General features: G+C 39.1%; 48 protein-coding genes, 2 tRNA genes, 3 rRNA genes and 1 pseudogene (1 of these 54 running past the window's edge). 30 read left to right on the top strand and 24 right to left on the bottom strand.

The genetic code is table 11. The features are described from left to right. The first annotated feature begins 295 nt into the window (after window positions 1-295). From MTO68_RS22875 to MTO68_RS22835, 9 genes are all read left to right on the top strand, one after another. Window positions 296-2,197: a 5'-nucleotidase C-terminal domain-containing protein gene (locus MTO68_RS22875; RefSeq protein ID WP_004818124.1), complete on the top strand. Its 1,902-nt coding sequence runs from the start codon at window positions 296-298 to the stop codon at window positions 2,195-2,197. A 535-nt stretch (window positions 2,198-2,732) separates the two neighbouring features. Beyond that, window positions 2,733-3,089: a hypothetical protein gene (locus tag MTO68_RS22870; RefSeq protein ID WP_244014490.1), complete on the top strand. Its 357-nt coding sequence runs from the start codon at window positions 2,733-2,735 to the stop codon at window positions 3,087-3,089. Window positions 3,090-3,113: 24 nt separating this feature from the next. Continuing rightward, window positions 3,114-4,856, top strand: a complete 1,743-nt coding sequence (locus MTO68_RS22865; protein WP_244014488.1) for an ATP-binding protein — start codon at window positions 3,114-3,116, stop codon at window positions 4,854-4,856. Between the two features lie 587 nt (window positions 4,857-5,443). Next, a 16S ribosomal RNA gene (locus MTO68_RS22860) occupies window positions 5,444-6,982 on the top strand. A 59-nt stretch (window positions 6,983-7,041) separates the two neighbouring features. After that, window positions 7,042-7,118 (top strand) — tRNA-Ile (locus tag MTO68_RS22855). 44 nt (window positions 7,119-7,162) lie between these two features. Then, a tRNA-Ala gene (locus MTO68_RS22850) sits at window positions 7,163-7,238 on the top strand. Window positions 7,239-7,575: 337 nt separating this feature from the next. Next, a 23S ribosomal RNA gene (locus MTO68_RS22845) occupies window positions 7,576-10,466 on the top strand. A gap of 167 nt (window positions 10,467-10,633) precedes the next feature. Then, window positions 10,634-10,748: ribosomal RNA gene (gene rrf, locus MTO68_RS22840) — 5S ribosomal RNA — on the top strand. The 16S, 23S and 5S rRNA genes sit together here with 2 tRNA genes alongside, the layout of an rRNA operon. Before the next feature lie 185 nt (window positions 10,749-10,933). Then, window positions 10,934-11,245, top strand: a complete 312-nt coding sequence (locus MTO68_RS22835; protein WP_244014486.1) for an ankyrin repeat domain-containing protein — start codon at window positions 10,934-10,936, stop codon at window positions 11,243-11,245. 266 nt (window positions 11,246-11,511) lie between these two features. Here the strand turns inward: MTO68_RS22835 and MTO68_RS22830 are convergent, their stop codons facing one another. The 6 genes from MTO68_RS22830 to tssH are packed head-to-tail and all read right to left on the bottom strand — an operon-like array spanning window position 11,512 to window position 19,081. Beyond that, window positions 11,512-12,495, bottom strand: coding sequence for a M15 family metallopeptidase (locus MTO68_RS22830; protein WP_244014484.1), 984 nt, complete (start codon window positions 12,493-12,495; stop codon window positions 11,512-11,514). Then, window positions 12,492-13,088 carry a hypothetical protein gene (locus tag MTO68_RS22825; protein ID WP_244014482.1) on the bottom strand — a complete coding sequence of 199 codons (597 nt, stop codon included), beginning with the start codon at window positions 13,086-13,088 and terminating at the stop codon, window positions 12,492-12,494. The genes MTO68_RS22830 and MTO68_RS22825 overlap by 4 nt, the downstream gene beginning before the upstream one ends. 11 nt (window positions 13,089-13,099) lie before the next feature. Then, window positions 13,100-13,900: a type IVB secretion system protein IcmH/DotU gene (icmH, locus tag MTO68_RS22820; protein ID WP_004723567.1), complete on the bottom strand. Its 801-nt coding sequence runs from the start codon at window positions 13,898-13,900 to the stop codon at window positions 13,100-13,102. Between the two features lie 14 nt (window positions 13,901-13,914). Beyond that, window positions 13,915-15,279, bottom strand: coding sequence for a type VI secretion system baseplate subunit TssK (tssK, locus tag MTO68_RS22815; RefSeq protein ID WP_004823587.1), 1,365 nt, complete (start codon window positions 15,277-15,279; stop codon window positions 13,915-13,917). A gap of 6 nt (window positions 15,280-15,285) precedes the next feature. After that, window positions 15,286-16,389, bottom strand: coding sequence for a type VI secretion system protein TssA (tssA, locus tag MTO68_RS22810; protein WP_004823588.1), 1,104 nt, complete (start codon window positions 16,387-16,389; stop codon window positions 15,286-15,288). Window positions 16,390-16,408: 19 nt separating this feature from the next. Beyond that, entirely contained in the window at window positions 16,409-19,081 is a 2,673-nt protein-coding gene (tssH, locus tag MTO68_RS22805) for a type VI secretion system ATPase TssH (protein WP_244014480.1), read from the bottom strand. Window positions 19,082-19,446: 365 nt separating this feature from the next. On the opposite strand from tssH, the gene MTO68_RS22800 reads away from it, so the two are divergent. The 12 genes from MTO68_RS22800 (at window position 19,447) to MTO68_RS22745 (ending at window position 33,379) form a co-directional block, all read left to right on the top strand. Beyond that, window positions 19,447-20,097 (top strand): hypothetical protein, encoded by a 651-nt coding sequence (locus MTO68_RS22800; RefSeq protein ID WP_244016019.1) that lies wholly within the window; start codon window positions 19,447-19,449, stop codon window positions 20,095-20,097. Between the two features lie 29 nt (window positions 20,098-20,126). Continuing rightward, the gene (gene tssB, locus MTO68_RS22795; protein WP_004723560.1) at window positions 20,127-20,636 is read left to right on the top strand and encodes a type VI secretion system contractile sheath small subunit; all 510 of its coding nucleotides are present in this window, start codon (window positions 20,127-20,129) and stop codon (window positions 20,634-20,636) included. Beyond that, window positions 20,629-22,110, top strand: coding sequence for a type VI secretion system contractile sheath large subunit (tssC, locus tag MTO68_RS22790; RefSeq protein WP_004823591.1), 1,482 nt, complete (start codon window positions 20,629-20,631; stop codon window positions 22,108-22,110). Before tssB ends, tssC begins: the two co-directional genes overlap by 8 nt. Before the next feature lie 46 nt (window positions 22,111-22,156). After that, window positions 22,157-22,660: a type VI secretion system tube protein Hcp gene (locus MTO68_RS22785; protein ID WP_004723558.1), complete on the top strand. Its 504-nt coding sequence runs from the start codon at window positions 22,157-22,159 to the stop codon at window positions 22,658-22,660. Between the two features lie 63 nt (window positions 22,661-22,723). After that, entirely contained in the window at window positions 22,724-23,197 is a 474-nt protein-coding gene (gene tssE, locus MTO68_RS22780) for a type VI secretion system baseplate subunit TssE (protein ID WP_004723556.1), read from the top strand. A gap of 17 nt (window positions 23,198-23,214) precedes the next feature. Next, window positions 23,215-25,023 carry a type VI secretion system baseplate subunit TssF gene (gene tssF / locus MTO68_RS22775; RefSeq protein WP_004823592.1) on the top strand — a complete coding sequence of 603 codons (1,809 nt, stop codon included), beginning with the start codon at window positions 23,215-23,217 and terminating at the stop codon, window positions 25,021-25,023. Further along, the gene (tssG, locus tag MTO68_RS22770; protein ID WP_034617199.1) at window positions 24,987-25,979 is read left to right on the top strand and encodes a type VI secretion system baseplate subunit TssG; all 993 of its coding nucleotides are present in this window, start codon (window positions 24,987-24,989) and stop codon (window positions 25,977-25,979) included. Before tssF ends, tssG begins: the two co-directional genes overlap by 37 nt. After that, a complete protein-coding gene (locus MTO68_RS22765) occupies window positions 25,980-27,371 on the top strand; it encodes a hypothetical protein (protein WP_244014478.1) in 1,392 nt (463 codons plus the stop codon). A gap of 37 nt (window positions 27,372-27,408) precedes the next feature. Continuing rightward, window positions 27,409-31,311, top strand: coding sequence for a type VI secretion system membrane subunit TssM (tssM, locus tag MTO68_RS22760; RefSeq protein ID WP_244016015.1), 3,903 nt, complete (start codon window positions 27,409-27,411; stop codon window positions 31,309-31,311). 34 nt (window positions 31,312-31,345) lie between these two features. After that, window positions 31,346-32,305, top strand: coding sequence for a type VI secretion system-associated protein TagF (tagF, locus tag MTO68_RS22755; RefSeq protein ID WP_004823596.1), 960 nt, complete (start codon window positions 31,346-31,348; stop codon window positions 32,303-32,305). Next, the gene (locus MTO68_RS22750; protein ID WP_004723550.1) at window positions 32,298-33,074 is read left to right on the top strand and encodes an OmpA family protein; all 777 of its coding nucleotides are present in this window, start codon (window positions 32,298-32,300) and stop codon (window positions 33,072-33,074) included. Before tagF ends, MTO68_RS22750 begins: the two co-directional genes overlap by 8 nt. A gap of 38 nt (window positions 33,075-33,112) precedes the next feature. Continuing rightward, window positions 33,113-33,379, top strand: a complete 267-nt coding sequence (locus tag MTO68_RS22745) for a PAAR domain-containing protein (protein WP_004723549.1) — start codon at window positions 33,113-33,115, stop codon at window positions 33,377-33,379. A gap of 41 nt (window positions 33,380-33,420) precedes the next feature. On the opposite strand, the gene MTO68_RS22740 is transcribed toward MTO68_RS22745, so the two are convergent. Further along, a protein-coding gene (locus MTO68_RS22740) for an IS3 family transposase (protein ID WP_244014476.1) occupies window positions 33,421-34,637 on the bottom strand; the annotation gives its coding sequence in 2 pieces (ribosomal slippage) (window positions 33,421-34,292 and window positions 34,292-34,637; 1,218 coding nt in all). A gap of 272 nt (window positions 34,638-34,909) precedes the next feature. Beyond that, complete coding sequence (locus MTO68_RS22735; protein WP_004723548.1) at window positions 34,910-35,452, bottom strand: NAD(P)H-dependent oxidoreductase; 543 nt, start codon at window positions 35,450-35,452, stop codon at window positions 34,910-34,912. Window positions 35,453-35,610: 158 nt separating this feature from the next. Between MTO68_RS22735 and MTO68_RS22730 the strand changes: the two genes are divergently transcribed. After that, window positions 35,611-36,177, top strand: coding sequence for a 5'-methylthioadenosine/S-adenosylhomocysteine nucleosidase (locus MTO68_RS22730; protein WP_244014474.1), 567 nt, complete (start codon window positions 35,611-35,613; stop codon window positions 36,175-36,177). A gap of 103 nt (window positions 36,178-36,280) precedes the next feature. On the opposite strand, the gene MTO68_RS22725 is transcribed toward MTO68_RS22730, so the two are convergent. The 14 genes from MTO68_RS22725 to ubiG all read right to left on the bottom strand — a co-directional run bounded on the left by MTO68_RS22725 (window position 36,281) and on the right by ubiG (window position 49,175). Beyond that, on the bottom strand, window positions 36,281-36,895 hold the full coding sequence (locus tag MTO68_RS22725) for a TetR/AcrR family transcriptional regulator (protein WP_016539535.1): 615 nt from the start codon (window positions 36,893-36,895) through the stop codon (window positions 36,281-36,283). 859 nt (window positions 36,896-37,754) lie between these two features. Then, window positions 37,755-38,552, bottom strand: a complete 798-nt coding sequence (locus MTO68_RS22720) for an ATP-binding cassette domain-containing protein (RefSeq protein WP_105714168.1) — start codon at window positions 38,550-38,552, stop codon at window positions 37,755-37,757. Window positions 38,553-38,561: 9 nt separating this feature from the next. Next, window positions 38,562-39,383, bottom strand: a complete 822-nt coding sequence (gene ssuC / locus MTO68_RS22715; protein WP_004723544.1) for an aliphatic sulfonate ABC transporter permease SsuC — start codon at window positions 39,381-39,383, stop codon at window positions 38,562-38,564. After that, complete coding sequence (gene ssuD / locus MTO68_RS22710) at window positions 39,380-40,549, bottom strand: FMNH2-dependent alkanesulfonate monooxygenase (RefSeq protein WP_004723543.1); 1,170 nt, start codon at window positions 40,547-40,549, stop codon at window positions 39,380-39,382. Before ssuD ends, ssuC begins: the two co-directional genes overlap by 4 nt. Before the next feature lie 22 nt (window positions 40,550-40,571). Next, the gene (locus MTO68_RS22705; protein WP_085942780.1) at window positions 40,572-41,504 is read right to left on the bottom strand and encodes a sulfonate ABC transporter substrate-binding protein; all 933 of its coding nucleotides are present in this window, start codon (window positions 41,502-41,504) and stop codon (window positions 40,572-40,574) included. Between the two features lie 94 nt (window positions 41,505-41,598). Beyond that, window positions 41,599-42,558 carry a sulfonate ABC transporter substrate-binding protein gene (locus MTO68_RS22700; RefSeq protein ID WP_244014473.1) on the bottom strand — a complete coding sequence of 320 codons (960 nt, stop codon included), beginning with the start codon at window positions 42,556-42,558 and terminating at the stop codon, window positions 41,599-41,601. A gap of 335 nt (window positions 42,559-42,893) precedes the next feature. Further along, on the bottom strand, window positions 42,894-44,249 hold the full coding sequence (gene argA, locus MTO68_RS22695) for an amino-acid N-acetyltransferase (protein ID WP_034618293.1): 1,356 nt from the start codon (window positions 44,247-44,249) through the stop codon (window positions 42,894-42,896). Window positions 44,250-44,668: 419 nt separating this feature from the next. After that, window positions 44,669-45,031: an RcnB family protein gene (locus MTO68_RS22690; RefSeq protein ID WP_004823605.1), complete on the bottom strand. Its 363-nt coding sequence runs from the start codon at window positions 45,029-45,031 to the stop codon at window positions 44,669-44,671. A gap of 192 nt (window positions 45,032-45,223) precedes the next feature. Beyond that, on the bottom strand, window positions 45,224-45,520 hold the full coding sequence (locus MTO68_RS22685) for an RcnB family protein (RefSeq protein ID WP_004723538.1): 297 nt from the start codon (window positions 45,518-45,520) through the stop codon (window positions 45,224-45,226). Between the two features lie 196 nt (window positions 45,521-45,716). Next, on the bottom strand, window positions 45,717-46,118 hold the full coding sequence (locus tag MTO68_RS22680) for an RcnB family protein (protein ID WP_034614751.1): 402 nt from the start codon (window positions 46,116-46,118) through the stop codon (window positions 45,717-45,719). A gap of 281 nt (window positions 46,119-46,399) precedes the next feature. Then, window positions 46,400-46,555, bottom strand: coding sequence for a hypothetical protein (locus MTO68_RS22675; RefSeq protein ID WP_167468963.1), 156 nt, complete (start codon window positions 46,553-46,555; stop codon window positions 46,400-46,402). Window positions 46,556-46,782: 227 nt separating this feature from the next. Continuing rightward, the gene (locus MTO68_RS22670) at window positions 46,783-47,529 is read right to left on the bottom strand and encodes a YciK family oxidoreductase (protein WP_004723535.1); all 747 of its coding nucleotides are present in this window, start codon (window positions 47,527-47,529) and stop codon (window positions 46,783-46,785) included. A 261-nt stretch (window positions 47,530-47,790) separates the two neighbouring features. Then, entirely contained in the window at window positions 47,791-48,465 is a 675-nt protein-coding gene (locus MTO68_RS22665) for an HAD-IA family hydrolase (protein ID WP_224964464.1), read from the bottom strand. Continuing rightward, the gene (ubiG, locus tag MTO68_RS22660) at window positions 48,462-49,175 is read right to left on the bottom strand and encodes a bifunctional 2-polyprenyl-6-hydroxyphenol methylase/3-demethylubiquinol 3-O-methyltransferase UbiG (RefSeq protein ID WP_004723533.1); all 714 of its coding nucleotides are present in this window, start codon (window positions 49,173-49,175) and stop codon (window positions 48,462-48,464) included. The genes MTO68_RS22665 and ubiG overlap by 4 nt, the downstream gene beginning before the upstream one ends. 229 nt (window positions 49,176-49,404) lie before the next feature. Here ubiG and MTO68_RS22655 point away from each other — a divergent pair, with 229 nt between their 5' ends. Beyond that, window positions 49,405-50,022 carry a thiol:disulfide interchange protein DsbA/DsbL gene (locus MTO68_RS22655; RefSeq protein WP_004723532.1) on the top strand — a complete coding sequence of 206 codons (618 nt, stop codon included), beginning with the start codon at window positions 49,405-49,407 and terminating at the stop codon, window positions 50,020-50,022. An 81-nt stretch (window positions 50,023-50,103) separates the two neighbouring features. Here MTO68_RS22655 and MTO68_RS22650 read toward each other — a convergent pair whose 3' ends face one another. Beyond that, window positions 50,104-50,748 (bottom strand): TetR family transcriptional regulator, encoded by a 645-nt coding sequence (locus MTO68_RS22650; RefSeq protein ID WP_209828850.1) that lies wholly within the window; start codon window positions 50,746-50,748, stop codon window positions 50,104-50,106. A 174-nt stretch (window positions 50,749-50,922) separates the two neighbouring features. On the opposite strand from MTO68_RS22650, the gene MTO68_RS22645 reads away from it, so the two are divergent. Both MTO68_RS22645 and MTO68_RS22640 read left to right on the top strand, forming a co-directional pair. After that, complete coding sequence (locus MTO68_RS22645) at window positions 50,923-51,945, top strand: ferredoxin reductase (protein WP_244014471.1); 1,023 nt, start codon at window positions 50,923-50,925, stop codon at window positions 51,943-51,945. A 125-nt stretch (window positions 51,946-52,070) separates the two neighbouring features. Next, window positions 52,071-53,204 (top strand): acyl-CoA desaturase, encoded by a 1,134-nt coding sequence (locus MTO68_RS22640; RefSeq protein WP_244016014.1) that lies wholly within the window; start codon window positions 52,071-52,073, stop codon window positions 53,202-53,204. Window positions 53,205-53,534: 330 nt separating this feature from the next. Here MTO68_RS22640 and MTO68_RS22635 read toward each other — a convergent pair whose 3' ends face one another. Then, the gene (locus MTO68_RS22635) at window positions 53,535-54,023 is read right to left on the bottom strand and encodes an immunity 26/phosphotriesterase HocA family protein (protein ID WP_105714175.1); all 489 of its coding nucleotides are present in this window, start codon (window positions 54,021-54,023) and stop codon (window positions 53,535-53,537) included. A 91-nt stretch (window positions 54,024-54,114) separates the two neighbouring features. Between MTO68_RS22635 and MTO68_RS22630 the strand changes: the two genes are divergently transcribed. From MTO68_RS22630 to MTO68_RS22615, 5 genes and pseudogenes are all read left to right on the top strand, one after another. Further along, entirely contained in the window at window positions 54,115-54,519 is a 405-nt protein-coding gene (locus tag MTO68_RS22630; RefSeq protein ID WP_008942454.1) for a transposase family protein, read from the top strand. 37 nt (window positions 54,520-54,556) lie between these two features. Beyond that, window positions 54,557-54,949 (top strand): annotated as a pseudogene (locus MTO68_RS22625) (transposase family protein); the annotation flags it as partial. Between the two features lie 255 nt (window positions 54,950-55,204). Continuing rightward, window positions 55,205-55,921 (top strand): ribonuclease PH, encoded by a 717-nt coding sequence (rph, locus tag MTO68_RS22620; protein ID WP_004723527.1) that lies wholly within the window; start codon window positions 55,205-55,207, stop codon window positions 55,919-55,921. Between the two features lie 219 nt (window positions 55,922-56,140). Next, on the top strand, window positions 56,141-56,269 hold the full coding sequence (locus tag MTO68_RS23135) for a hypothetical protein (RefSeq protein WP_004723525.1): 129 nt from the start codon (window positions 56,141-56,143) through the stop codon (window positions 56,267-56,269). Window positions 56,270-56,289: 20 nt separating this feature from the next. Beyond that, a protein-coding gene (locus tag MTO68_RS22615) for a phospholipase C, phosphocholine-specific (RefSeq protein WP_244014470.1) crosses the window boundary here: on the top strand, window positions 56,290-57,671 show its 5' portion. It continues 799 nt past the right edge of the window; only the first 1,382 of its 2,181 coding nucleotides appear in the window; the start codon lies at window positions 56,290-56,292; the stop codon falls past the right edge of the window.

The raw sequence follows: 57,671 nt of genomic DNA, 5'->3' as shown, positions 1-57,671 counted from the left end.
TAACTTGTTATAAAAACCAATCAAATTTGATTGGTTTTTTATTTTTGAAACAACTGAATTTGAATTCAACTTTTTGAAACTTCAACATTTAAAAAATACATTAAAGAAAAAAATCATAAAGTGAGCTGTTGTTCAAAGTATCGGTATGCTGTGTTTGTCGGTGTTCACAAAACAATTTGAATATTCAAGCTTTGATGAAACCTTGTTGCTGAGCAATAATGTTTAATTATTCATCAAAATTAAACAAATGATCAACATACTAGGCCATAAATATTTATTGCTTGTTGGAAATATCATGTTGATTAATAATAAAAAGCAAATCATTTTGCTGAGTGTGCTGTCTACGCTGTTGGTTGCTTGTAATGATGATAATGATCATTCAAGCACTGAAAAACCAGTAGAGGCAAAAGCTTTGGAACTGAATATCTTGCATATTAATGACCATCATTCACATTTAGATGAAGAAAGCATTAAATTTAAAAGCAATGTGGGGACAGGGGATGAAGAGTTTAGTGTTGCAAGTGGTGGATTTGCACGTGTTGCCAGCTTAATTAACCAACTTGCAGTAGAAAAGAAAAATGCTTTAAAAATACATGCAGGTGACGCGATCACTGGCGATTTGTACTATAACTTAACGGATGGGAAAGCAGACGCAGATGCAATGAACACCGTTTGTTTTGATACATTTACGCCTGGTAACCATGAGTTTGATTCTAAAGATGATGGATTAAAGAAATTTATTGGTTTCTTGGATCAAAGTTCTTGTAAAGACAAAACCCAAATTTTAACGGCCAATGTCAGTTTTGGTGCATCATCACCACTGTATAAAACCAACCGTATTTTGAAGTCACAAGTGTTTGAAAAAGAGGGGGTGAAATTTGCAATCATTGGTTTAACGGTTGCCAAGAAAACCAAAAACTCTTCGCAACCGAATGCTGATACATTGTTTGCAGATGAAATTGAAACAGCGCAAAAAGAAATTAATCAATATAAAGCGCAAGGCATTAAAAATATTATTCTTCAAACCCATGTGGGATACGACTTAGACCAACAGTTGGCAAAATCACTTACCGATGTTGATGTGATTATTGGGGGTGATTCACATACATTATTGGGCCCTGACAGTCTTAAAAAATATGGCATGACACCAGAAGGTGCTTATCCAACACAGCTGAGAAACAAAGATGGTCAATTGGTCTGCGTTGCGCAAGCTTGGCAATACAGTTATATCGTGGGTGATTTAAATGTGAAGTTTGACAAGAACGGGAATGTCGAAAGCTGTAGTGGGACACCACATGTACTTATTGGCAATAACTTTACCCGTACCGCCAAAGACGCAAAAGCAGTCACCGAAACAGAAAAACAAGCAATACTGACGCAATTTAAAACAGATCAGGTTCCATTTACTGTTGTAGCACCTCTACAAAAGACCTTGGATGTTTTAAAACCGTATCAGGAACAAAAGAAAAAATTTGCTCAGGAAATCGTAGGTCAAGCCACAGATAATCTCTGTTCACGTCGAGTTCCTGGTACACAACGTGATGTAAATCGTTCAACACTCGGCGATATCTGTAATAAGAATACCCATGTCGATCAACATGGTGGAGATATTCAACAAATTATTGCTGAAGCGTTTTTACAACAAGGAAAGACCTTCTTTGGCGCTGATATCTCATTCCAAAATGGTGGTGGTGTCCGTGAAGATGTTGCTTTAGGGGATGTGACAGTTGGTAAAATTTATAATGTCTTACCGTTCAAGAATACATTGTTGCGTTTAGATTTGACGGGTGCTGAAGTTAAAGCCACCTTAGAAGATGCAATAGATGGTGTGATTGCCCAGAATAATACGGGTAGCTACCCATATACTGGTGGTATGCGTTGGAATGTTGACTTTACCAAAGACAAAGGCCAGCGTCTTAACCAAATACAAGTACGTAATGCATCTGGGCAATATGAAAATCTTGATCTCAATAAGACTTACAAAGCGATCACGATTGATTTTCTTGCCAATGGTGGTGACTACTATACCACCTTGAAAACCATTACTGGTGAGCGCCGTGTGAATGTTGGCTTAGACTATGCTGAGGCTTTCCTCAAATATGCCCAAGGTTTGGCTGGTCAGACAGGTCAAAAGAAAATTAATAAATTAGCAACGGCTGAATACAGTACCCAGCTATTTATCGATAAAGCAAAATAAACTGAAACAGACAATCAAAATCCCGCTTCGGCGGGATTTTTTCGTTGGTTCATTGATGAAAACTGACAAAATTCTATGTTGGTGATAAATAAATAATTGCAAAAATCCATGCTTAACTTTAAAATGGGCCAAAATTTAGCCACGATGGCTTAAATAATCACAATGACAAAGCTAATTTTCTTTTCACTTGCCTCAATTTGATCTTGTAACGTTGCCTTTTTGACAAGATTGTTTACAACCACTGACTGGTTGCAGGATAACCATAATATCTTGATTGAACCCATCGTTTTAAGCTGGGTGCTTAAAATGTGATTTGAATCAGCTGTTAAATTCAATATTCGGGAGAAAAATCATGTTGTTTAACGTATTTCTCATTTTGGGCTTTAAATAGACCCTATACATTTTTAATCGTTTAAATTAAACGAAAATAAACCTTATTTTAAAGAATATACATGTTCTGAGGGATGACTTTGCTTGCAGAAAATGCAAATTGAAAAAAGTTTAGCCTTAGTCATGAAAAGAAAAAAGTGAATATATGAACGAATATATTAATCAACCTTTTGCACAAAATATGCATCAGATTGACGTAGCGGATTTTGCTGAAATTTCTCCGATTGTAAAACTTTGGGCTTTTCGATTTTTGGTCGAGTTAGGCGGTGCAAAAGAATTTATTTCTGATCATTGCTTTAGTCATCAATGGATTGCAAAAAAGTTAGGTTTTTCTGAAGCATTACTTGCAGATAAGTTCGATGAGCAAGCTGCTTATCAGGAACTCAACCATTTGCATAAAAATAGCCAACAGCAAAATTTATTAGATAATTTTCAGTTCAATGCTGAGTTGCAATATAACCTGAAGTTAATACAGCAATTACTGGATTTAAATGCTGTTTAAAGTACGATTTTAGGTTTTATCGTGATGTTAAATAGTGAACAACTTCTAGATGATATTGCGGATACCATCGGTGAATTGACTGCGTCTAAAACCATACGTGCTTTGGCTGTGGTTTTAGATTTACCTTATGAAGCAATTCGGCAGGCTTTGTCTGTACAAGGGCGTTTACATCGCAGTGGCTTAATCAGTGTTCAACAACACTATCGTAATTATTTACGTGGGAAATTGAATCTGGTGTCAAACCAATTGGCCGATAAGTTATTGGTGAAAACCAATGATGTGATGGATCTGTTTGTTGGAACCATTAATAAAAGTCAGCCTGCTGAATTAACCTTAGAGGATTATCCTCATTTACACACTGAATTGACTTTACTCCTAACTTACTTAAAGCAAGTCAAAATGAGTAAGCAACAGGGGGTAAATATCTTCCTTTATGGCAGTTCAGGCACAGGAAAGACACAACTGTGTAAGACCCTTGCAGATGAAATGGCGGTGCAACTTTTTGAAATCTCCTGTGAAGATGAAGATGGTGATGCAATTTCAGCCACAGGGCGTTTATGTGCGTATCGTGCAGCGCAGTGCATTTTCGACAGTCAATCTGCTTTATTGATGTTTGATGAAGTTGAGGATGTGTTTAATGACACCGAAAATGGTGTGGGGATGAAAAGCACTGCGCAAAGTCGTAAGGCTTGGGTCAATCGTATTTTAGAGCAAAATCGTACACCAACGATTTGGGTGTCTAATTCTGATCAGCTCGATCCTGCGTTTATACGCCGTTTTGATATGGTACTTGAAATTAAAGTGCCACCTAAAAAGCAACGCAGAAGCTTTATCGAACAACATTGTGGTCAAGAACTTAATCCTTTGTATCAGGAAGCCTTGGCCAATGTTGAGCAATTATCTCCAGCAATTTTACGCCGTAGTTATCGTGTTGCCAAAGCGGCTCAAATGCACAATGCGCATTTAGTGGTACAGGAAAGCATGACCAAATTGGTGTCCAATACTTTAAAAGCACAGGGTCATCAAGGCATTAAATTGCAAGATAGTAATGCTTTGCCCAAGTTCTATGATCTGAACTATATCAACTGTAAGGCGAATCTTGCGGAGATCGCATCAGGTATCCAGCAACATGGTTTTGGCCGTTTATGTTTATATGGAGCATCTGGAACAGGTAAAACTGCATTTGCACGATGGTTATCTGAAACCATCAATCGACCATTACTGATTAAGCGTGGTTCAGACTTAATTTCTGCTTGGGTTGGTGAAACAGAACAGAACCTTGCTAAAGCGTTTCATGAAGCCGAAGACTTACAGGCAATTTTATTGCTGGATGAAGTAGATGGTTTATTACAAGATCGCCGCCAAGCAACCCGCTCTTGGGAAGTTTCGCAGGTAAATGAGTTTTTGGTTCAACTGGAAAGCTTTAATGGCATCGTGGTGGCGACAACCAATCGCTTTGATGAGCTTGATCAAGCTGCGTTACGCCGTTTCGATTTTAAAATGCATTTTGATTTTTTAAATTATGCACAGCGTTTGGCTTTATTGGAAAATGTCTGTACACAACTCAAACTTATTGTTCATGAAGCCGATATAAAAGTAAAACTGCAATCTTTAGATCGTTTAAGTGCTGGAGACTTTGCGGTGATTGTACGACAGTCCTGTTTTCATCCTTTTGAAAATGTGGGTTCTATTCTGCAGCATTTAACAGATGAAATGACTGCAAAATATAAAAGTGCACAAAGTATAGGATTTACCGCATCAAATTGATGCGGTTTTTCTTTTTGAATCCTAATTCAGTTGAATAATGCTTAGATTTTGTAATTCGAGAGTGGAAAACAAAGCATAAAAATAACTTTAATATGAAAAAAATAATGAAAAATGCTTAAAAAATAGATAAAAAGCATAAAAAAACACTGATTTTGAGGAAAAAACGCACATCCGATAAAAAAGTTTAAAAAAAGGGGTTGTGTTGGTTAGGGAATGCTGTAGAATGCACATCCATCGGCGGTGATGTTAAATAAAACTTCTGATAAATCAGGCACTTGATTAAGTTGTTAAGATTTCGAATTGAGATTTTAAGATGAGATTGGAGTTGGGTTTGTTAGAAAAAATAATTAACATTATTGATTGACTTTTTAGAGATAGAGAGTAGTATAGCCGACCTAGCTTGATGCTGACGAAGCATTGAGAAGATCATTAAGAGAATATGAAGAACAACTTGTGTGGATTTTTACTGATTGATTGATCGAAATATTATCATTGATTGATTGGTTTAAATTACTCGAAGTTTATTTAAGAGAATTTGTCAGTACATTGATGAGCCAGAATTGTGACCTTAAGTCACTAATGATTTTTAACTGAAGAGTTTGATCATGGCTCAGATTGAACGCTGGCGGCAGGCTTAACACATGCAAGTCGAGCGGGGGAGGTTGCTTCGGTAACTGACCTAGCGGCGGACGGGTGAGTAATACTTAGGAATCTGCCTATTAATGGGGGACAACATCTCGAAAGGGATGCTAATACCGCATACGCCCTACGGGGGAAAGCAGGGGATCACTTGTGACCTTGCGTTAATAGATGAGCCTAAGTCGGATTAGCTAGTTGGTGGGGTAAAGGCCTACCAAGGCGACGATCTGTAGCGGGTCTGAGAGGATGATCCGCCACACTGGGACTGAGACACGGCCCAGACTCCTACGGGAGGCAGCAGTGGGGAATATTGGACAATGGGGGGAACCCTGATCCAGCCATGCCGCGTGTGTGAAGAAGGCCTTATGGTTGTAAAGCACTTTAAGCGAGGAGGAGGCTCCTGTAGTTAATACCTACAGTGAGTGGACGTTACTCGCAGAATAAGCACCGGCTAACTCTGTGCCAGCAGCCGCGGTAATACAGAGGGTGCGAGCGTTAATCGGATTTACTGGGCGTAAAGCGTGCGTAGGCGGCTTTTTAAGTCGGATGTGAAATCCCCGAGCTTAACTTGGGAATTGCATTCGATACTGGGAAGCTAGAGTATGGGAGAGGATGGTAGAATTCCAGGTGTAGCGGTGAAATGCGTAGAGATCTGGAGGAATACCGATGGCGAAGGCAGCCATCTGGCCTAATACTGACGCTGAGGTACGAAAGCATGGGGAGCAAACAGGATTAGATACCCTGGTAGTCCATGCCGTAAACGATGTCTACTAGCCGTTGGGGCCTTTGAGGCTTTAGTGGCGCAGCTAACGCGATAAGTAGACCGCCTGGGGAGTACGGTCGCAAGACTAAAACTCAAATGAATTGACGGGGGCCCGCACAAGCGGTGGAGCATGTGGTTTAATTCGATGCAACGCGAAGAACCTTACCTGGTCTTGACATAGTAAGAACTTTCCAGAGATGGATTGGTGCCTTCGGGAACTTACATACAGGTGCTGCATGGCTGTCGTCAGCTCGTGTCGTGAGATGTTGGGTTAAGTCCCGCAACGAGCGCAACCCTTTTCCTTATTTGCCAGCACTTCGGGTGGGAACTTTAAGGATACTGCCAGTGACAAACTGGAGGAAGGCGGGGACGACGTCAAGTCATCATGGCCCTTACGACCAGGGCTACACACGTGCTACAATGGTCGGTACAAAGGGTTGCTACCTAGCGATAGGATGCTAATCTCAAAAAGCCGATCGTAGTCCGGATTGGAGTCTGCAACTCGACTCCATGAAGTCGGAATCGCTAGTAATCGCGGATCAGAATGCCGCGGTGAATACGTTCCCGGGCCTTGTACACACCGCCCGTCACACCATGGGAGTTTGTTGCACCAGAAGTAGGTAGTCTAACCGTAAGGAGGACGCTTACCACGGTGTGGCCGATGACTGGGGTGAAGTCGTAACAAGGTAGCCGTAGGGGAACCTGCGGCTGGATCACCTCCTTAACGAAAGATTGACGATTGGTAAGAATCCACAACAAGTTGTTCTTCATTGATGTATCTGAGGGTCTGTAGCTCAGTTGGTTAGAGCACACGCTTGATAAGCGTGGGGTCACAAGTTCAAGTCTTGTCAGACCCACCAAGTCTACTGAACACAGAAGAGCAGATATATTAAGATCTTAAGCTGGGGACTTAGCTTAGTTGGTAGAGCGCCTGCTTTGCACGCAGGAGGTCAACGGTTCGACTCCGTTAGTCTCCACCACTAATTAAAGACTAAGTGATTACAGAACTTAGTAAGCCGATAGCTTATTAAGTTCTGTGATTTATCACAGTTAACTACTCGCTGACGAGGCGGTAGTGAATCATTAACAGAATATATTTGAGTTGAAATAATTGTTTAAACTCGTTTTAGTTGATGTTAGCAAGTAATTGTTAATGTTGAATGAAATGAGCACTAGCGATAAAACTGAATCAAGCGTTTTGGTATATGAATTAAATTGAAGCTGTATGGTGATTAAGTTCACAGGCAACAAATAGAAGTGATTAAGTTCACATTGTTGATCCTCCTTGTAGGGATTAACGACTGTTTGGGGTTGTATAGTCAAGTAATTAAGTGCATGTGGTGGATGCCTTGGCAGTCAGAGGCGATGAAAGACGTAATAGCCTGCGATAAGCTTCGGGGAGGCGGCAAATATCCTGTGATCCGGAGATTTCTGAATGGGGAAACCCACTTACCATAAGGTAGGTATCGCATGATGAATACATAGTCATGCGAGGCGAACGAGGGGAAGTGAAACATCTCAGTACCCTTAGGAAAAGAAATCAATTGAGATTCCCTCAGTAGCGGCGAGCGAACGGGGATCAGCCCATTAAGTTATATGTGTTTTAGCGGAAAGCTCTGGGAAGTGCTACCGTAGAGGGTGATAGTCCCGTACACGAAAGGGCACATATAATGATGACGAGTAGGGCGAGGCACGTGAAACCTTGTCTGAATATGGGGGGACCATCCTCCAAGGCTAAATACTCCTGACTGACCGATAGTGAACCAGTACCGTGAGGGAAAGGCGAAAAGAACCCCTGTGAGGGGAGTGAAATAGATCCTGAAACCGCATGCATACAAGCAGTGGGAGCCGACTTGTTCGGTGACTGCGTACCTTTTGTATAATGGGTCAGCGACTTATATTCAGTAGCAAGGTTAACCGCATAGGGGAGCCGTAGAGAAATCGAGTCTTAATAGGGCGTTTAGTTGCTGGGTATAGACCCGAAACCGGGTGATCTATCCATGAGCAGGTTGAAGGTTGGGTAACACTAACTGGAGGACCGAACCCACTGTCGTTGAAAAGCCAGGGGATGACTTGTGGATAGGGGTGAAAGGCTAATCAAACTCGGTGATAGCTGGTTCTCCCCGAAAGCTATTTAGGTAGCGCCTCGGACGAATACCATAGGGGGTAGAGCACTGTTTCGGCTAGGGGGTCATCCCGACTTACCAAACCGATGCAAACTCCGAATACCTATGAGTACTATCCGGGAGACAGACTGCGGGTGCTAACGTCCGTAGTCAAGAGGAAAACAATCCAGACCGCCAGCTAAGGCCCCCAAATTATAGTTAAGTGGGAAACGATGTGGGAAGGCATAGACAGCTAGGAGGTTGGCTTAGAAGCAGCCACCCTTTAAAGAAAGCGTAATAGCTCACTAGTCGAGTCGGCCTGCGCGGAAGATGTAACGGGGCTAAAACTATATGCCGAAGCTGCGGATGTATACTATGTATACGTGGTAGGGGAGCGTTCTGTAAGCCGATGAAGGTGTATTGAGAAGTATGCTGGAGGTATCAGAAGTGCGAATGCTGACGTGAGTAACGACAAAACGGGTGAAAAACCCGTTCGCTGAAAGACCAAGGGTTCCAGTCCAACGTTAATCGGGGCTGGGTGAGTCGACCCCTAAGGCGAGGCCGAGAGGCGTAGTCGATGGGAAATTGGTTAATATTCCAATACTTCTGTGTAATGCGATGAGAGGACGGAGAAAGTTAAGTCAGCCTGGCGTTGGTTGTCCAGGTGAAAGGCAGTAGGCATGCATCTTAGGCAAATCCGGGGTGCTCTATGCTGAGAGCTGATAGCAAGCTAGTTTACTAGCGAAGTGGCTGATACTATGCTTCCAGGAAAAGTCTCTAAGCTTCAGTTACACAGGAATCGTACCCTAAACCGACACAGGTGGTCAGGTCGAGTAGACCAAAGCGCTTGAGAGAACTCTGCTGAAGGAACTAGGCAAAATGGTACCGTAACTTCGGGAGAAGGTACGCTGCTGACGGTGATAGGACTTGCTCCTTGAGCTATTGGCAGCCACAGAAACCAGGCCCCTGCAACTGTTTATTAAAAACATAGCACTCTGCAAACACGAAAGTGGACGTATAGGGTGTGATGCCTGCCCGGTGCTGGAAGGTTAATTGATGGGGTTAGCGTAAGCGAAGCTCTTGATCGAAGCCCCAGTAAACGGCGGCCGTAACTATAACGGTCCTAAGGTAGCGAAATTCCTTGTCGGGTAAGTTCCGACCTGCACGAATGGCATAATGATGGGGGCGCTGTCTCCAGCAGAGGCTCAGTGAAATCGAAATCGCCGTGAAGATGCGGTGTACCCGCGGCTAGACGGAAAGACCCCGTGAACCTTTACTGCAGCTTGACATTGAACTTTGATCTTACTTGTGTAGGATAGGTGGGAGGCTTTGAAGTAGTGACGCCAGTTGCTATGGAGCCATCCTTGAAATACCACCCTGGTAATATTGAGGTTCTAACTCTGTCCCGTTATCCGGGACGAGGACCATGTCTGGTGGGTAGTTTGACTGGGGCGGTCTCCTCCTAAAGAGTAACGGAGGAGTACGAAGGTGCGCTCAGCGTGGTCGGAAATCACGCGTAGAGTATAAAGGCAAAAGCGCGCTTAACTGCGAGACCCACAAGTCGAGCAGGTACGAAAGTAGGTCTTAGTGATCCGGTGGTTCTGTATGGAAGGGCCATCGCTCAACGGATAAAAGGTACTCTGGGGATAACAGGCTGATACCGCCCAAGAGTTCATATCGACGGCGGTGTTTGGCACCTCGATGTCGGCTCATCTCATCCTGGGGCTGAAGCAGGTCCCAAGGGTATGGCTGTTCGCCATTTAAAGAGGTACGCGAGCTGGGTTTAGAACGTCGTGAGACAGTTCGGTCCCTATCTACCGTGGGCGTTGGAAATTTGAGAGGATCTGCTCCTAGTACGAGAGGACCAGAGTGGACGAACCTCTGGTGTACCGGTTGTGACGCCAGTCGCATCGCCGGGTAGCTATGTTCGGAAGGGATAACCGCTGAAAGCATCTAAGCGGGAAGCCTACCTCAAGATAAGATTTCCCTAGGACTTTATGTCCTCTAAAGAGCCGTTGAAGACTACGACGTTGATAGGTTGGATGTGGAAGTGCGGTGACGCATGAAGCTGACCAATACTAATTGCTCGTGAGGCTTGACTATACAACACCCAAGCAGTTGTATATGAAGCATCATTTGATTCATAAAAGATCAAACATACTTGATTTAGTTGTAAAGCTAGTTACAATACCCAACTCAAATGTTCTGTTAAACTCATTTGGTACGAAGTAAGGCATTTAAATAAGACCCGAACAAGTCCATAACAGTTTGCTGGCGACAATAGCAAGAGTGAACCACCTGATCCCTTCCCGAACTCAGAAGTGAAACCTCTTAGCGCTGATGGTAGTGTGGGGTTACCCATGTGAGAGTAAGTCATCGCCAGCTTTTAAATCTAAAACACCCCGATCTCTAGCGAGAGCGGGGTGTTTTTTTATGCTGAGTGTCTATTATCGAAATGAAACAGATCTCGTTATATTAAGTTAATTGATCACTGAGTTCATTGAATAATGAACTATTGACCTTTAAAATTTTTAGCTAAATAATAATTGAACAAAAATTTGGTATTTCTTATGAAACTTAACTCATTTTCACCGCTTCCTGATCATGATGAAGAATTACATCTTCCTGAACTGGTGTATGCTGCATCTTTAGGAGAGTTTGAACAGGTCGAACAACTATTATCACAAGGTGTTGATGTCAATCAAACTGATGATGAAGGCTATAGTGCGCTACAAGCTGCGGCGGAAAATGATCATTTAGATATCGTTAAATTATTGATTTCTAAAGGCGCAAACAAAGACTATAAAAGCCAATTTACCGCATTAGAGCTTGCAGAAATGGCTGAAAATCAACAGATTATTACGTATTTAAATGGTTTATAGATTCTCAAACAATATGATGTGAATCAGATATGCTATAGATATAAAAAGAAAACCCCATCATCCTGATGGGGTTTTCTTCGTATTGGTGTGTTAGATCTGACTCCTGTCGAATCTCACGTTCCTGATGCTCAGACGCTTTATTGTTGTTTTATGTCTGGGAAACTTCCTGTTCCCTATAACTATAGAATATAAGACTCTGCTTTGATCGTATAGATGACAATCGCTGTGATTGCTGTAAGCATTTTCCTACACAGACAACATGGCTATTAATTTACATCAATATTATTTGCCATAAGTCCTTTGCCTTGTGCTTCAGCAATCAAGCGTTCAGCAGATTCACGGTTTTTACGCAGTCCTGGCATACGGAACTCAGTATGACCATAGTCGTGAATGCGTGTCCAACGTCCACCCCATGTTAAACCTACAGATTCAGCAACAACCCCATATAATTGATAACCTTTCCATGCCCAAGGATCTCGTTCAGAAATAACAACTTTACCATCTCGTTTAAAGGCAACATCGGCTGCTAAACCAAATTGATGATAACTTTGATAGGCTTTGGCTAAAGTCGTGGCTGTATTGCCAGATAAACGAGTTTGACGTTCTGGACTACGATAACCTTCTAAAAGCACCATTTCATAACCATGGCGCTCTTTCATGATTTTAAAGACCATCAGTAAACGCTGCTTATAACTTGGATGCATTTTGTCCCATTTACGGTCAACCATTGCTGTATCGAAGCTGCTACGTTGATCTCCAATCCCTTCATTATCTATAGCTGATGGATTTACACTCGGAAATTGATGATTTGGAACAGGATTTTCTCTTTCCAATATCTGTGCTTGAACAATCGCAGCATCAATTAAGCTTTCATCCACTGCTGGAGGAGGGGTTAAAACCTCACCATTTAATAGCGCATAAATTTGAGGGTCAGTTTTTCTTAAATATTCTGCTTCAACCTTTGTCGGATCAATTGGTCGTGTAAATGCAAAAACAAGAATGCTGGAAAGTAAAAAGAAACCCGCAATCAAAATCCACCATTGCTGTAAATGCCAATGGGTTTGGGTTTGATGGGCTGAGGCTGCTTGATTCATTTGTTCTGCAAAGTGCTTTGCAGAAGCCAGCTTTCTCTTACCTTGCGGTAAAAGTGCTTTAAGGTAGTCTAAAGTTTTATGTCTAATTTCATAAGACATCAGAAAAGTTAGACCAAGCACCAAAAAGATAAAACAAATGACAACAAACAAAATCATGGTTTGTTTTCTATGACTTTACGGTCTATCGTCATTTTCACGGTACCTTCAGGGGAAGCTTCTTGCGCTTCCTCTTTTTTAGGTGCGGCTTCTTTTTCAGTAGGTTTAGCCGCAGTTTCTGCTTTTGCTTCTACTTTTGCTTTTGGTACTGGTTTTGCGGTTATTGCAGCCTGTGGTCTGGTTGCAGCTGGCGGTGGCACTGCTGGTTTCGCCTCTGGTTTTAGCATTTGTTCAAACGGGGAGGCATTCGGATTTGGATTTTTCTGAGCAGCAACCTTATTTTCATGTTTAAAAATCTGATTGAAATCTTTTTCATTGATATGCTGCTTATATGCACCAGCATTTTCATCGTGATGATTGGTTGCTGTTTCTTCAGCATGCACATCGCGTAGTTCAGGTTCTTGTGTTGCAACCGAATCCGTATTGGTACTGGTATTTTCTGTTGGGTTGATATTGATAAAAACAAAAAAGAAAATAGCAGAGATAACCATCCCAGCAATTAAACCAAGTAGAAAAACAGACGATTTCCCCAATGTTTTTTTAGCGGGTTTACTTTGTAATATACGAATAGATGTTTGTTTTTCTTGTGTCATAATTCAACCTGTCAAGGCAATTGAATAGTGATATGTGCTTGTTCAGCAGGTGCAGAAATCACATTATTAAATTTCGCAATAGAAGCATTTTCCGTCTTATTCAACATGAATTTTAGGCCAGCGAAAGCCAGTACAGCAAATAACAACAGGAAAATTAAAATCCAAACAAAGGGTAATTCTTTATGAATAATATTTTTGATTTGATCTGGTAAAGCCGCAAAAGGAGAAAAGGCCGTCTTTTTGCCTTTTAAATAATCGATTTCATCACCGACTCGTGCCACAAGATGATTTAAACTTTCAATTGATTCAATACGATACTTACCTTGGAATCCAAGCAATAAGCAATAATGAAAAACTTCGAGAGAAGCCAATCTTTCTTTACCACGAGCACGAATCAGTTCGAGAAACTCAAAGAAACGATAACCTGCAAGCTGTGAACCAAATAAAGTTAATTGGAGTGGACTGATTAACCAATGATTTTGCAGGTTAAAGAATGATGGATCTTGTTGAGTAACAATGGTTTCATCAATTAAGGCACAATATGCATATTTTGCATCATGAATATCTTCAGGAGAAAACTGCAGTTTTTTTGCTTGGTGTTCAAAACGATTCAACAAATCTAAAATTTTGTCTTTAAAGCCGTTTGCATTTTCTGGCACATACTGATTCTTCAATAAGAAAACAATATAAAATCCGTCATGTAGAAGATCGACTAAATTGGTTGCTTGTGTGATTTTGGATTGTTGCGGTAAAGAACCTCCACCAATTTGTCCATCATCAAACAGTGAGGGGGCAATATTATTCTGGCTCATGACATACTCCTCGCTTAACCATTCATCACTGCAATTAATTCAATACTGATATCTTGGAAACCTGCAGGAACATAAATACAGATGGTTTCAGAATCAAGCATACGTTGATACATTTCATGATGTGGTTCAATTTCAAAATAATTCACACCAGAACGTACCGGGATAGCAGTTGGAATTTGGACTAAATGATGAATTGGGATTGCAGGAAGTGCTGCAACAACACGTTGTTCAACATCGACAGTATTCCCGACTTTGAAACGCAGTGGGACAATTTGAATCAGTTCATGGGTTTGCATCATGCTACTAGAAACAGCGATATAAAGTCTTGATTCTTTAGTGATTTTATCTGTTTCTAAGCTTCCGACCCAATAAGATGGGCGAATTTCTTTTAGCGCAATACTGATATAACGACTTGAAATAATCGTGTCGAGCAATTCGCGTAAAATTTTATCAAGCTGGCTAAAGCTATCTTGCAAGTTATGATGTTGATATTGTGGTAAATGTTCAACTTCATATGCGGTCGAGAATGTCAGCAATGAACCCGTTAAACGCAGAAGTTCAAAAAATAGTTTTTCAGGGTGAATCTGTGGATTTTGTAACAGATGATTCAAGGTCGCATGAGCAGTATTTAGTGCATTGACCAACCAGAATGAAACAATATCACCCGATCTAAACTCAATGAGCTTTTGTTCATTTTCACGGTTATTGGTTTGAATCATTTTAATTTTGGCACGAACAACGTTCAACGTTCGCTTCAAATTTGCCAATAAGGTTTCATTTGACTGAATATGTAAAATTGGTGGGATATATTTTGAATCAATCTCAAAATTCCCTGAACTATGACGTCGAATTTTTCCGATAGCAAGATATAAAAAACCATCTAAATCTTGATTTGGATCTGCTTGAACATCAAAAAGTTTAAATTCAGTTCGGCGTCGAAGAAATGTAATTTCAGCAGGGGATGCGTCTGTAAAAAGATCGTGAGTTTCATTCAAATATGAATGGTAGCGAGCAGGTTGTTTATCCTGTTCATCAGAGATGTTCTTCTTATTCGGTTGTAAAATAGGCAATGCTAAGTAAATTAACATTTCCCCACGCAAGTTCAGTTCATCCAATAAAATCGGTTGTGGTAACAGATCTTTGGCCGGCGCTTGGTAAATTTCACCATCCTGCCAAATCATATCAATTTGCTCTAAAGCAAGCACATGTGTGCCCAACTGTGTTTCGTCAAATCGAAGATTTTTAATTCCATAAGGATAAGGAATCGTTGAACGAATGGTGTGGTTAAGTCGTTGTTCTTGATACGTATCTTGTAATTGGAAGTGTTGTGGTCTTAAAAATAAACCTTCACCCCAAAGAACTTTTTCTGCTTTAAACATAGATGATTACCATTCAGAAGATTCATTATTTTGGTTTACGCCCAATAATTCTTGAATAGAATCAAGGGGATTATCATTTTTAATGACTTGAGTTAACCATTCATGTAAAGGCATTTGGCTCCATTTAATTGTTTTTTGCAGCATATAACTCACAGGACTATGCGGCTCATTGGTTTGAAAGTAATCGGCAATCTCTTGTAAAACCCGCATTGCCTGTTCACGGTTTTGTAAATGGCTTTGTGGTTGAGGCTGAAATGTTTGTGTTTGTGGAATTGGAGCTGAATGCGTTGTTTCTGTTACTGGCATTGTCATTTGAGCTGGGGTATCTTCAACTGCAGCTGTATTGGTGTTGTTTCCAAATGAGTCTGCTTTATAGATTTTTTTCAGATTCATTTGAATATTTTCAAACTGTGAATCGATACTCGCAAAACTTGGTGCTTCCAGCTCCATCAGTGCATCTAATGTTTGTTTGATAATATTCCAATGCTGCAAAATTTCTTGAAATTGCTGATAATTTTGATATTGAAAAGTGCGAGAGGTGTTGAATAGCGCCTGATTGAATTGATCTAATTCTAAGGACGCTTCTACACTGTCAGAATCTTCGGCTTGCTTACGACGATTATTCTGTAAATGTAAGAATTTTTCGTATTGGGCAAGTGAATAAAATGGTTGAATGTTGATAAGCGGAACATTCTTTACCAAGCTCGGTAATTGGGTGGTAAAACCTTGAAGTAAGCCTAGGCGTTGATCTAAGTCGTCATCTTCAATTTCAGGATGAATCTTTAACCAGAACTGTTCTAAAACACGGTGACTCAGTTCCAGTCCTTTGATTAGCCCTTCAAAGCCATAGAGGTTTGTCCAAGCTTCAGTAAGCCATGTTAATAAACGAATATCTTTGGTTTTTTGCGTGAGTAATTGGATTGATTTTTCTGCAACAAATGACCAGTCGGCTTGCTTTGGCTCAGAAATCCAATCACCTTGGTCTAATAAAGGATCATCATGGGTACGTGCTTTTTTAATTTCGTGAAACTCATTGGAAAAAGATAAATCTTCTCCACACGGATGAGCATCAGAAATAGGCTCTAATAAGACGTCTAAATTTATATCCATTTTCTATACTCGTATATATTTAAGCTTCCACAACTTTTGACTTTTTGCTCGACTTTTTCTTTGCTGGCTTCGCTTGTGGATCTAATAGGTAAATGATTTCATCATCTTTCGTATCAATATGAATGACTTTTGGTATTTTTTGTTCAGCCAAAGCCACCAATATTTCAGTGGCCAAAGCAGGTAACACTGAGGCATTTAAAATGTTATCAACATTACGAGCGCCACTATCAACTTCAGTACAACGACTTAGAATTAATTCGATTAAATCATCGCTATATGTCACTTTGGTTTCATACTGTTTTTCGAGTCGTGCTGTAATTTTTCCTAGTTTATGCTCAATAATTCTGACTAACAGATCATCATGTAGTGGGAAATAAGGGACAATTCGCATACGGCCTAAGAATGCCGGTTTAAATTGTTTGTATAAGCTTGGTTTGAGTTGTTCAGTCAGCTCTTCAGCACTTGGCCATTCTTCGACAGGTTGATTTAGGCATGCCTGCATGATGGCATTTGAGCCCGTATTTGAAGTCAGTAATATCGTGGTGTTTTTAAAATCAATCACACGACCTTCACCATCTTCGAGCGTACCTTTGTCAAAAACTTGGTAGAACAGTTCTTGGACATCGCTGTGTGCTTTTTCAATCTCGTCTAATAACACAACGCTATACGGATTACGTCGAACGGCTTCAGTCAAAACACCGCCTTGACCATACCCGACATATCCTGGAGGTGCGCCTTTAAGTGAAGAAACCGTATGCGCCTCTTGGTATTCAGACATATTGATGGTGATTAAATGTGACTCACCACCATAAAGTTCATTGGCAAGTGCTAAGGCAGTTTCTGTTTTACCTACACCACTTGGACCAACAAGCATGAAAACACCCTGTGGTTTATTTGGATCTTCTAAACGTGCTTTTGATGTTTTAATACCTTGAACCAACTGATGTAGGGCATAATCTTGTCCCATCACACGTTTTTCAAGTTTTTCTTCCAGACTGAGAATTTGCTTAATTTCATCATTGACCATTTTGCCAACAGGAATACCCGTCCAGTCTGAAATAATTTCATTAATAATTTGGGCATTTACACGTTCAAAGACCAATGGCTGCTGACCTTGTAGCTCAGCTAACTGCGTACGTGTATTGAAGATCTCATCTTTGTTCGAATCAGCCTGTTCAGCAGTTTCTAATGCTTGAATTTTTTGAATCAGTGCCAATTCAGCTTGCCATTGTTGTTCTGTTTGCTGAATTTCTTGATCAAGCAATTCCAATGATGATGTTAACTGAGCTAAACGTTCTTCATGAATTGGCTGGTGGCGGTGTTCATTTTCAATAATATTGAATTCAAGATTTAAATTATGTTGTTGTGCTTTAAGTTGATCGAGTTTGACCGGTTGAGCATTTTGGGTTAGCGCAACACGAGCTGCAGCGGTGTCAAGCACACTAATGGCTTTATCCGGGAGTTGGCGTCCACTAATATAACGATGTGAAGAATGAACAGCGGTGATAATCGCTTCATCATCAATGCGTAAATTAAAGTGATTGGCCATCACTGGAATCATGGCACGTAGCATATCGATCGCGACTTCTTCCGTTGGCTCTTCTACTTTGACCACTTGGAAACGACGACTTAAAGCAGCATCTTTTTCAAAATACTGTTTATATTCAGCCCAAGTTGTTGCTGCAATTGTGCGTAATTCACCGCGTGCAAGTGCAGGTTTTAATAAGTTCGCAGCATCATTTTGCCCAGCTTGGCCGCCTGCACCAATCATGGTGTGAGCTTCATCAATAAACAAAATAATTGGATGAGAAGACTGTTGTACTTCATGAATCACTTGTTTTAAGCGGTTTTCAAACTCACCTTTAACACTTGCACCTGCTTGTAACAGCCCCATATCCAAAGAGTGTAATTGGACATTTTTTAACGCATCGGGCACTTGGTTCTGTGAAATTTTTAATGCCAGACCTTCCACAACTGCGGTTTTACCCACACCAGGTTCACCCGTTAAAATAGGGTTGTTTTGACGACGACGCATTAAGATATCAAGCATTAAACGGATTTCATATTCACGACCAATGACTGGATCAATCCCACCTTTTTGGGCTTTTTCAGTCAAATTAATGGTGAACTGATCTAATGCAGGTGTCTTTTTGCTCGAAGCAGAATGGTCTGTTGGCTGATTCTTAAGTTCAGCTTCTTGTTCTTGAGAATTTGTTGGAATATTTTCGGCGCTGTTTACACAAATTTCCAAAAATTTATGCTTCATCGTATCAATTGGAAACAGATCAAATAAACTCGATGCTCGAATGGCAATTTGATAAAGATCAGATGCTGTTAAAAGCGCAATCAATAAATGACCGCTTCGGATCACTGGGTCTGGTTCAGCCGAAGCAAGTAACCATGCTTGTTCAAGAAGTCTAACAATTGATTTGGAAAAAATAGGTGTACGGGTATTTCCTTTAGGAAGTTGAGAAATACACTCTAATAAATCCGTTAAAAGTGCATCTTTTGAAATTTTGTATTTATTAAGTAGAAGTTCAAGATCATTGGATTGTTGTTCTAATAATTTGACAAAAAAATGTTCGATTTCGATTTCAAAATTTTGATGGTTTACACATAAATTGGCGGATTGTTCTAAAGATGTACGTGAAGATGCTGATAACTTTTTAATCAAAACTTTTAGATCTGTCATTTTCTGTCTCTCTCAAAAAACTTTATTTCTAGGCAAATAAATTCTAAATTTTCTAGCCTATAAATTTGGCATTAAAATTAGTATATTGAAATCAAATATTTAATAATTTTTTAAAAATCACTGGAAATATTTTACATAAAAAAAAACTTTTGTGAAGACAGGATATTATGTATATTATACAACCAATTAAAAAAGTCATTTTTATCAAACGGTTAAAATATTGATACGAAATTTAACTTGACGAGAGCACGTTTTTTTAGTCTTATTTTTAAGTCTTTAACGAAATTGCTTAATTATACATATTTATAAAACATCAAAAGTAAATCTATTGAATAACTGAATCAAGTAAATATTGAGGTTGGATTTTGAAGAATTTTATTCCATATATTTTAGTTCTTGGAGCATCATTGGCGACTACATTGGTCTACGCGGATGATGAAATCAAACTAAAAAGATCCTGTATAAAAGATTACCCAATGGTCGAGGGAGAAACCAATCCTGAGTTGTTGGCGGTCTATTCACAATTGTGTGATAAGAAAAATAAAGACAATAAAAACAAGCTGTTGGTCTCAGCAGCAGAAAAGTTTCAGCAAATTGGAAAAAATGATAAAGCCATCCAAATTGTCAATTATTTAGAAACGCAAAACATCCAAAGCAATGAATTAACAGATGTCAAATTCCTTGCAGGAATTGGCTTAGCATCTGATGCATTGAATAAAATGCGTACGCGTGAAATGAGATATTTGACTGAGGATAAAACCTACCCTGTTGCGAAAAGTTTTACTGATGCAGTTAGACAAGCAATGCCAGCGGCAGTTTTGGTTGAAAAAAATCAGGAAAGTGCCCCAGTTGTAGAGCGTGCTCGTCCTCAGAAAGTAAATCGCGCTCAGAAGAGCCGTACTACACCAACACGCTCAACGCCTGCTGCAAAACCAGCGACAAAGCCTACTGCGACGCCTGCAAAACCAAAGCCAGCAACGTCGAATCCAGCAGCGAGACCTAATTTCCCAACATAATTTATTGCCCAAATTAATGGATAACAAAAATGTCAAAACGTGAAAGTGTACAGAAGAAATTACAGCGAATCCGACCACCACGTGTTCAACTGACTTATGATGTTGAAGTCGGTGATGGTAAAGAAATTAAAGAGTTACCTTTTGTTGTCGGTGTTTTAGGTGACTTTTCTGCTGCTTCTGAGTTAGAAAAAACCAAATTAAAAGATAAAAAATTTATCAATGTCGACTTAGAAAACATTGATGAAGTGATGGAGTCGTTGTCTCCTCGTGCCGCATATCAAGTTGAAAATACGCTGACTGAAGAGGGTGGGCGTATGTCGGTCGACTTAACCTTTAAATCGATGGAAGATTTCAGACCAGAACAAGTGGTACAACAAGTAGAACCATTGAGAAAATTAGTTGAAGCTCGTGAACGTTTAACGGATTTGAGAAACAAGATTTCAAATAGTGAGCGTTTGGAAGATTTACTTGATGAAGTCTTACAAAATACTGATCAGATTCGTAAATTAAGCGCTGAGGCGGGTCCTGAAAATGAGTAATTTACAAACCAATACTGTGCAAGATGCAGCCGTAGAAGAAGTAAGTTTACTTGATTCTATTGTGGAGCGTAGCCGCATTGCACGTAATGACGAAGAGCATGACCGTGCGAAAAGCTTGATTGGTGAATTAGCCAAAGAAGTGATGGCAGGAACAATCACTGTTTCAGAAAATATGTCTTTATCGATTGATAAGCGTATTGCTGAAATAGATGCGTTGATTTCAAAGCAGCTCAGTAAAATCATGCACAATGAGCAGTTTCAGAAAATTGAATCGACTTGGCGTGGTTTGTATTACTTCTGTCAGGAGTCACCTTCAAATCCATTGATCAAAATTCGTATGTTAAATACAACGAAAAAAGAATTGGTTAAAGATTTCCAAGGCGCGACAGATTTCGATCAGAGTACCTTGTTTAAAAAAGTTTATGAAGAAGAATACGGTTCATTCGGTGGCGCACCTTATGCGACATTGATCGGTGACTTCGAGTTTGACCGTACTCCTTCAGACATGTATTTGTTAGAACAGATTTCACATGTTGCAGCAGCGGCACATGCTCCGTTTATTTCGGCAGCAAGTAGTAATATGTTAGGCCTTGAATCATTTACAGATATTGATCGCCCTCGTGATGTTTCAAAAGTATTTGAAACAGCAGAATATGTACAGTGGCGTTCTTTCCGTGAAAGCGATGACGCTCGTTATGTTGCGTTGACAATGCCACGCGTTTTAGGCCGTTTGCCTTATGATCCAAAAGAAGGTTGGGCGACTGAAGGCTTTAACTTCGTGGAAGAAGTTTCAGGGCAAAACCATGATGAATATTTGTGGATGAATGCCGCGTATGCGTTCGGTACTCGTTTGACCAATGCATTTGACCTCCATGGTTGGTGTGCTGCGATTCGTGGTGTTGAAGGTGGTGGTATGGTCGAAGGCCTACCAGTACATACTTTCAAAACCAATGATGGTGAAGTTGTATTTAAGTGCCCAACTGAAATTGCGATCACTGACCGTCGTGAGAAAGAGTTGAGTGACTTAGGTTTTATTCCACTTGTTCATTGTAAAAATACAGATTACGCAGCATTTTTTGGTGCACAGTCTACGCAAAAACCGAAGAAGTATGACAGTGATACCGCAAATGCGAACTCGTCATTATCGAGCCAGATCCAATACATCATGGCAGTTTCTCGAATTGCACATTATTTAAAAGCAATGATGCGAGATAAAGTCGGAAGCTTTGCTTCAGCGGGTAATGTAGAAGCATTTTTAAATGAATGGCTATCACAATATGTATTGCTTGATGATGGTGCTTCACAAGAAGCAAAAGCGCAATATCCATTGCGTGAAGCTTCTGTAAAAGTTGTAGAGAATCCTGCAGAGCCAGGGCACTACAAGTCTGTGGTCTTCTTAAGACCGCATTTCCAGCTAGATGAGTTGTCGGTTTCTTTGCGACTTGTCACTGAGTTACCTCAGTCCTCGAATTAAAATAGAGCGTGGCTAAATAATAACTTTAAAAAATAAGGGTAATCCAATGAAAGATATATACGTTCAATTTCAAGGCAAGTACAAAGTTGATGGCGAGTCACGTGATTCTGAGCACAAAAATTGGCTAGAAGTTAATTCTTGGTCTCATAATATTCGTCAGCCGAAATCTGCGACTTCTTCAAGCGTTGGTGGTCATACTGCTGAACGTGTAGAACACTCAGATATGCTTTTTGTTAAAGATTTGGATGCAACTAGTCCAAAACTTTGGGAAGCTTGTTCTGCGGGTTATACATTTGATGAAGTTCAAATTGACTTCTACCGTGCAAATGGTGACAAACGTATTAAGTACCTTCAAATCAAACTTAAGCATGTACTTGTTTCAAGTGTAACGCCTACGGTAAATGAAGAAGGTGTTCCAACTGAAGCATTTGGTCTTAAATATGCTGCGGTTGAGTGGACTTATAATCAACAAGATATTAACGGTTCTGCTAAAGGTGCCGTTACTAAGAAATGGTCTCTTTCTAACAATACTGCATCTTACGCTGCTTAATTGTTTGTTGGAACAGATAGGGACTCGGGTCCCTATCTGTTTCATATTATTAGAATATACATTATGAATTTAGATCAACTATACCCATATGGATTTCGATCTACACTATTTGATCGTTTAATTGTTGAAGATGATTATATCAAAGGGCTTTCGATTCATGAGTTAAGAGAGTCTGTTGCTCATGATTTAGAAGACTTATTAAATACACGTATTGCCAAGCTAGATTTGGAAATCGATGATTTCCCTTTAGTAAAAAAGTCTATCGTACAATTTGGCATTATTGATTTTGTTGGGCTTTCCACAGCGAATCCAACCGATCGAGATACCATCTGCCAGTCTATAGAACAATCGATTGCTGCACATGAACCACGCTTAAAACAAATTAAAGTAGAAATGCAGTTAGATGACCAAAATGTTGGTTCGTTATGCCTAAGCATTCAAGCTTATTTAAATATCCACCCACTTTATGAACCTGTAATTTTTGATGCCTTACTTAAGCCAACAACACAGCAATATGTGATTTCTGCCAGATCTTAAAATAAAGTAGGTATGTCGTGATAGAAGAACTTTTACCGTATTATGAAAAGCAATTACAAGAATTTGGACAGCAGTCGCGTGCCTTTGCAGATAAATACCCAAAAATTGCACAACGATTATCTTTAAATCAAGAACAAATTGATGATCCACATATTGAACGCTTGATACAGGCATTTTCTTTAATTGCCGCACGTATTGATAAAAAGTTAGCTGATAGTTACGACATCTTTACACGTTCTTTATTTGAGGTGATGTTTCCTCAATATTTACGCCATTTTCCGGCGTGTTCAGTTGTGAGTTTTGAAGACTTAAACAAGCAAAAACAGTTGACAGATGTTCATATTATTCCCAAAGGGACCACTTTAAAATCGAGAAGTTTCAAAGGTGTCCAATGTGAGTTTAATACCAGTGCTGAAGTTAAATTACTGCCGATCCAACTGGAAAGCCTGAGTTTCCAAACCAATCCTAGTGCACATATTCATTTAAACCAAAATGCGACATTAAATTTAAAATTTGAGTTATTAAACCCTGCTAAAAATTGGTTGAAAAATGAAAAGTTACCCATTTATTTGGATGCGATTTCAAACTTTCCTTTACAAGTTTTAGATCATATTTTTCATAAAGAGACCAGTTTTAGTCTTCGTATCAATCATAAAGTTGTAGCGATAAAAAATCCGTTTGAAGTGATGGGCTTTGATGAAAATGAAAGTTTATTGCCGGTTGATCAACATACCCATCATGCCTATCGATTATTAATCGAATATTTCTGTTTTCCTGAAAAGTTTAGTTATTTAAATTTGAATTTAGATTTTTTAAAATTATTAAAAGAAGAAAACCTAAGTTTTGAAGTGCAGATCCATTTAAAACTGAATTTAAATGACCAAGCCATTATTCGCAATTATTCAGAATTGAATGTGGCAAATTTTAAGTTATTTACTAGCCCTGTCGTCAATTTGTTTGAGAAACAAGCTGAGCCACAAAAAATCAATCATAAAAACTTAGAATATCCTTTGATGACGGATGCACATCATCCTGAGTTCTATCAAGTGTATTCAATCGTTGAAATGAATTTGATCCGTGAAAAAAGCAACCAAGATCAAGTGGTTTATCCGATTTTACCTTTCTTTGCCATGAGTCATTATCACGGTGATGATATTCAGTTTTTTTATGCATTAAATCCAACCGTTTTACAAAATCAATATGTCGAAACGGGCTATTCGATTATTTCTAAACAATTAGAACCACACAGTATTAAGTCTGATTTTGTCAGTTGTAAATTGTTATGTTCCAATCGTGAATTACCGCACGAAGCTTTGGGCCAGTCAAACAATGTCTTGAATTTGAATGACAGTACCGTTGCTCGTCGTGCATTGGTGTTAAAAAGACCTACTGCACCGTTCCAATTTGAAAAAAATAAGAATGAACAATGGCGTATTATTTCGCATCTTTCATTAAATACTTTAGCGTTAATGAAGGGTGATGCTGTCAGCCATATTAAAGAATTATTAGAGCTTTATAACTTACCAAAATCTAAAGAAAATCATTTAATTATTGATGCAATAAAAAAAATTGAGTTTGAAATCACCAATAAACTGGTTGAAGCCAAACCCTTTCCAATGTTTGTCCGTGGGGTCAAGGTTTTAATGGATGTGGATGTCCAAGTCTTTAGAGGGCATAGCTTATATATTTTCAGCGAATTGATCAGTCATATCTTTAACTTAAAAGTACAGATGAACAGTTTTGTTGACGTTTTTGTTCGAGATTTAAATACAAAACAGGAGTTATACCAATGCGTACAGAACGTTGGTGGCAAGAAGCTTCTGTAATTGATGAGCTTTTTAAAACCCCTACAGCTTTTGAATTTATCCAAACCACACGATTATTTAGACATGCGCCCAATACCGCTGTTTTAAAGAATTGGTCTGACGATTTTCTTTTTGAAAGTTCATTAAATTTGAACTTCCCAAAACATGAAATTGAATTACTCGAACAACAAGATGAAAAAATTCATCTTACCAATTTGATTGTCGGTTTAACCGGTATGCAAGGCGCAATGCCGTATACCTATACCAATAAAGTGAAACAAGCACCGCGTAAACAGCGTGTTGAAGTTCAAAAATTTTTAGGCTTATTTAATCATAAGCTTACAGCTCAATTTGTTGAAGCAAGTTTAAGTTATAACCTGCCTGTACGTTATGAAGTTGAAAAAGAAAATAATTACTTAGAAATCCTGCATGCATTAAATGGTTATATTCGGACACAGCATCAACAGAGTGATCTAGACGATTATTTTGCTGAATTTTCTGGGCTAATGCAGGGGCAAAACAATACCGCCCATGCACTCAAGACAATGCTGACCTGTGTGTTCAATCAACACGTTGAAGTCAAAGAATATATTACCGAAAAGTTTAAACTCGGCGATGATCAGAAAACCACTTTGGGAGGCAAGCAGCCTTTTTTGTTAGGTGTAAATACTTTTTGTGGAGAAACGATCCGACAAATTGATGGAAAAATTGAGATTCAAATTGGACCATTGAGCCATGCACAGTATTTAGAATTTTTACCCAAGAAAAAATTGAGTAAGAAGTTAAAGAAAATTCTGCAAAGTTGGTGTAGTCCCACCTTACTTGTCGATCTACGTTTAGTCTTGGCAAAAGAGGAAGTCCAGCCTTTACAACTGAGCTCAACAACACAAATCGGTTTGGCACAAGGTGCTTTTGTGATGCCAAAAACTCAAAGTGACAATGATGAAACCTGTTATGCACTGATTGGAGTGTCATAAGTGATCAAAATAATTTTAGGAACTTTAGTCAGCACAATATTACTGGTTTCGGTAATCGTGGTGTTTTATTGGCGTGATATTAAATATGACCCAAATGGGCAAGATTTTCTGATTTTCTTTGGGGTGATTCCAGCGGCGATTACTTTGTTAATTCTAAGCCCAATGTTGATTAAAAAGATTTATCAAAGCCGCCAAGAGAAGAAAGAACAACAAAGAATTGAGGCAGAACAACGTTCAGAACAACAACAAACCACTGAAGCTAAAGTTGAAGAAAAAATTGAATGGGTAGACTTGAAAGTTTATTCAGCGACAAGTTTAAGTGCCTTAGGCGAAAATGAAGCACAGCTTGATCAGCTTCAAGATGTGGCAAGTCCTGAACTTGATTCGCAATTGGTCAATGGCTATGGCTTACCGATTCTTTCATTCCGTGTTCAAGAGATTGAAGAACCGTTAGAGGATGAGGCATCTAGTCTTTCCAGTCGTCAAAAACGTATAAGCGCATTAATTCAGCAGCAATTAGAACAGAATACTGAAACGTTATATCAAATTGCAGAGCACCTAAAAAACTCAGCACTCTTTTATGATGCCAAACTTGCACATGAATATCGTATGCATCCTGCTTGGATTGACCCTCATCGTGACTATGAGGATGAGCCGATAGAACAACAGGTCGCAGAAGCAGTGCCGCGACTTAATCGTTTGAATATCCATATTATTTTGCCAGAAAACTTATTCCATAGCTGGGATGAAAGTTCAGCTTCAGAGTTGGTTCACCACTATCTTACTGAGCTGGGCATTCTCGATCAGCAATTTGGCACTGAATATCATTATTGGGGTGAGACAACCGCATATAAAGATTGGATTAAGTTGCTGAAAAGAACCCAACTCTTAGATTCTGAGGCATCACTGTTTATTGCAGTAGATTCAGAAATTGATCAAGAAACCATAGATGATCGGACGTGGATGACTGAAAAATATATTCCATCTGAGTATATCAGTACCTGTTGTATGACAAATACCCAGGTCGAATTGCAAAATTTACAAGCAATAAAGTATATTCGAATTGCTTTAAATTCTGATCAGGCATCTAAAACATTAAAAGAGTTGAATTTAGACCAAGCAGAACAGTTTGATCAAGAACAGCCCTTTGTCTTGGTCTTAGACGACCCAGCAGAGATCAAGCTGTTAAAGAAACTTGAACAAAACTTTGCCGAAACAGCGATTGAAGCGCATCATTATCTTTATAGTAAAAATAGCCTAGGCCATACCCAACCCTTAGCCAAAGTTTTTGGTTTTATGTTGAGTTTGCACTTTAAAGATGAGTTGTACGGTTATGTTTATAGTGCTGAACATCAGCAAACCCAAGTGCTTGTTGGGACTGAGTTTGCATAGAACTTACAGATAAATTTAGAAAGAAATAGAGAAAATGATACAAACAATTTTAAGCTATGCATGGCAGTACATCACAAACCCGAAACTGGTGATTGCGCTTTCGATTCTGGTGGCGATCGTTTCTTCATATAGTGTAGTGCCGCGTCAGTACTTCTTTATGATGGTTGCAGCTTACATTCTTGGATTGGTGATTTACGGCATCTACTGGTTGATCCAGCACCGTAAACATGCAGAACAAGGTGAAGCATTGGCTGAAGCGATTCAACAAGACACCACTGCTGAATATGGAAAACAAAAAGATAAAGAAGAATTAAATCTGATCAATCAGCAGATGAAAGATTCGATCCAATTGATTCGTAAGTCTAAATTGGGTGATAAAAGTGGTAATGCGGCACTCTATGAGTTGCCTTGGTATATGGTGATTGGTAACCCTGCTGCGGGAAAAAGCTCGGCAATTTACCATTCTGGACTAAAATTTCCCTTTGAAGAGACCCATCAAAAAGTGGTGTCTTCAGGACTCAGTGGTACCCGAAACTGCGATTGGTTTTTCTCAACAGAAGGGGTCTTGCTGGATACAGCTGGTCGATACTCTGTATATTCTGAAGACCATTCAGAATGGTTAGGCTTTTTAAATATTCTGAAAAAGAACCGTTCTAAAGCACCGATCAATGGCTTAATTGTGATTGTTAGTGTGGCTGAGTTGGTCAGTCAAAGCCCTGAAAAATCGATCAAATTGGCGAAAAGTTTAAGAGCGCGTATTCAAGACTTAACTGAACGTTTAGAAATTTTTGCACCTGTTTATTTGGTCTTTTCTAAAATGGATTTGATTGCAGGGTTCACCGAATTTTTTGAATGTTATGAATCTGCTGAGTTTGATCAAGTGTGGGGCGCGACCTTACCCTATGACTCTGAATCATCACAGAATGCCGTAGAACATTTCGAGAAGCACTACAATATTTTATATGATGGATTAAAAGGGGTTAGTACCACCCATTTAAGTCGCCGTCATGCGCAAAATATTTCGCCAAGTGTGATGACTTTCCCACTTGAATTTAAGACTTTAAAACCTGTATTAAAAACGTTTATTGGTACTTTATTTGAAGAAAATCCGTATCAATTTAAACCAGTCTTCCGTGGCTTTTACTTTACCAGTGCTTTACAAGAGGGTGTGATAGAAAGCCCGATGACCGAACAGATTGTTGATGATTTTCAGCTGACGAAAATCCCCAACAGCGAACATGGTATTCCACAAAATTCAATTTCTCAGAATCATGGCTATTTCTTAAAAGGGCTATTCTCAGAAGTCATTCTCAAAGATAAAAACTTAGTTAAACAACATATTAACCCGACCACAAAGCGTAAACGTTATTTGGCGTTTATTGCATCATTATTGGGTGTTTCCATCATTTTGGGTCTATGGGTATGGTCTTATCGTAATAACCAACAATTGATTGCAGATGTTCAGGCCGATTTAAATAAAGTTGTGCAAATGGAGCAAACTTCGGGTCAAGAGCTCTCTACCCAAATCGATGCTTTACTGATTTTGCAACAACGTTTAGAGCAATTGGATGATTTTGATCAGCATCGCCCATTGAAGTTTTCGTTTGGTCTATATCAAGGCAATGACTTAAAAGAAAAATTAAAAGCTGAATATTTAAAAGGTGTGAAACAAATTGTTTTAGCGCCGAGTCAGCAAAACATTGCGCAATATTTACAGCGTGTAAAAGGCAATGAGCAGACGCTTAAACAAAATCATGTCAATGTAGAAATTAAACAAGCATCTTCGACACAGATTGCATCAGAACCTTCTGATACCAATCCACAAGATGCCTACAATGCGTTAAAAGCCTATTTGATGATGAGCAATCCACAATATATGGATGCGAGTCATTTAAGTGACCAAGTCACTCGTTTCTGGCGTTCATGGTTAGACACCAATCGTGGACAAATGCCACGTGGCGAAATGATTCAAAAAGCTGAAAAAATATTGAGCTACTCAATGACTTTAGCCAATGATAAAAAGTTTCCAGTGTTAGAGTCTGATGCGCAATTGGTCGATCAAACCCGTCAAGTGTTGCTCTCTGTGGTACGTGGAATGCCAGCACGTGATCGCGTTTATAATGAAATTAAAATGCGTGCGGCTGTTCGATTCCCTGCGGTGACGGTGGCACAAATTGTTGGTGAAACCAATCGTAATGTCATGCTCGGTGGTTATGCATTGCCTGGTATATTTACCCAAAAAGCATGGGATGAATATGTCGATAAAGCGATTGAAGAAGCTGCGAATAAGCCAACAGATACCAAAGATTGGGTGTTGAATAGTACCCAGTCCGATGATTTAACTTTTAGTGGTAGCCCTGACCAAATTCGTAAACAGTTAACCCAGTTGTATAAGCAAGAATATATAGCTGAATGGAAGAAGTTTATTAATGCTACCCATTATACGAAAGGTGCTGATTTTGTTCAGCAAGCCAAGGTCATGGATGTGTTGGGTGAGCCACAAAACTCTCCAATCCGTACCTATATTGACCGTGTTGCAAAAGAAACCAGTTGGGATAATCCAGTTGTTCAAGCTGAACTTGCTGCACCACAAACTGGCTTTATTGCTTGGTTTAAGCGTAAAGTTTTAGGTCAAGGTAAAACGGATGATATCCAACGTGCATCTAATCAAGCACAAGGGCAGATTTCTCAACAATTCCAAGTATTCTACCAATTGGTCCGTAAACGTGATGATTTACAGAACAAATCACTGTTGGATGATTATTTACAGAATATGGCGCAAGTCAGAAGTAAGCTGAATGATCTACGCAGTGCAGGTGACTTTGGTCCAAGTGCTTTGGCCTTAGCGAAACTGACCATTAATGATCAAAGTTCAGTTTTCAACACCACTCAAAAAGTCGTCGATGAAAAATTGACGGTTGGTTTGGGTGAGTTGGATCAGCAAATGGTTCAAAAATTGTTGGTGAGTCCATTAACGCAATCTTTTGACAGTTTGTTGACCCCAGCACAGGACGAAATTAATAAACTTTGGACCTTGCAGGCTTTCCAACCGTTTAGCCAAACACTTTCGCAAAAAGTGCCATTTAACTCATCTGGAACGATTCAAGCGACCAGTAGTGAAATTAGTCAAATTTTTGGTGATAACGGCAGCATTTCTAAATTTGTAAAAGAAACCCTTGATCCATTTGTTATTCGTCGTGGTTATACGTTGTCATCGAAGACATGGAAAAACATGGGTATAGGTTTAAATCCTGAATTCGTGATGAATTTTGAGCAATATACCACCCCAATCAATGGTGCTTCTGCGGGAGCAGCAGGTGGTGCTCCAGTTGCAGCCAATCAGTCAAACTTCCAATTCTATCCGATCCCTAACAATAAATTATTGTCCTATACCATTGATATTGATGGGCAGCGTTTGGTTTATGAAAATGGCATCCAACAATGGGTTAACTTCATGTGGCCAAATCCTGGTGCAATACCGGGAGCACGGATTACGGCAATCGATTTAGATGGGCAAACCCATACTATATTTGATGAGCCGGGTGAATACGGCATCAATAAACTAATTGATAGTGCACAACGTAAGTCATTGAATGGAAGCTTTGAAATGACATGGGCAAGCAAACAAAACAGTGATTTGTTTGTGAAACTTCAATTCCGTTTAATTAGTGGTAATGCTTCAAATCCAATTGGTTCTAATCGTGGCTATGTTGGATTAAAACTGGTTGATCGAGTCACAAGTCCTAAAGCACCATTGGTTGTTGCAGCACAGGCAGCGCCTGTTACCGTAAGTGCAAACTCACCAGCGGCTTCACCATTTGGCGGTGCGACTGCACCGACAGCAGCTGCACCTAAGCCTCAGATAACCGCACCAGCAAGCCCAACTGCGGCACCTGCTGGCAATGCGGCAAATGCTGCTGGAAAAGGAGTGGCTCAATGATTAAAGGGAACGATTTGACGCGAGGGATTAAAGTATGCAAACGATAAAGTCTACACCGTTGTATTATGGAAAATGTCCCGCACGTGGTGATTTTCTGAAAACAAAAGGGCAATATTCATTGATTCAAGTGATTGATCAATGGATTACGGAAGCTTTAGAGCTTGCAATGCGAGAAGAAAATTTTAATCAAGCTTATGAATCATTAGCACCTTTAGACTTCTTTATCGCAAACCCTAAGGAAAGAATGTTTCTTGCGGCAAATATGGTGACCAGTGAAGACAGTTCTGGTCGTCAATTTCCAATGGTTTTAAGCCAGTTATTAGAAGTTGACCACCCTTTTCAAAACTTACTCTATGCGCCGTTTAAATATAAACCGGTATTGATTGATTTATTTCAAAAAAATCGAAGCATCCGAACCATTCGTGATCCTGAAGTATTGATCAATAAGCTGGGTGAAATTGATCATGAAATACAGGTCTTGCCTGAATTAAAAACGCAGGACTTTTTTGAAAATCATACCATGCATTCATTTGCACAAATGATGAAGATCACGCCGTATGAGTTGGCGCAAAGTATGTTGGGTTTGGGCTTATTACTACAGCCTGTGCTTAAACACGGTACCAGTAAGTTATCTAAGGTGCTTATTTTACCGATTAATAATCATAATTATTGCTATGAAATTGCCGCATTTTGGGTCAACTTAATCGGACGCTTTTTAGAAAAAAGTAATACAGAGATCTTAATTGGTATTCTTCACCAAGAGTCTCCAATTTTATTATTTGGATTCCAAGGGGCAGATATCACGGCTTTAAGTAATATTTTCACTCAAAATATGCAAAATGATCATTGGGTATCTTTGGTCAAACCGCTATGGATTGATGCTTATTTGGAACAGAATGCAGGTCTAGCAGCACTTGAACAGTCTTTATGCGAACGTCAATTGAGTCTGGTTCAAGGCATGAAAATTTTTAGACAAACATTTATAGATGAATAATGATATGAAAAATAAACAAGTCAAAATATTGAAAAAATTTGCGCTTATTTCTAGCTTATTTTGTTCATTCAATGTGTTTGCTGCACCGATTGTGGTTGAAGGTGCTGTGCCGAATGACATGACCAAACAAGCAATCTTGGCGAAATTAAAAGCGGTTTATGGCGATGATCAAGTTGTTGATAAAATCCAAATTCGAGCCGTATCCGCACCAAATGGCTGGAGTGATTCGGTTACACGTGTGATTACTCCAGATTTAAAGAAGATTAGCCAAGGTAAGCTCTCTGTACGAGGCACACAAGTTGAATTGGTTGGAAAAATGGGTGTGCAAACTGATATTCAGCCAACCACCAGTTTATTCCAATCTTTAGTTCAGCCACCTTATCGATTTAATTCACAAATTTCAGTGAATGCTGCTGAGCAATCTGTGATTGATAATGCCCTAAAAAATCGAATTATTGAGTTTGAATCTGGCAAAGCTGTACTTACCGCAACAGGTACACAAATCTTAGACGAGATGGTGGTTGCATTAAATAAAGTCCAAGGTAAAAATGTTAAAATTGTGGGGCATACTGACAGCCAAGGTAATCCACAGAAGAATCAGGATTTGAGTTTGCAACGTGCTGAAGCGGTGAAGCAGTATTTAACCACGAAAGGCATTGCACCGACTCGTTTAAGCACAGCTGGTCTGGGTTCAACCAAACCGGTTGCTGATAATGCAACTGAAGATGGGCGTAAAAAGAACCGTCGTATTGAGTTCGATGTTTTATAAATTTTTATTCCATAACAAAACAATAAAAGGTAGGCACTATGGCACTTCCATATATCACGTTAGGGTCACCCACGACAGGTGGTGGAAAAATTATTTCTGCACAGTCTTCTTTTCTGATTGATGGTAAAGCGATTGCATGTGTAGGCGATAAGGCGACTTGTCCCAAGCATAAATGTGTCGCCAGCATTGTTGCTGGTGATAATCATATGTTGGTGATGGGAAAGCCCGCTGCGCAGCATAATTCACCTTTATCTTGCGGATGTAAATGTATTGGTGACCAGTCATTAACCGTCGGGCAAAATTAAATAATTCAGCTGTCTAGTCCTGAAATAGGTTGACACTTATTTCATACAAACGCTCGATGCATTTCATCGGGCGTTTTGTATTTTAGCGACATATGCGGTCTACGGACATTATAAATTTCTATAGACTCTGCAACCATTCGCCTAGCTTCTTCAAGATTCTTTGGTTTATGAAGTAAATATTCATTCTTCAATATACCGTTGACCCTTTCAGCTAAAGCATTCTGATAACAATCATATCCATCGGTCATAGAACATCGAATATTATGTTTCTGATGTAATTCCTGATATTTCTTTGAACAATATTGTATGCCTCGATCTGAATGATGAATTAGTGAATATTGTGGTGCTTTACGTTCCTTTAATGCCTTGATATATGCTTGGCTAACAGCTTCCGCACCTAAATTGTCATCCACATGATAACCCACTATTTTTCTAGACCAAGCATCAGTGATTAGGCTCAGATAAGCTTCTCCTGTTTCTATAGGAAGATAGGTTATATCTGCAACCCAAAGTTGCTCTGGTTTCTGTGGTATCACTTGCCCAATTCCAAACTTAACCAAGTTAGGATGCTTGTGAAAACGATGGTGGCTATTTGTTGTCTTATGATATGCGCGTTTAGGTTGTACTAATAAACGATGATCTCTGAGTAAATCAAACAATCGATCTCTACCAATAGTGATACCTATTATCGTATTCAGTAAATAATGGAGTTTCCTTGTTCCAATACGAGGCTGAAACATTCTTTCTTGTCGAACTTGCTTTAATACATTTTGTTCATATCTATATCTTAGGTTCGATTGCTGGCATTGTTTGTAATAAGCTTGTCGAGTGATATCAAGATAATGGCAACATTCAGTGATACTAAAACCTATCGCTTGTTTTTCTTTAATGGCTTGCCTTGTGGCTTTTTTGTAGTGCTTACTCCGTAATCTCGTTCGAGTATATTTATAATGGATTCAAATAACTCTGCTTTTCTTTTTGTTTCATATAACTGTTGTTCAAGCTCTTTGATTCTTTGTTCGGGTGTGAGTGGTAAAGGATCAGACATTTGTTTTTCTCCATGACGTAATGGGGTGCCTTGACTCCAATCTAATTTACCATGCTTTCTTAACCAAGCTAAAACAGTTGAACGCCCTTGAATACCATATCTACTCTGAGCTTGTTTATAAGTCATTTCACCTTTTTCAACTTGATCTACGACTGATAATTTAAAAGCTAAGCTGTAATCTCTTTGTGTTCTTTTAACTATTGTTTTCATTACACTCTCCAAATTTAAGTTTAGAAAGTGTCAACCTTATCTAGGACGGGACAAGCGTATAAAAAAAGCCCCATCATCCTGACGGGGCTTTTTCGTATTGGTTCGCTAGGTAAACTCCTGTTCTACCTCACTTCCTGATGTACAGACCGATTATAATTGTTTTATGTCTGGGAAACTTCCTGTTCCCTATGACTATAGAATAGGGGATTTGCTTCAACTTCCCTAGCCGTCAATGCATGCAAGTGATGTAAGCTAAAGCGTACAATGTGATTTTAGACATTGGCATATTGGATGAGTTTGTTTACCACAGATTTGACTGCTTTATTATCAAACTCATTTCCCTCAAAGGTTTCACTCTTACCACGTTGTCCAATATCTCGCAGTTCAATGACAGCATTAGAATCAATCATGCCAATAAAAGCACAGACTTGTTTAATTTGATCGATTGAACGTGAACCGTTGGTACCACCATAACTGACAAAAGCCGAAGGTTTGCTCTGCCATTCTTTATAAACGAAGTCGATGGCATTTTTCAGTACAGGACTATAGCCGTGATTGTATTCTGGGGTAATGAAAATAAATGCATCTCCAGAAGCAACTTTTTTCGCCCATTCTTGCTGTTTGGGCTGATCATAGATTCCTGAGGCGGGTGAATTTTTCCCGGCAAAGAAAGGTAAATCCCATTCTTTTAAATCTACAATTTCAACATTGAGGGTACTAAAGTCGAGTTTTTGGATTTCTTTAAGCAACCATTCTGCGACTTTAATGGCAACACGACCTTCTCGAATGCTGCCCACGATGATTTGGATATTCATTTATTTTCATCTCTATTTTTCTATTAAAACATTATGCGCAATCAAGGTCATAGGTACAGTAGTGATTTGTATATGATTTTAAAATTTTGAGTTAACAATAAGATTGATCAGGATTTGAATTTCCATTCTAATAAGGAAAATTTTAATTTTGAATCGATATGAAAGACGACATTGCACTGATTATGGCTTTACCCAATGAATCTAAAGGCTTATTTGAACAAGCAGGTATCACTGTCCATTATAGCGGGATTGGCAAGATTAATGCAGCCTATACGGCATTTGATGTTATTCAAAAAACCGGCTGTAAAACCATACTGAATTTAGGTAGTGCAGGAAGTTCTTTCTTTGATGCCCATGATTTGATTGAGGTAAAAACCTTTGTGCAACGTGATATGGATGTTTCCCCACTCGGTTTTGATGTGGGCGTTACGCCAATGGATGAGCATTTTCCTGGCGAAATTCATTTAGAATCGTATTTTCCACATTTAGCGCAGGGTGTTTGTGGTACAGGGGATAGTTTTGAAACAGGACAACCCAAAGTGAGCTGTAACTTGGTCGATATGGAAGGCTATGCACTGGCTAAAGTCTGTAAAAAATTAGATGTGCGTTTCGTTTCGATTAAATACATTACAGATGGTGCAAATGACACCGCACATTTAGATTGGGAAGATAATTTATTATTGGGTGCGCAAAAGTTGTTAAAACTATATCAGTCTATTTATTAAAGACTTAGTTTGTTTGAGTATTATATAAAGTTTAAAATTGAGTCTTGGCGACCATAGAACTCTATGGCCGTTTGCCAAAATAACCAATAAGTATATTGGATGATTAATTGCGCGGTAACACACCATATAAAGTCATATGGATTGTATGTTCAATTGCGCGTTGACACATACTTTTATTACGCAAAGTTTTACCAGTCACCATTTCAATTTGAGTACTAAAGTCTGCATAATTTTGAGTCAATGCCCAAATATTAATAATCAGCAATTCAGCATCGATTTGATCTGATATTTTACCTTGCGCCTGCCAGTTTAAAATCACTTTAGCTTTGCGTTTAAAGAGCTTTTTAAGCGGGCCTTTGAGGATCGGTAAAATATGTGGTGCACCTTGAATCACTTCTAACGCGAAAAGTTTTGAAGCTTTAGGCTGAGTTCTAGAGATTTCAATTTTGGTCATGATGTAATGTGACAAAGCCTCTGTCGGTTCCAATTCTGACTCAAGCGACTGCAACGGTGCTAACCATTTCTGCATAACTGTCGTTAGCACTTCAACATATAAGGCTTCTTTATTTTCATAGTAGTAGAAAATATTGGATTTATGCATATCTGCTAATTGAGCGATTTCATCTAGACTTGCGCCGTTGAAACCATAGACAGAAAATACGTCAAGTGCAGCATTGAGCAGCTGCTGGCGTTTTTGAGCACTCTTTTTTTGTTCCATCGCATCTTTAATCGAAAAACTGATTATTAAATTGTACGGTAAAATGTTTGATTTGTGCACAGAAAGCAGCATTATTTTGGTATATTTCTGATAAATAATGATGAAGTTTTATTATTAAGTCGATCGTAGATCCCTATTATCTAATTTTGCACTAAACTGGAGCAAATCTTATTTTAAAATTCTGTCAGTTATGACTTAATATTTAAATTTTGTGACATTTTTTAGTATAAGGTTAATTTTAGAGTTAATTTAAAAATTAGATAATCTTAAATAGCATGATTTAATTTTCATTTAAGAAAACTGACTTGCTTTAAAATACCCAGCTCATTTTTAATCAATAGAAACAGTTGAAAACTTAAACATATTTGTGACAGCGAACATTTTCTATCCGATCAAAATGACAAAATATTCGATTTAATTATTCAAGATCAGCAACATGGTTCCGCAAGGTTGGGGTTTTTTGGCATTTCATAAATGGTTTGCGTTGTAGGTTAAAATTGAGCATGAGACGTATACGTCGTAAAGCATGAATGAGAATAGCGAGACTATTTTCGAGTTTCATAACGAAGACTGAGATAATTTTAGCCACAACCCTGAGCAAGAACAAAGCACTGCTTTGTTTGCAGCGCAAGGCGCAGCGGGGGACTTGCGTGTTTTTTGCCGCTACTTCGTTACCTTGCGAAACGATGTTTCTCATCATTTAGAATGACTAAATTTCGTATTTCGCGCCTAGTATCGACTAAAAAATACACGTAGTCGCAAACATAGACGGATTGTCAGCAAACCCTAATATGTAAAGACAAAAATATTCTGCTCGACAATACCTTGCGTTGCCAACAAAAGGGTATTTTGTTGCTGTTCATGTCGCAAGCACAGCACTGAGTACCTGTTGTTCAAGTTCGGCAAATGCTACACCTTTTTGACGTGGACGTGGTAAATCGACTTGAAACTGTTGCGCAATATGTCCTTTATCCAAAAGAATAATACGATCTGCGAGTTGAACTGCTTCACTAACATCATGGGTAACCAGAATGGTGGTAAAGCCTTGTTCTAACCATAACTTTTCAATTAAATTCTGCATTTCTAGTCGCGTCAATGCATCTAAAGCACCTAAAGGTTCATCCAGTAATAAGACTCGTGGTGTATGTGACAAAGCACGAGCAAGCGCCGTTCGTTGACGTTGTCCACCAGAAAGCTGTGATGGCCAAAGTCCAGATTTCTCCTTTAATCCGACCTTTTCTAATAATTGCTCAGCTTTAGAAAATTGGTTTTTGGCTAGACCCAATTGCACATTTTTTAGAATACTTTTCCATGGCAATAAGCGTGGATCTTGGAACATCACCCGAATATCATCTGCAATGATCCCTTCACGGAAATTTAATAAAGATTTAAATTTGATTTCACCATAACTGGGTTGTTCTAAATCGGCAATTAAACGCAGTAGGGTACTTTTACCACAACCGCTACGCCCCACAATTGCAACGAATTCACCTGCTTCAATGTTTAAATCTAAGTCCTCAAGAACTTTAACTTCGCCATAATATTTATGCAGTTGTTCGATCGAAATTTCTGCACCAATTTTTGCTTGTTGTTCTTCAACAATCTCAGTTGGTGCCACCAAGTCATTGGCATATTGGCTAATGCTTAAATCGGTCATATCAGACTCCTATTTTTGATAACCTGCGTGCCAACGCAATAGGTATTTTTCTAAAAATTGTGCAAATACATCGGCAAGTTTGCCTAAAAGGGCATACAGCAAGATACCCACTAGCACGATATCTGTTTGTAAAAACTCACGCGCATTCATGGTCATATAACCAATTCCAGATTGTGCGGAAATTGTTTCTGCCACAATCAGCAGTACCCAAACCAACCCCAGTGAAAAGCGTAAACCCACTAAAATTGAAGGCATTGCGCCCGGTAAAATAATGTCTTTATACAATTGCCATCTGCTTAATCCATAGCTTTTTCCCATTTCAATCAATTGAGGATCAACTGAACGAATCCCATGATAGGTATTGATGTAGATCGGGAAAAACACACCGACAGCCACTAAAAAGAGTTTTGCAGACTCATCAATTCCAAACCATAAAATAACCAATGGAATCAGCGCCAATGCTGGAATATTTCGGATCATTTGCAAGGTGGTATCCAATAAGTTGGATGCAACTTTTGATGAGCCATTGAGTAGTCCCAAAAATAGACCAAGCCCACCACCAACTAAGAGGCCAAGTAGCGCGCGACCAGCACTGACTTTGACGTGCTGCCAAAGCTCACCGCTGACTAAAAGTGTCCAAAACGCAGAGACTACCGCTGTCGGTGCAGGTAAAACACGGCTTTCAAGCAATCCTGTTTTAGACGCAATTTGCCAAATGACAATCAGTAAAATCGGCACAATCCAAGGCAGCAAACGCTGCCCAATTTGTTTCGTTCCACGTGAAACGGCAGTACTTTTGGCTGGAGCAGCATTGTTAATTAAGGCATTCATGCAGGCTCCTGTAATGGTTTTTTATTTTCTTCAGGGGTGTAGTTATTGGCAACGATTTCGCCAAATGGTCCAGTCAAATTAGGTTGCGTGAGTTTCTTGCGTGTTTCCAACGGCAGTAATGGGAATACCAGTTCAGCAAAGCGAATAGATTCTTCCAAATGTGGGTAGCCTGAGAAAATAAAGGTATTGATGCCTAAATCTGCATATTCTTGGATACGATCTGCAACAGTCTGTGGATCACCGACCAAAGCCGTACCTGCACCACCACGAACGAGTCCAACTCCTGCCCAAAGATTTGGTGATACTTCAAGCTTACTACGATCACCATTATGTAGCTCAGCCATACGGCGCTGACCGACGGAATCCATTTGCTTAAATTTTTTCTGTGCAGCTGCGATCGTCGCATCATCTACATATTGGATCAGTTCATTGGCGGCTTGCCATGCTTGCTCATTGGTCTCGCGAACAATAACATGTAAACGAATACCATAATTAAGTTGACGACCTTTGGCATCGGCTTTTGCTTTTACTACAGCAATTTTTTCTTTGACCGCAGCAGGTGGTTCGCCCCAAGTTAAATAGGTATCAACTTGCTCAGCAGCCAATTCAATCGCATCTTCAGAAGAGCCCCCAAACCAGAGTGGTGGGTAAGGTGCTTGAATCGGTGGATAAAGCAACTTGGCATCATCTACACTTAAACGTTCGCCATGGAAGGTAAATGATTCACCGGTATGTGAACGTTTTAAAATTTCACGCCAAATCGTGGTGTATTCAGCTGCTGTTTTATAACGTGAAGCGTGGTCTTCGTATACGCCATCACCTTTCAATTCTTGCTCATCACCACCTGTAACGAGGTTGAGTAAAACCCGCCCATTGGATAGACGATCAAAAGTTGCAGCCATACGTGCTGCAAGCGCTGGTGTTGTTACGCCTGGACGTAACGCAACCAAGAATTTTAAATTTTTAGTCGCATCAATCAGGCTCGCAGCAGTAATCCATGGATCTTCACATGAACGTCCCGTGGGAATGAGTACACCTTCATAGCCCAAATTATCCACAGCTACAGCAATTTGTTTCATATAAGCATGGTCAACTTGGCGAGCGCCTTTGCTTGTACCTAAATAACGACTGTCACCGTGAGTAGGAATAAACCAGAAGATTTTCATTTCATTCATCCTTAGAAAAATATTATTTCGCCGTCCAAACGGCTTGTTTGATATCAATGCTGTTTGGAATAATTTTGAGTTCGCTAAAACGATTGGCCAGCTGTTGCTGATCTGCAATTACTTTTGCTGAAAGCGGTGCTGCACCAGAAGGTCTTGGGCGTCGCTCAATAAAAGTTTGACTAACTTTCGGTTTTAAACCAGTGCTTTGCCCGATGGCTTGCGCTGTTGCGACACGATTGGCTTGTACCCATTTATCAGCAGTATTAATTTGCTGGATAATGCCTTTAACTGCTTGAGGATATTTCTTTACAAAATCTGGCGATGCTAAATAGAAGGTATAATTCGGACTTAAACCTTGCCCTGAAGCGAGGATACGCGCCTGATCTTCGACTTGAGCAGAAGCAAAGAATGGGTCCCAAATCGCCCAAGCGTCGACAGCACCTTTTTGAAATGCAGCACGGGCATCAGCAGGGGTTAACCAAATCGGTTGAATATCTGACCATTGCAAACCAGCTTTACGGACAGCTTGTACCAATAAATAATGTGCACTTGAGCCTTTCTGCAACGCAATACGTTTACCTTTCAATTCATTCAGTTTGGTGATTTTTGAATCTTTAGGCACTAAAATTGCCGAAGCCAACGGCTTGGCTGCTTCATAGGCAATGTAGTACAGCGGTTTATTCGCGGCTTGAGCATATACTGGTGGAGTATCGCCAGTGACACCAACATCCAACGAACCTACAGCAAGGGCTTCTAAAATTTGAGGGCCCGCAGGGAATTCATTCCAAGTGATTTTGGCATTTGGGAATTCTTTCTCATACAGCTTTTGTTGTTTGGCGATTGCAAAATTAATAGAACTTTTTTGAAAACCAATACGTAATTCTTTTACCGTTGGATCGATTGCCCATACAGAGGCTGAACCCAGCATTGCGCTACAGATCAACATCGTGGTCATGGCATGAGTCGTTGCATTGAACCATGATGCTGTATTGTGTTGCGAGATTTGCTGGGTCATATTGATGTCCTCTTTAACGGCGCTGTTGGCGAAATTAGTTCGCTAAAACAGCTGCTTGAATGTTGATTTTATTGGGAATGAGTTTTTGTTGATAAAAAGCATCTGCGACAGCTTGCTGTTTCTTTACTACGTCGTTAGAAATTGGAGTCACACCAAAACCCATACGAGAAATTGAGGTATTCAAAATATCAAGCGGTAAGCCTGTCGGTTTTTCTAAGAGTTTTGCCGCATCGGTTTGATGTTGAGACACCCACTGCGTTGTCGTATTCAGTTCATTGACCACAATTTTTAAAACATCGGGATGTTGTTCAGCAAACTTACGATCAGCCAAATAGAATTGGTGGTTGTTGACCAAGTTTTGACCTGTCGCAATGACTTTGGCATTGAGTTGTTTTTCAGCAGCAGCAAAGAACGGATCCCAAATGACCCAAGCATCTACAGCACCTTTTTCAAAAGCAGCACGAGCATCAGCTGGTGGTAGGTAGACCACTTGAATATCATTAAGTTTTAAATGATTTGCTTCTAAAACTTTGAGTAAAAGATAATGTACATTTGAACCTTTATTCAAAACTACACGCTTACCTTTTAAATCATGGACTGATTGAATGGCTGAATCTTTCGGCACAATTAAGGCTTCAGCCAAAGGTGCAGCAGGTTGATTGGCAACATAGACCAGATTTGAGTTTGCAGCTTGGGCGAAAATAGGCGGTGCTTCCCCAGATTCACCAAAGGCGACACTACCGACATTTAAACCTTCTAGCAGTTGAGGACCAGCAGGGAATTCAACCCATTTCACATTTACCCCTTTTTCCTTTAAGGCTTTATCTAAGTCGCCACGTGCTTTGATAATGGGCAAGACCCCATATTTTTGAAAACCGATATTTAAGGTTGTGGTTTCTTGTGGTTTTGAGCATCCAGTAAGCATCATGATGGTGGCAAGGCTAGCACTTATAAGGGTGATTTTTTTCCACGAAGGTTGAAATAAGCTCGCCATGAGTCACGATGCTCCTATAAAGTCAGAAAAAGGCATGAGCATCAGCTTAAAAGGCTTTGTATTTTCAAAAAAATAAGTTTTTAGTGATTGCTAATGAAAAAAACAGATAAATAATTAACTGCTAAGCTTAGCTATAAATGAGAAATATAAAGTGGATATTCTATAAAAATATAATGTTATAAGAATTTGAAAATTATGATGTTATTTGTATTATTCAATCGCCATATATAGATTCCACCCTCAAGAATAAGAAAATATTCTGCTTGATGGAATCTATAGCGATAAGCTTAGCAGCAAATGTGATAATTGATTGAGAATAAAAAAAATCATCAATTTTAAGCAATTGATTTTTTAAAGACCATCGAATTACGTTGATAGTTATACAGCGCTTGTCGGGCTTCGGGTAAATCATCAACATTGGCCAGTTCAAATCCATGCTCTAAGAACCAGTGTGCGGTTCGCGTGGTTAATACAAACAGTTGTTGAATACCCAATTGACGTGCATTTTCTTCTAGGAAATGCAAAATTTGGCTACCACGATTAGATTTGCGATAGCTTGGGTGTACGGCTACACAAGCAATTTCGGCCGATTGCACTTCATTGTCTGTTGATGGAATCGGGTAGAGCGCAGCACAGGCGAGAATTGTTCCATCTCGTTCAATGACGGCAAACTTTTCGATTTCATTTTCTAAACGTTCGCGTGAGCGATAGACTAAAATACCTTCATCTTCCAGAGGGCGTAATAGATTAATCAAACCGCCAACATCACCAATATTTGCCATACGAACTTCTTCATAATGGGCATCGGTGATCATGGTGCCATGTCCATCACGGGTGAAGAGCTCTTTAATCAATGCACCATCATCGCTATAGGAAAGCAGATGAACGCGATTTACGCCTTTTAGTGAGGCTTCTTTTGCATTGTGCAAATGCAAAGCGATTTCAAAATTTGAATCTTGGTATTTTTCAATATGCTTATCGAGTTGCTGCGGGGTAATTTCACGTCTCAATTGCCCATATTCATCCATTAAGCCTTGTTGATTGCCTAAAAAAATCAATTTATCGGCTTTGATATGAATGGCCGTTTTTGTCGCAACTTCTTCTGCAAGTAAATTAAATACTTCACCGGTGGTGGAATACCCTGTAGGGCCAAGTAACACAATATTTTGATTGCCTAAATGGCCTTGAATGGCTTCAGTATCAATCGTGCGGACTTCGCCAGTGAGTTGGAAATCGACACCATCACGAATGCCATAGGGCTTTGCTGTGACAAAATTACCTGAGACCACATCAATGCGTGCGCCAAACATAGGTGAATTGGCTAGCCCCATAGACAATAATGCTTCGATTTGTAGACGAATCGAACCAACGGCACTCATAACACAAGGCAGCGATTCACGTGTGGTGACACGACGGTTGATATGGATCGGGCTTTGAATTTTATTGTGAAGCAAGTTGGCCGTAATTTGCGGGCGAGCGCCGTGGACTAAAATGAGTCGTATGCCTAATGAATGCAGTAGCGCAATATCATGGATAATATGCTGAAAATTTTCATGTTCAACAGCTTCACCACCAAACATCAATACAAAAGTTTTACCACGATGGGCATTGATATAGGGTGCAGAGTGACGAAACCAATGCACGTATTCTTGCGTTGTGCTTTGTATTGTTTCTAAACTGTCGGTTTGCATGCCTATCTCAGTATTGATGATTGCGATACAGCGATTCTAAACAAAAATAGTGCAAGAATAATAGTCAAAATAAAAAAAGCACTCGAACGTGGGAGGACGAGTGCAAAAGGGTCATATGAGTGTTGCGATTCAGATTGGATTATTGAGTTAAAAACCAAATATTTTAAGGATTACTGTTCCTTGAAATGACATAATCTAATCTTTTCATTTTGAACAATTTACTGAGAATATTTGCCTTTTTAGCTAATTCAATAATTCACCAGTTCAGATTCAATCTAATCGTAAAATATAGAGAAACTATGGAGATATAAATGAAAGTATGTAGTTTATTTATTTGCCTAATCAATTAGATTATAATCATATTCTCAAAATGTGAAAAAACCCAAGCTGAGTTGGGTTTAAAAGTTAAAATATTGGCATTAACCAATCACACGAATAATACGATTATTTCGCTCATTTACCAGCACATAATCACCATTTACTTTATACCATTGCTGATATCTTCCAGGTTTAGGTAACTGGCGGTAGTTTTTATAATTGACATGATAACGCGAAGAATTGAATTGAGTCGGGAAGTATTGCCCAGAGCGCCAGCGCTGACTCGAATTTACTCGGTTGTCATAATGGTTGTTGTTATTCCAACGATTGTCATATTTATGATCCCAATGGTTTTGTTGATAGCGATTGTGATCATTTCGATGATAATCATGCGGTGCAGCCATCGCAGACGTTGCAATCAGCGCACTCATCGATAAAGCCAGTGTCGTTAAGATATTTTTCATTTGATTCACCTGAATTGAACTTTTGTCCTTTGATCTAATCAAATTACTCAATAATTTGAGATAAACGGTGAGCAAGATTTAGGTGAATTGTGAAATGTATGAAGACTTGATGAAGAGACCCATTGGGGTTTTTCTTTTCATAAATAAAAAAGCCCAAAAAAGAATTTGGGCTGTAAATATGTAGTTTGGATATTATCGAATCACACGGATAATATGATGGTTGCGTTCATTAACCAGTACATAACGACCATCTACTTTATACCAGCGTTCAAACTTAGCTGGTTGATGCAGGTTTTTGTATGCACGATAATCATTTACGTAATAGCGATTGTCATGATAACGATCAGGTAAAATGACACCTTCTCGCCATTCAAATTTTTCATGTGATGCAACAGGGCGATGATTTTGACCATGATCCCAGTCAGCCATTGCTGAAGTAGCAACTAAGGCACTGAGTGATAGTGTGATTGCGCTTAGAACTTTTCTCATTTGAATCGACCTTTTCAGACGGATGCTTTATCCGATCATTCAAATTACAATTTAAGTTAAGATAAAAAATGGAGAAATATCATTCAATTGTCAATTTTATGGAGTTTTTTAAAAACAGATTGTAATGATGAAATTTAGACAAAAAAAAGCTCAAACAAAAAGGTGTTTGAGCCCATGAAACCAAAATATTTAAAAACTACATTCCTCGGATATTCACAATATTATTATTGTCTGAGTCGACCAAGATATAGTCATTGTTAATCTTATACCACTGTTGATTACGTGAAGGTTTTGGAAGATTTTCTTCTTTATAATCAACTTTATAACTATTACCACGATAATGCTGTGGCATTACATAACCCATTTGCCATTTGTGCTGTTGCAAACGTTTTACACCACGTTCTTCACGTTCACGACGTTGTTCTTGAATGTTGTCATCGTCATTACCACGATCACGATGATTGCGTCCACGATCTCCACGGTCACTTTTGCCACGATCAAAACCATTGTCATCGTCAAAATGAGGACCTGCACTGCTGATCTGAGCCGTCAACAGCGTTGATAAAGAGATGGCGATGATCGCTAAAATCTTTTTCATAATCGTCCTCGCTTATTCAATATGTTTATTTTGACCTCACTACTGTACTGCTAAATTGCAGAGAAACTGTGAAGAAAGTTCAGTTTTTCATTTAAAATGACAGACATAATAAAAACATATTTATGTAAAAGTGAAAAGGGTTATTGCAAAGCTTTGAGCTGTAATGCATCGCAGCAAATTTTTTTTAGCGGAATATGTGACTAAAAAATGTAAATATTTATGAAAATAAACTTGTATGCAGGCTTAGAGAGATGACCCCGCTATAAATTGAGCCTGAATGATTAATACCACTGCTGATTCATCTGCTTTAAACAATTGATTGCTTTGATCATCTCTTTAGCTTGATGGGCATCATCTAAGGCCTGAATAAACTGATTTGGGAGCTGTAATTGTTCGATAGAGCGAATCATCTCTACTTTATGTTTTAAATCTTTCATAAAAAAATGCCTCAAATTGATCTGCTTAACTTGAGTACCACTATAGAGTAAGCGTTGTTATTTGAGAAACTGAATAAAATTATCATTTTTATTGGGTAAAACGATTTTTATATGGGCTTTTATTAAATTTTTATTTTGACTCTATGACCAATATTTTAAATGACAGAATCCCTTATGATTTTCTCCACACTTCGAAAAGCGTGGAGAAAGAGAAATGTCAACAGACCCTAATCTTGTGCGTCGATACTCTCACCATTCAACGCAAGGCTATCATCTCCCATGAGGTAGAGATAAGCTGGCATGATGGCTTCAGGTGATGGTAAAACCTTTGGATCCTCATCAGGATAAGCTTTGGCACGCATAGCGGTACGGGTCCCACCTGGGTTGATACAGTTATAACGAATATTTGGATAAGTATTTTCTTTGGCAAATATTTTACTGACCGCTTCAATTGCAATCTTTGAAACCGAGTAAGCGCCCCATTGTGCACGTGCTTCGCGTCCTACACCAGAGCTGGCGAAAACGACTGATGCATTTTCAGATTTTTCCAGTAAAGGCAGTAATTCTTGGGTGAGCACAAAGGGTGCACGTAAATTCACCGCCATAACATCATCCCAGACTTCTTCTGGATAATGTGCCAACTCAACACGCTCTCCTAAGATTCCGGCATTATGCAAAATACCATCTAAGCGGCCAAATTGTTGCTCTAGAGTATCGACGAGCAGTTCATAGTCACGTGAAGAGGCAGTAGAAAGCTGCAAAGGAAGAATGGCAGGTTGCGGGGCACCAAGTGATTCAATTTCATCATAAATGACTTCAAGTTTATTGAGCGTGCGGCCATGTAACACGACTGTTGCGCCGTGTAAGGCGTAGCTGAGCGCAGCTGCACGTCCAATACCGTCTCCCGCACCCGTAATGAGGATAATTTTATCCTTCAATAAATCTGGGCGAGGTTGATATTCTGAATACTTCATGGGAGACCTCCTATAGTTGTTATGATGTCATTTAGGCTTTAGACGCAATGTCGTTACCCGATTAAACAATGTTTCTCATCATTTAGAATGATTAAATTTTATATGTCTTACTTTGCCTTGTTAGAAAAGTACTGCTTCTCGTAAAGCAAGTCGAAGTGCCAACAGCGCTATCTTCTATATAAAAACATTGAAACATCATATTCAAGATGTTTCAGTGTTATTTATCATGTTGTTGGGTAAATTGAATGATTTTCTTGGGCTTTAACTATTCACAAGTTTTCGAATAACTTGATGTAATTCATCGACATTCTCTACGATACAGTCAGCTTGCCAAGCATTTAAATCATCTTTGTACTGTAATGGTAAATAACCATATGCTGCGAGGATTGTATACATTTGCGCATTACGTCCTGCATCAATATCGCGCGGATGATCACCGACATAGATACATTGTTCAGGTGCAATCTCAATTTGCTTTGCCGCCAGATACATCGGCTCAGGATCTGGTTTAGTCTGAGCGACATCTTCAGGGCAGACCAGAACAGCGCAACGTTGTGTGAGGTTCAATGCGTTCAATAATGATTCACTTAGCCAACGTGGTTTATTGGTCACAATACCCCAAGGGATCTGTCGGCTTTCTAACTCTGCCAAAAGTGGATACATACCCGCAAACAGATCTGTGTCTACCGCAATGTCATCACCATACTGATCTAAAAAGCGTTGGCGATGCGCTAAAAAGACTGGATCATCCACTTCAAGTTCAGGATAAACCAGTTTTACCATTGCGCGTGCACCCTCAGAAACTTGAGTGCGGATTAAATCCGCATCAACCACTGCGCGTCCTTCTTCTCGACACATATTTTGAATAATACGGATAAAATCCGCAGCCGTATCAATCAGTGTCCCATCTAAATCAAAAAGAACAGCTTGCATCAAACACCTTCATTCACAGTATAAACCATGTAATTCACATCAACATTGGGCGCAAGCCAGTAATGCTTTGTGAGTGGATTGTAGTGTAAGCCCGTCATATCTTTAAGTTTTAAGCCTGAGTTACGAATGTCATCTGCAAGTTCAGACGGTTTAATAAATTTATGATAATCATGGGTGCCTTTTTTCAATAAACGTAATACATATTCCGCACCAATAATTGCGAATAAATAAGACTTAGGATTACGGTTAATTGTTGAGAAAAACACATGACCATTTGGTTTAACTAACTTTTGACATGCTTGGATGATAGATGCTGGGTCAGGAACGTGTTCCAACATTTCCATGCATGTAACAATATCGTATTGTCCTGCTTGTTCTTCTGCGAGTTGTTCCACAGGAACTTGGCGATATTCAATATTTTGAACATTTTCCTGTTCAGCGTGTAAGCGAGCCACATTCAATGGCGCTGCCCCCATATCGATACCTAAAACATCGGCACCACGACGCGCCATACTTTCAGCCAAAATCCCGCCGCCACAGCCCACATCAAGAATCTTTTTGCCTGTAAGACCATTGGCATGTTCATCAACCCAGTTTAAACGCAGTGGATTGATTTGATGTAAAGGTCTGAACTCAGAGTGTTGATCCCACCATAAAGCAGCAAGTGCTTCAAATTTAGCAATTTCCTGTGGATCAACATTAAGTTGCGACATGCCGGGCACCTCTAAGTAAATTGTTTTAATCAAAAATTAAGTTCAGTTATGCTAGTGTTTGTTAACACTTCGTCTATTTATGAAATATCAACAGACCCTAGTGTAACCATAAATCCAGAAAAAGCGATGAATCGTGTAAAAAACTTCACAGAAGGAAAACGATTTTCCCATATTTGTTTTATAGTGAATGCATAAGCTATACGAGATGACTACGAGGACAATAAAGTCAATGAAAAAATTTATTTTAGGTGGCATGACTGCCATGGTGATGGCGTTTTCTGTAAATGCCATGGCTGCCGATTTTGTTGCAGGTAAAGATTATACCGTGGTGCAAAACCCAGGAAAAGTTTCAGTTCCGGGTAAAATTGAAGTACGTGAGTTCTTTTGGTATGGATGCCCTCACTGCTTTACATTAGAACCGCATATGCAAGCGTGGTTAAAGAAGATCCCTAAAGATGTCAACTTTATCCGTACACCTGCAGCAATGAATCCATTATGGGAACAAGGTGCTCGCGCATATTATGTGAGTGAAGCATTGGGTGTACGTAAACGTACGCATTTGCCTTTATTCCATACCAATCATGCAGGTAATCAGCAAGTTCTACAAAAAGATGCTTTTGCTAAATTCTTTACTCAGTACGGTGTGCCTGAGGCGAAATTTAACAGTATGTATAGTTCTTTTGCGATCACTGCAAAAATTGCTGAATCAAATCAATTGGCACAACAGTACCAGCTTTCAGGGGTGCCTGCTGTTGTGGTAAATGGTAAATATGTGGTTCAAGGTGAAGATGGTAAAGTGACGCAAGTTGTTGACTATCTGATCAATAAAGAACGTAAAGCCAAATAAGCTTTGCTGTTTTTAAAACCCGCAATTGAATTGCGGGTTTTTTATTGCTAGTGATATAAGGGGAGGAGTTTGTGAGATAAATTAAGCTTTATCTCGATCCCAATTTTCGATGCCTTTAAAAATTAAGCGGATTTGCGTCACCGATTGTTTTTTAAGCACCATTTTTTGTAACTCAAGTTCGATGCCTGAGTATTGTCGAGATAAGTTGATCCATGACATTGCCCAAGTAAAAGATAAATTAATCAAAATATTGGTGATCACTTTTAAATCATTTTCATCATGAAAATTTGCGATAACTTCAAACTTTTTTAACGCGTTGGCAAGATCATCATTTAGGAAGTCAATTTCACGGGCGATGGCTTTACGTACTACCTCTGAACCACCCCAACGTTCCGCGATCATAAAAATCCATTGTTGCGGACTGCTGTCTACAGCCTCAAAAAACAGCGCCATGCTGGTTTTGGTTTTGGCTTCAGGATGCGCTAGGCCTTTGCCTAATTGATGTAGGACATTCTTTAAATACAGCGCAACTTGATCCACCAGCTCTTTACCCAATTCATCCATATCTTGGAAATGGCGATAAAACGCTGTCGGAACCAAACCGACTTCACGGGCAACTTCTCGCAAACTGATACTCGAAAATGAACGACCCGATGTGCTTAAAGTTAAAGCAGCATCAAGTAAAGCCTGACGGCTTTGCTGTTTTCGTTCATCGCGTATCGACATTCTGGTATCCAAAGATTTTTGTTGTGATGAGTCTATCAAAAATAAAAACAAATTAAACGACGAATGTCAGTGTACAGGTGTTGACTGAATTTAAAAAATGATTATAGTGTACATATGTTCACTAAAAGAACGTTTGTTCACTCAATAAATAGCAAGCACAAAGAGGAACGTCACATGAGTAGCTATATGCAGTATCAGCCAGAATGGGTTCGTGAGGATTTTGTCGATTTTATCGCTGAAAAAATCAATCCTGTTTGGGCTTGGAAGAAGGTAAAAGCCACGATTATTAAAACTCGTGCATTAAGCCCTGATTTTTATCAAATTCAATTACGCCCAAATCGTAATTTTAAGCATCAGCAGTTTAAAGCGGGACAATCTGTTCTTGTAACTGTTGAAATTGCGGGTGTACGTCAACAACGCAGTTACTCTGTGGTTAAATTTTTGAATAATGGCGATATGATCATTGCTGTAAAACAGCAGGGTAAAGTCTCCAATGCACTGAGCCAGATGGCTTTTGGTCGCATTGTTGAACTGTCACAAGCTCAGGGTGATTTTGTTTTAGCTCAAGACGCGTCACCATTGTTATTGATTGCGTCAGGCAGTGGAGTTACCGCAATCCATTCTTTATTGCTTGAAGCACTTAAAGATTCAAATCGTCCAATTGATTTAATTTATTTTAGTCGTGATGAGGCTTTTCATACAGATCTAGAACAGCTTTATCAGCAACACGCATTGTTAAATTATCACTATATTCACACCGCTCAACAAAAGCAGCATTTAACCATCGAGTTATTGGAAAGTTTGGTTCCTGATTTCAAGCAGCGTCAAAGCTATGCGTGTGGTGCACGTGCAATGATGCAAAGCATCAATCAAATTTTTCAAGATTTGAATATCACAGATCGTTTGAAACAAGAGTATTTCCAGATTGCGGTAGATGAAAGCCTAGAAGCACAACCGATTGTTTTTTTACGTTCACAACAAGAGTTTGCTGCGAAATCAAACCTACTTGAAAGTGCTGAACAAGCGGGATTAAAGCCAACTCATGGTTGTCGTATGGGGATTTGTAATACCTGTACTTGTACCAAAGTGAGTGGTTCGACCAAAAATATGCTGACAGGTGAAATTGACCATGCTTCAAATACACAGATCAAATTGTGTATCAGCCAAGCGATAAGCCCTGTGGTCATTAATCTGTAAATTAAAACAATCATTTAAATAAATTTAAACAACTTCTCGGTCTGTTGAACCTAGGCGTAGGAAGTTGTACCCAAAATTCAGCTAAGGCTTCTAAAAATGAAGCGCTGAGGAGCAAGACAATGAATATGTCAGTTACTTTTCCAAACAGTAAATCGAAACATTTAAACCCAGAACAAACCGCAGAATTTGGTCGCCGTGTTGATGAAATCCGTCGTGAAATCATGGACAGTTTAGGTGAACAAGATGCCAAGTATATTTATAAAATCCGTAATTTTGTTCGTTATAGTGAAATTGCTTCACGTGGTATGTTGATGTTTGGCGGATGGATTCCACCTGTTTGGGTGGTGGGTACGGGATTGCTGGGAATTTCTAAAATCGTAGAAAATATGGAGCTGGGTCATAATGTTATGCATGGTCAATTCGATTGGTTAAATGACCCGAGTTTGAATGGTGCAAACTACGACTGGGATACCATGGCAACAGGTGATGATTGGAAATACACACATAATTATGTGCATCACACTTATACGAATATTGTCGGTAAAGATCATGATGTGGGTTATGGTTTACTCCGCGTTAGTGAATCACAAAAATGGGAACCGCGCTTTTTGTTTAATATTCCTTTAGCGATTCAATTGATGGTGTTTTTTGAATGGTATGTTGGCTTACAAAATCTACATTTGGAAGATGCGCTGATCTATAAAACAAAAACATGGAAACAGGTCTGGGCAGATGCGGCAAAATTTCGTAAAAAAGCTCGCCGTCAAATTCTAAAAGATTATGTGTTTTTTCCTGTGATTGCAGGCCCCAACGCTTTGCCAGTGTTAGCTGGGAATGCCATTGCCAATGTGATCCGCAGTTTGTGGTCTTCAGCGGTGATCTTTAATGGTCATTTCACTGAAGATGCAGAGACTTTTGAAGCCGATAATGTGGAAAATGAAACTCGTGCTGAATGGTATTTACGTCAGATTCGTGGTTCAAGTAACTTTACTGGAACAGACTGGTTGCATATTTTGAGTGGGAATTTAAGTCATCAGATTGAACATCATTTGTTCCCTGATATGCCAGCCAATCGTTATTCAGAAGCTGCTCCAAAAATTAGAGCTTTATGTGCAGAATATGGCATCAACTATAATGAAGCAGATTTCCTGAAACAGTTTGGCAGTGTATGGGTACGTTTAGCCAAATGCTCTTTGCCAAATAGTTTAACAACCACCATTACTCAGTCTTTACAAAAGTTGAAGGGTATTTTTGCTTAAACAAAGTTTTTGCGATGTGTAAGCATTGGTGTTGCTGAGGTACTTATTTTGCTTCATTCAACTGGTGCAATAGCTGTTGAAAATAGATCCTCAATTGTTGTTAGAAGAACCTTATTGAGTTAGATAAGGTTCTTCTATTGCTTTTAAAGTGATGTTTAAATTCAGTGATTTTTAATTTTTTGTATAAGCTAAGTTATGTAAGTTTGAGAATATTTTTAAGGTATTTAATAAACATATTTCCTTATACGAAATTTAAGCATCAACAAGTCATTGTCTTTCAAACATCGTTTTATTATACCTTTTCTTTTGCAGAGTTATGCTTAAAATCTATTAGGAAACAATAGGTTTAAGTCGTAATTGCTCGACCCATACATTAGGAACACCATTAAAGTAGTCTCGTAATCTATCCTCTACATGTTCAGGGTCCCATACTGCTGCACGTTCGAAATCTTTCACCTCTTCATATGTTGCGGGGAATTCAAAGCAATCTTTATCTTTTTCAAAATACACGGAAATACTTTTATCAAAGGGATCTTGCTTAAAAAAATAAACTTGCTCCTTTAATTCATCACTAACAGCGTAATTATCAATGAAATTCCATTTTTTTGACTTAAATGCATACTTCATTACACAAACTTTAAATAAGATTTTTTGAGAAACAATACGGTTTAGATCTTGTTCTAAGTTTTTTGTTTTTAGTTCATAGAATCCCATCAGTATCGAGTTTAAAACTACACCATAGCCATACAAAGAATCATCTAATTCAATTCCAAATACATCACCTTCTTTTATACGTCTACGCCTTTTTTGATTTACCATCAATAGACTTCCGTCATAAATCAAAAAACGTACAATTTATTTGATCTTAAATTAATCAGCAAAATTATTTAATTCAAGGGATAATCCTTGGATGAAATTCAAAGATATTCAAAAATTATCAGACGTTAAGTTTCGTAGGCTTACCGGTGTTAGTTGGGCTACATTTAACCTCATGTTGGCCGAGCTAAATAAGCATTTACCTCGTCATATTGGTAAAGGACGACCGCATAAATTACCGTTGGAAGATCGCTTGCTCTTATGTATAGAATATTGGAGAGAATATCGAACATTTTTCCATCTTGGTATGAGTTACGGTGTATCTGAAACGAGTGCAATTCGTATCACACGTGTTATTGAAGATACCTTAATCCGTTCTGGAAAATTTAACTTGCCAAAACAACTTCCTAATCGAGATGAAGTGGATTGGGAAGTTGTTGTGATTGATGCAACTGAAATATTAGTTCAACGTCCAAAAAAAACAGAAGAAATGGTATAGCGGTAAAAAAAAGCGACATACCTTTAAATTTCAGCTATCTATGCACTATACAACAGGTGAAATACTGAGTGTATGTGGAAGTCATGGAAGCATGCATGATTTTAAAATATTTAAAAAAAGTATGAGGAAATTAAAATTTAAGCCCTTTTTTATCGTTGATAAGGGGTATTTAGGGATAAAAAAATTGGGTTTTGGATGCCTCATGCCATCTAAAGCAAAGAAAACTGAAAAATTAGATTCTGAATTAAAAAAGTTAAATAGAGAGATTGGTCGTAGACGAATTCAAGTAGAGCATGTATTTGGAAGGATGAAATGTTTTAAGATTTTATCTTGTGTATATAGAAATCGTCGTAAAAGATTAAACCTGCGGTTTAATTTACTTGCTGGCATATACAATTTAGATTGGGTGAAAGATAAACAATTAAATTGATTGAAAAATGATTTATGAAGGAAGTCTAATATATAGTTCCAAATAGCTAAATAATTTTTGAATGTATTAAATTTATCATCGTTTATTACTTGGTCCAAAAGTAAAGTTCTTTTAGTCGTCGATTTATATTCGAATGATTCCAAAGTTGATAGTTAAATCACCCAATTTCAAAAACCACCATCTTGTAACAAAACCATCTCTCTTGGATCTGTTATAATAAGTCGCAATATTTTTTGAATCCCATAAGGACAAGCTATGCGTATCGACCAACGTGCATTAGATCAATTACGTGAAGTTAAAATTACCCGTAACTACACCCGTTATGCGGAAGGTTCAGTATTGGTTGAATTTGGTCATACAAAAGTGCTGTGTACTGCAAGTATTGACAATTCAGTGCCACGTTTCTTAAAAGGTCAGGGCCAAGGCTGGGTGACTGCGGAATACGGTATGTTGCCACGTTCTACCCATACACGTAGCGACCGTGAAGCTGCTCGCGGTAAGCAATCTGGTCGTACTCAAGAAATTCAACGTTTGATTGGTCGTAGCTTACGTGCAATGGTGGATTTGAAAAAATTGGGTGAAAACACCATTACCATCGACTGTGATGTGATTCAAGCAGATGGCGGTACACGTACTGCTGCAATTACGGGTGCTGCGGTTGCATTAATTGATGCCATGAATGTACTTCTTGAGAAAAAGAAAATTAAGCACGATCCATTAAAAGGTCTCGTTGCTGCGATTTCTGTCGGCATGTATCAAGACGAAGTATTGCTTGATCTTTGCTATGAAGAAGATTCTAACTGTCAAACTGACTTGAATGTGGTGATGACTCAAGCAGGTGAGTTTATTGAAATTCAAGGGACTGCAGAAGAAAAACCATTTACACGCGCTCAATCCAATGCAATGCTTGAAATGGCTGAAAAAGGTATTCAGGAATTGGTAAAAAAACAACAAGAAGCGCTTGGTTGGTAATTCGAAAATATTGATATATTTTTATAAACAAAACGCATCTTCGGATGCGTTTTTTATTGCATAAAATGATTTTAACCTAATTCGGTTATTTATAAATTAAAACAAATATTTGATATTCATAATTTTTTAAAAAGTATTCATCAAACTGCCATAAAAACTTCACTCTAGCGTCATAGCAGTTGTATTGACTATCCCTACCTTTATTTCATGGATAGGACAATGCAAAATTTTTTGCTGATTTTAGTGACCAGTCTGAGTGTCTTACTCAGTGCTTGTAATGATGATAATGAAAGCTCAACGACGAATCCACAGCCACCCGCTGCGTGTAAAGTACATTGCGCACCATAATAAAAAATAAGGAAATAGAGATGAACCGTCGTGATTTTTTAGTCAATTCAACAAAAACAATATTTGGGACAGCCGCTTTAGCCAGCTTTCCAGCCAGCATCCAAAAAGCTTTAGCCATTGACGCCAAAGTCGAAACAGGCACGATTAAAGATGTAAAACATGTCATCATTTTGACGCAAGAAAATCGCTCGTTTGATAATTATTTTGGAACGTTAAAAGGAGTTCGTGGATTTGGTGATCGTTTTACCATTCCGCTATCCGACAACCGTAAGATTTGGGAACAATACGATAAAGATAAGAATAAAATCTTTCCCTATCATTTAGACAGTACTCGCGGTAATGCACAACGTGTTAGTGGTACGCCACACTCATGGACAGATGGACAATTTGCTTGGAACCATGGGCGTATGGGCAATTGGGTACAGTATAAACAACCCCAATCTATGGGATATTACAAACAAAAAGAAGTTGAATTTCAGTTCTCACTTGCCAACGCCTTTACCCTGTGTGATGCATATCATTGTGCAATGCATACAGGAACCAATTCGAATCGTATGTTCTTATGGACAGGTTCAAACGGTCCTAAAGCTGCGGGTGTTGCCAGTGTTGTAAATGACTTGGACAGTATTGGTGCATCAAGCACAGGCTATGATTGGACAACCTATCCTGAGCGCCTACAACAAGCGGGTGTGACGTGGAAAGTTTATCAAAATATGCCCGATAACTTTACCGACAATCCTTTGGCTGGCTTTAAACAATATCGCCGTGCCAATGAATTATCAGGTAAACCTGTAAACAATGACAGCACGTGTCCTGCTTATGATCCTGCCATTGATGCAATACAACCGTTGTATAAAGGGATTGCCAATACGATGCCTGATGGCGGATTTCTCGCTTCATTTAAAGATGATATTGCCAAAGGTCAATTACCTCAAGTCAGCTGGATGGTTGCACCTGCAGCCTATAGTGAGCATCCAGGACCATCAAGCCCTGTACAAGGTGCTTGGTACATTCAGGAAGTTTTAAATGCTTTAACGGAAAACCCTGCGATTTGGAGTCAAACGGTTTTATTGGTCAACTTTGATGAAAATGATGGCTTTTTTGACCACGTTCCTTCACCAAGTGCACCTTCAAAAGACGCTTCAGGTGTGATGCAAGGTAAAACCACCTTGAGTGATGAACAAATCTCATATGAATACGCTACGCATCCTAAAGCTTCAGCAGGGCAACCTAACTTTACTGATCCAAAAGTCAGCAATGGTGTGGGAGTCTATGGTCCAGGAATACGCGTACCCATGTATGTGATTTCTCCGTGGAGTCGTGGTGGTTGGGTAAATTCACAGGTTTTTGATCATTCGTCTGTTATTCGTTTCTTAGAGCAACGTTTTGGCGTGCAAGAACC

This window comes from Acinetobacter sp. NyZ410, from assembly GCF_022828975.1.
Taxonomy (GTDB): domain Bacteria; phylum Pseudomonadota; class Gammaproteobacteria; order Pseudomonadales; family Moraxellaceae; genus Acinetobacter; species Acinetobacter guillouiae.
Note: the sequence above shows the minus strand (reverse complement) of the source record. Positions and strands in the feature narration are given on the sequence as shown.

Excerpts from the sequence above, each read along its gene's own strand:
- MTO68_RS22875 (WP_004818124.1), top strand. The coding sequence starts at position 296 with ATGTTGATTAATAATAAAAAGCAAATCATTTTGCTGAGTGTGCTGTCT.
- MTO68_RS22870 (WP_244014490.1), top strand. The coding sequence starts at position 2,733 with ATGAACGAATATATTAATCAACCTTTTGCACAAAATATGCATCAGATT.
- MTO68_RS22865 (WP_244014488.1), top strand. The coding sequence starts at position 3,114 with ATGTTAAATAGTGAACAACTTCTAGATGATATTGCGGATACCATCGGT.
- MTO68_RS22835 (WP_244014486.1), top strand. The coding sequence starts at position 10,934 with ATGAAACTTAACTCATTTTCACCGCTTCCTGATCATGATGAAGAATTA.
- MTO68_RS22830 (WP_244014484.1), bottom strand. The coding sequence starts at position 12,495 with ATGATTTTGTTTGTTGTCATTTGTTTTATCTTTTTGGTGCTTGGTCTA.
- MTO68_RS22825 (WP_244014482.1), bottom strand. The coding sequence starts at position 13,088 with ATGACACAAGAAAAACAAACATCTATTCGTATATTACAAAGTAAACCC.
- icmH (WP_004723567.1), bottom strand. The coding sequence starts at position 13,900 with ATGAGCCAGAATAATATTGCCCCCTCACTGTTTGATGATGGACAAATT.
- tssK (WP_004823587.1), bottom strand. The coding sequence starts at position 15,279 with ATGTTTAAAGCAGAAAAAGTTCTTTGGGGTGAAGGTTTATTTTTAAGA.
- tssA (WP_004823588.1), bottom strand. The coding sequence starts at position 16,389 with ATGGATATAAATTTAGACGTCTTATTAGAGCCTATTTCTGATGCTCAT.
- tssH (WP_244014480.1), bottom strand. The coding sequence starts at position 19,081 with ATGACAGATCTAAAAGTTTTGATTAAAAAGTTATCAGCATCTTCACGT.
- tssB (WP_004723560.1), top strand. The coding sequence starts at position 20,127 with ATGTCAAAACGTGAAAGTGTACAGAAGAAATTACAGCGAATCCGACCA.
- tssC (WP_004823591.1), top strand. The coding sequence starts at position 20,629 with ATGAGTAATTTACAAACCAATACTGTGCAAGATGCAGCCGTAGAAGAA.
- MTO68_RS22785 (WP_004723558.1), top strand. The coding sequence starts at position 22,157 with ATGAAAGATATATACGTTCAATTTCAAGGCAAGTACAAAGTTGATGGC.
- tssE (WP_004723556.1), top strand. The coding sequence starts at position 22,724 with ATGAATTTAGATCAACTATACCCATATGGATTTCGATCTACACTATTT.
- tssG (WP_034617199.1), top strand. The coding sequence starts at position 24,987 with ATGCGTACAGAACGTTGGTGGCAAGAAGCTTCTGTAATTGATGAGCTT.
- tagF (WP_004823596.1), top strand. The coding sequence starts at position 31,346 with ATGCAAACGATAAAGTCTACACCGTTGTATTATGGAAAATGTCCCGCA.
- MTO68_RS22750 (WP_004723550.1), top strand. The coding sequence starts at position 32,298 with ATGAATAATGATATGAAAAATAAACAAGTCAAAATATTGAAAAAATTT.
- MTO68_RS22745 (WP_004723549.1), top strand. The coding sequence starts at position 33,113 with ATGGCACTTCCATATATCACGTTAGGGTCACCCACGACAGGTGGTGGA.
- MTO68_RS22735 (WP_004723548.1), bottom strand. The coding sequence starts at position 35,452 with ATGAATATCCAAATCATCGTGGGCAGCATTCGAGAAGGTCGTGTTGCC.
- MTO68_RS22730 (WP_244014474.1), top strand. The coding sequence starts at position 35,611 with ATGAAAGACGACATTGCACTGATTATGGCTTTACCCAATGAATCTAAA.
- MTO68_RS22725 (WP_016539535.1), bottom strand. The coding sequence starts at position 36,895 with ATGGAACAAAAAAAGAGTGCTCAAAAACGCCAGCAGCTGCTCAATGCT.
- MTO68_RS22720 (WP_105714168.1), bottom strand. The coding sequence starts at position 38,552 with ATGACCGATTTAAGCATTAGCCAATATGCCAATGACTTGGTGGCACCA.
- ssuC (WP_004723544.1), bottom strand. The coding sequence starts at position 39,383 with ATGAATGCCTTAATTAACAATGCTGCTCCAGCCAAAAGTACTGCCGTT.
- ssuD (WP_004723543.1), bottom strand. The coding sequence starts at position 40,549 with ATGAAAATCTTCTGGTTTATTCCTACTCACGGTGACAGTCGTTATTTA.
- MTO68_RS22705 (WP_085942780.1), bottom strand. The coding sequence starts at position 41,504 with ATGACCACGATGTTGATCTGTAGCGCAATGCTGGGTTCAGCCTCTGTA.
- MTO68_RS22700 (WP_244014473.1), bottom strand. The coding sequence starts at position 42,558 with ATGGCGAGCTTATTTCAACCTTCGTGGAAAAAAATCACCCTTATAAGT.
- argA (WP_034618293.1), bottom strand. The coding sequence starts at position 44,249 with ATGCAAACCGACAGTTTAGAAACAATACAAAGCACAACGCAAGAATAC.
- MTO68_RS22690 (WP_004823605.1), bottom strand. The coding sequence starts at position 45,031 with ATGAAAAATATCTTAACGACACTGGCTTTATCGATGAGTGCGCTGATT.
- MTO68_RS22685 (WP_004723538.1), bottom strand. The coding sequence starts at position 45,520 with ATGAGAAAAGTTCTAAGCGCAATCACACTATCACTCAGTGCCTTAGTT.
- MTO68_RS22680 (WP_034614751.1), bottom strand. The coding sequence starts at position 46,118 with ATGAAAAAGATTTTAGCGATCATCGCCATCTCTTTATCAACGCTGTTG.
- MTO68_RS22675 (WP_167468963.1), bottom strand. The coding sequence starts at position 46,555 with ATGAAAGATTTAAAACATAAAGTAGAGATGATTCGCTCTATCGAACAA.
- MTO68_RS22670 (WP_004723535.1), bottom strand. The coding sequence starts at position 47,529 with ATGAAGTATTCAGAATATCAACCTCGCCCAGATTTATTGAAGGATAAA.
- ubiG (WP_004723533.1), bottom strand. The coding sequence starts at position 49,175 with ATGTCGCAACTTAATGTTGATCCACAGGAAATTGCTAAATTTGAAGCA.
- MTO68_RS22655 (WP_004723532.1), top strand. The coding sequence starts at position 49,405 with ATGAAAAAATTTATTTTAGGTGGCATGACTGCCATGGTGATGGCGTTT.
- MTO68_RS22650 (WP_209828850.1), bottom strand. The coding sequence starts at position 50,748 with ATGTCGATACGCGATGAACGAAAACAGCAAAGCCGTCAGGCTTTACTT.
- MTO68_RS22645 (WP_244014471.1), top strand. The coding sequence starts at position 50,923 with ATGAGTAGCTATATGCAGTATCAGCCAGAATGGGTTCGTGAGGATTTT.
- MTO68_RS22640 (WP_244016014.1), top strand. The coding sequence starts at position 52,071 with ATGTCAGTTACTTTTCCAAACAGTAAATCGAAACATTTAAACCCAGAA.
- MTO68_RS22635 (WP_105714175.1), bottom strand. The coding sequence starts at position 54,023 with ATGGTAAATCAAAAAAGGCGTAGACGTATAAAAGAAGGTGATGTATTT.
- MTO68_RS22630 (WP_008942454.1), top strand. The coding sequence starts at position 54,115 with ATGAAATTCAAAGATATTCAAAAATTATCAGACGTTAAGTTTCGTAGG.
- rph (WP_004723527.1), top strand. The coding sequence starts at position 55,205 with ATGCGTATCGACCAACGTGCATTAGATCAATTACGTGAAGTTAAAATT.
- MTO68_RS23135 (WP_004723525.1), top strand. The coding sequence starts at position 56,141 with ATGCAAAATTTTTTGCTGATTTTAGTGACCAGTCTGAGTGTCTTACTC.